The following is a 56,426-nucleotide window of genomic DNA, read 5'->3' on the forward strand; positions in this document are numbered from 1 at the left end:
AAGACACCGACGGCAACGACATCGTCGCCTACATCACCGGCGCCAAGACCGGACAGGCGGAGCTGCAGGCCGCCTGAGGATGGAAAGACGTCTATGCCGCAAGAACCCCGGCTAAGCCTCTCCCGGTGACGTACAACCGTTAATCTTATGCCATTTTGATCTACGCCGGAATCGCGCGGTATGGTGCCGGCCATTGCCGGCCCATTGGCTCATTCCTGCCTGCATGACGACGCCCTGGTCGCCATCGGCCAGGCGACGTCAGATGCCGGCGCCCAGGCCTTGCGTGGAGTAAGTCTTTCAGCCCTTCCCGTTTTTGGGTCAGCCCTCGACGGTATAGCCTGCCAATGCCATGACGCGCAGCAGCTCGCGATGGCCGATCCTGGCCAGTTCCAGCGGCGGGTTCTTGATCGGATCCTGCTCGGCCTCGACGACAAACCAACCTTCATAGCCGTGCCCGGCGAGCCGCTTGACGATGGTCTCGAAGTCGAGCGAACCATCGCCGGGCACGGTGAAGGCGCCCTTGACCACCGCGTCGAGGAAGCTCTCGCGGGAGCGGTCCAGCCCGTCGATGATAGCTTTGCGAACATCCTTGGTGTGAACGTGGCTGATGCGGCGGTGGTGATTGTCGATCACGCGCAGCACGTCACCGCCGGCAAAGGCCATGTGGCCGGCATCGTAGAGGAGGGGTAGCGCCTCACCAGAATGTTTCATCAACAGGTGCACGTCCTGTTCGGATTCAATCGGTGCGGCCATGTGATGATGGTAGGCGATCGGCATGCCCTGGTCAGCGCACCATTCTGCGAACGCGGTCATCTTTCGGCCGTATGCCTTGATCTCCTCTTCGCTCAGGCGACGACGGGTGGCGAGCGGCGCTGAACGGTTGCCCTGGATCGTGCCCGCGGTCTCGCCATAGACGATGCAGGGCGCGCCCACGGCCTTGAACAGCGTCATCTGTTCGGCAATGCGATCCTTCTCGCGGGCGATGTCGCCATCGAGCAGCAGGCCCGAGAACCAGCCGCCGCAGACCTTCATGCCATACGTATCCAGGATCGGTCCGAGCACGCCGGCGTCCATCGGGAAACGGCGCCCGGTTTCCATGCCTGAGAAGCCGGCCTCCCGCGCTTCCGAAAGGCATCCCTCGAGCGAAATGTCGCCACTCAGTTCCGCAAGATCGTCGTTCCACCACGCGATCGGCGCGATGCCAAGCTTGGCTTTCATGCTCTGATTTCTCCTTCCCCAGGGGACGCAAATGGCTGCGTTGCGATCTATTATGAAATGTCTATTGACAAATCAATAGATGCTGCAATGATTATTGCAATACGGTTTTAGGGAGGACTGCGCCAGCTCGCGCAGGGCACGCGATCCACCGGGCATGCCGAGGATCAGCGTAGCCGGAGGCTGCTCCGAACGGAGTGAAACACCCGTCCCGCAATGCCGGAATCTTGTGATCGCCGCGCTGTCTGCGTGGCGTGTCTCGTGCTGTTTTCAGGATGCTCAGATGTATCGCGACTACGGACTTTTCATCGATGGAGCCTGGCACTCAACGGGCGGGGGAGGCCTAACCCCGGTATTTAGTCCGGTCACCGAAAGGGCGCTCGGCGAGGTCGCTTGTGCCAATGGAGAAGACACTCGCGACGCACTCGAAAGTGCCCAACGGGGGTTTCGTTCATGGAAAGCAAAATCCGCCTTCGAGCGGGCCGATGCTCTGCATCGGATTGCCGACGAAATGCTGCGCCGCAAGGATGAAGGGGCGCGGATGATCTCCAGCGAGACCGGCAAGCCGCTCGCCCAGTCGGAGCGGGAATGGGCTCTCGCGGTCGATCAATTCCGCTGGCATGCCGAGGAGGCGCGTCGCATCTACGGGCGTGTCATCGAGAGCCGTGTACCCAGCGGGCGTTTCGAGGTCCTGCATGAGCCTGTTGGCGTCGCCGCGGCCTTCACGGCCTGGAATTTCCCCGCAGCACTGGTGGCCCGCAAGGTCGCACCGGCCCTGGCCGCCGGTTGCTCGATCGTGGTGCGTCCCTCGAGCCAGACCCCGGGCACGGCCATGGTCATGGTCGACTGCATGCGAGCGGGCAACCTGCCTACGGGCGCAGTCAGCCTTCTGGTCGGTCCTACGGAAGCCACCTACACGCCGATCATGGCGTCGAAAGTAGTCCGGAAAGTCTCCCTGACCGGCTCCACGCGGGTCGGTCAGCAGATGATCCGCGATGCCGCCGACACCGTCAAAACGGTTTCGATGGAATTGGGGGGCAACGCGCCGCTGATCGTCTTCGACGATGCCGATCTCGAAACCGCACTCGGTGTGGCGGTACCGACCAAATATGCCAATGCCGGACAGGTCTGCGTCACGCCCGACCGCTTCTTCATCCATGAAAGCCTGCATGACAAATTCGTCGAGGGCTTCGTCTCCCGGGCCAAGTTGCTGAAGCTCGGTGACGGTCTCGATGCCTCGGTGCAGATGGGACCGCTCATCAACGGCAAGCGGCTGTCAGACATCGAGGCCGTGGTTGCGGAGGCCGAACGGCAAGGGGCAACGATCGCCGCTGGCGGCCGCCGTGCGGCGACCTTCAACGCCGGGCATTTCTTCGAGCCCACGGTGCTGACCAACGTTAGCGACGACATGGCGGTCTTCGCCGAGGAGAATTTCGGTCCGGTGGCAGCGATCACCTCGTTCTCCAGCGACGACGAGGCGCTGCAACGCGCCAACACCTCCGACATGGGGCTTTCGGCCTACGCGTTCACGCAAAGTCCGAAGCGTGCGCGCCGGGCGGTTGCCGAACTGAAGGCTGGAATGGTCGGCATCAATAGCTTCGCGCTTGCGGCCTCGGAGGCACCCTTCGGCGGCACCAATTTCTCAGGCATGGGCAGGGAAGGGGGCATCGAGTCGATCAAGGACTACCTCGATACCAAGCTTGCCCAGGTCGTTTTCTAAGGGCTGCGCCATGATCCCCAATACTCTCAAAAAGCTCTGGGCCGACGGCCGTCCGACCATCAACGGCTGGCTTTCGATAGGCAACTCGTTCACCGCCGAGATCATGGCCGCGCAAGGTTATGACAGCATCGGCATCGACCTGCAGCACGGTGCGCTCGACTACAACGCCATGCTGCCCATGCTGCAGGCCATGCGCGCCTCGGGCGTCACCCCGCTGGTGCGCGTCCCCTGGCTCGAGCCGGGCATCATCATGAAGGCGCTGGATGGCGGCGCCTACGGGATCATCTGCCCGATGATCAACACCGCGGAGGAAGCCGCACGATTTGTCTCCTACCTACGATACCCGCCGTCCGGACAACGGTCATTCGGGCCAACCCGCGCCAATTTCGCCGTCGGTGCGAACTATGCGGCGGAAGCCAATGGCGAAATCCTTGCCTTCGCGATGGTCGAGACCGCGGACGCGATGGCTAATCTCGATGCGATCGCGGCCACGCCGGGGCTCGACGGCATTTATGTCGGGCCGGCTGATCTGACCTTCAGCCTGCACGGCGGTCGCCTGCCTCCTGCTTTCGATCGCGAAGAACCGGAAATGATCGAGGCTCTGCAAGCGATTGTGCGGGCCTGCCACAATCACGGTATTCGCGCCGCGCTGCATTGCGGTACTCCGGAATATGCGGGGCGCGCCGTGGCATGGGGCTTCGACATGACCACCGTCTCCAATGACGTGCGGCTGCTCGCCGGCGCGGCCGACGCCGCTGTGAAGCGGTTCCGGGCACTGACGGCCGGAGCGCTCACTAAGGGTGACGACGTCAAGGGAGGCTATTGATGCCGCACGTTCTCATCGCCGGCAAACTGCATCCGAGCGGGATCGCCCTGCTCGACGAGACTCCAGGAGTAACCTACGACTACGTCGAGGAGGTTTCCGAGCCCGGCTATGCTTCGCTCATCGGCAGGGCCGATGGACTGGTCATTCGAACCCAACCACTGTCCGCTCCCACCGTCGAGAAGGCGCAAAACCTCCGTATCGTCTCGCGGCATGGGGTCGGCTACGACTCCGTCGACCTGCCGGCGCTTAATAAGCGCGGAATCGCGCTTGCCGTCGTTGGCGACGTCAATTCCGTCTCCGTGGCCGAGCATGCCATGATGCTGCTGCTGGCGGCCGCGAAGCGCACGCTGCGCGCCGATCGGGCCGTTCGCGAAAATGGCTGGAACTGGCGCAACAAGCTTGAAGCGTCGGAACTAGCGGGCAAGCGACTGCTCATTCTGGGCTACGGCCGGATCGGTCGGCATCTTGCCCGTATGGCCGCCGGTTTTTCCATGCAGGTCGCGGCCTATGACCCGTTTCTCGAAAAGCTCGGTTGGCCGGTGGGTCCTGTCTCCTCAATCAGCCACCTTGATACAGCGCTGGGCTGGGCGGACGCGATTTCGGTGCATGCTCCCAAGAGTAACAGTCCGCTCATCGCCGCCCGTGAGTTCCGATACCTGAAGCGTGGCGCCATTCTGATCAACACCGCACGCGGCGGCGTGGTCGACGAGACTGCGCTCATTGAAGCACTGCTTACCGGCCGTGTAGCGGCCGCCGGGCTCGACGTCTTTGACAATGAGCCGCCGGCGGCCGATGACCAGTTGCTGGCGATGGATCAGGTCATCCTCACGCCGCACATTGCGGGCCTTACGGTCGAATGCGGCGAACGCATGGCTATTTCCTCGGTCAAGAACGTCCTCGATTTCTTCGAGGGCAAGATCGATCCTACGCTCGTCGTCAATGGGGCCGAGATCAATGGGGAATGAAAAACCCAAGTTAAAAATCGGGCTGATCGGCACCGGCTTCATGGGCAAAACCCATTCGTTTGGCTTTGCCGCGGCGGAACGTGTTTTCGATCTGCCATTCGAGCTTGAGCTTCATACCGTCGCGGACCGCACCGAAGAACTTGCCGTCGCAGCCGCGCGTACGCTCGGCTTCAAGAACGCTACCGGCGATTGGCGCCGACTTGTCGGCGATCCGGATATCGATCTCGTCGACATCACCGCGCCAAACGCGTTTCACCGCGAGATGGCGCTGGCCGCGATCGCCGCCGGCAAGCATGTCTATTGCGAGAAGCCGCTTGCACCGCGCGCTGCAGAGGCCGCCGAGATGGCAAAGGCTGCCGTGTCTGCCGGCGTAAGCACGCAGGTCGGATTCAACTATCTGTGCAATCCGATGATGGCCCTGGCCCGTGAACTCATCGCGACCGGTGAGCTTGGCGAAATCCGCAGCTATCGCGGGATTCACGCCGAAGACTACATGGGTGATGCGGAAGGCCCCTTCACCTTCCGCCTCGACCCGGTAGGTGGCGGTGCGCTGGCCGATCTCGGCAGTCATGCCCTGGCGACCGCCGAGTTCCTGGTCGGCCCGATCGAGCGCGTACTTGGCGACGCGGTGACCGTGATCAACAGTCGTCCGGATGGCAAGGGCGGCCGTACCGCCGTCGAGGTCGACGACATCGGCCGGGCTTTCTTGCGCTTCGCCAGCGGCGCCACCGGCAGCATCGAGGCGAGTTGGGTGGCGACCGGCCGCAAGATGCAGCACGATTTCGAGATTTACGGCTCGAAAGGGGCGCTGAGCTTCAGCCAGGAGCGCCTCAACGAACTGCAATTCTACACCACTGCGGAAGCCGGTCGCGTTCGCGGCTTCCGACGCATTGAGGCCGGGCCTGATCATCCGCCCTATGGGCTGTTTTGCGTGGCGCCCGGCCATCAGCTTGGTTTCAACGATCTCAAGGCCATCGAGGTCGCGCTGTTTCTCGAAGCCATCGCGGGGCTCCGTCCCGAGCCATTCAGCTTCCGCTCCGGACAGCGCATCCAGCAACTGGTCGAAGCGATCCATAGCTCGGCGACTGCGGGCCGCTGGGTCAGCACAGCTTGATGGCGACCTCGAATGCGGCACTCCGCGGGTCGCGGCTGAACCACCTTCGCTCGGCCAGGCTTGCCAGTTTGGCAGGCGATGAATTCTGGGCTGTGGACGTCCACGTAGCCAGGGATCCGTCGGGCGGTGAAGTTCGGCGCGCCCTATAAGTCCCCGGTTAAGAATTGGGCGCGCCCGAATCCGAAACTCCAATCACCATCGCGATTCTCAACGCAGGAGATCATGAGGTCCGCAGGTGCAACGCCGCAGCGTTGTCCGAGATTTTCAAGAAGCGACGCGTAAAACCGCTCCTTCATTTGCTGGCTTCTTGGCCGCGTCGTCACATGGATCAGGACCCGGCTATCTGTTCGCTCAAAGCCAAGACCAGTATCCTCCATGAGCAAATGCGATGGCTCGTGCTCGTGCAGAACCTGATAACGGCCCGCACAGGTGCCTCAAAAGCTTCGACCATTGCGTTATGTATCGCCTGCAACAGCGTAGCTGTTTGTTCCGCGCTCCTGCCTTTGACGACATGAACATTGAGTAAGGGTATAATCGGTCCTTCCGAGATTCTATCGGACGTGTTTGCTGATGGTCCGCGCGCTTGCCGCCTTCTTTTCCGGGCTATCCGCAGGCCGGCATGGAACAGGGCCTGCGCGTGGCCGCTTGATCTGCCAGCACCTCATTGAGCAACTGCTCCAGACCATAATCAATGATCCCGTGCGATTACGCAAGGAATATTGCGTAATCGCAAAGTTCCAGTATTGTCGTCCCGAAAAGGATCGACCATGCTGCTTTCGCGATCAAAGCCTCAATCTGCCAGCGAGCTGATGACCACTTTGAATTCGGCTCAAGGCAGTATGGGTAAGGGCGGACGGCGCGTGGCGAATTTCTTCATCGCGAACCTTGGTGAGACGGCGCTCCTGTCAAGTTCCGAGGTCGCCAGTCGCTGCGGCGTGAACGCATCGAGCGTGGTGCGATTCGTCCAGACTTTGGGATTTTCCGGCTACCGCGAATTTCAATCGATTCTGCAACAACATTTGTGCAAGTCGATGGTGGACGCCAGGCACTCAGGCGCCGGCGGGATTTCGCTGCCCGAGATTTCAAAGCCGCTGCGTCTTTATCTTCTCGCCGATTCCGGACGATCGTTCAACGAGGCCGCGGAAGCCGCCGCGAAGACCTTCAGCGCGCAAAACCCGTCGATCGAAATTGAAACAGAATCCCATGTCTCACACGCTGTCGAACCTGAGGAATTCGCGCGCCGGATTAAGAGCGCGGCCGAAAAGTCGGATGGCATTATTCTGGTCGCCAGAGAGCACCCGGCAATCAACGATGCCGTGAGGGCGGCCACGGGACGGGGCCTCCCGGTGATCTGCCTGACCACCGATCTTCCCTTGTCGGGAAGGGCAGCCTACGTCGGCTCGGATCAGTATGTATCGGGGGCTACGGCGGCCTGGCTATGTGGTCGAATGCTCCCACGTGGGACAGCCGGCAAAGTCCTGTTTGTGTGCAGCGTGCCATTTCGCTGCCAGCAGGATCGCGAGCAGGGGTTCAGACACGTTCTGCGAACAGAATTCTCATCCTTGGCCATCGATGAAAGGGTAAGTTCCGACGAGAGCATTGAGGTCATCTATGACGCCGTCCGGCGATATATAGGAAAGAATGGCCCGCCAGCGGCTATCTACAATGTTTCAGGCGCCAACCTGGGAGTTGGGCGCGCGCTTGAAGCTGAAGGTCTTACTCATTCGACCGTGTTTATCGGCCATGAGTTGAACACGAACTCGCGGTCGTTGCTCGAGCGGGGCATCATGGACGTGACGATCGGTCATGACTTCGACCGTGAAGTCGCGCTGTCCGTCGAGTGCATAAGGATGGCGCTGCAGGGCGTTCAGCCTGTCAATCGCATAACGCAAAGCCAGGTCTTCACCCGTTTCAATTGCGCTATCTTCTGATTGACTGAACCATTCTGCGTTAGGGGATGAATTGGCAACTGAAACGGTTCCGCGCTTCAGTGGCCGTCGGCCCTCTAGATCGTCAGCTTCGAGACCGGGGTCGGAGGTGCGAAGGGGTAGGCGCCCCAGACTGACTGGTCGAAATTGATTACAGAGCCAGTCATCATCCCGGCATCTTCCGAAGCCAAAAAGGTGACCGCCTTGGCCACTTCCGCGGGAGCCAGAAGTCGCTCAAAAGGTTGTTCGGCCGCAGCCTTTTCGAGCCAGTTTGCGTCCGCGCCATGATACTCGCGCTGGATGCGGTCCTCGCCGTCGGAAGCCATCCAGCCGATGTTCAGCTGATTGACCCGGATCTTGTTCCGCATCGTTGCAAACGCCGTGTTGCGGGTAAGCGTGGCAAGGGCACCCTTGGAGGCGCAGTAGGATGCGATAAACGGCTGCCCGGCGAGCGCCGAGGTAGAGCCAATGTTCACGATCGCTCCTTCGATATTGTCTCGGACCATCCGCCGAATTGCTTCCTGCATTAGGAAAAAGGGAGCGCGCGTATTGATTGCGAACATCCGGTCGAAAAGCTCTTCGCTGGTGTTGAGGATGTCGCCTCGGTCCGTAAGGCCGGCGGCATTCACCAGGACATCGACGCGCCCAAAGGCCGTATCCGCGGCCTCAATGACCGTCCTGCAATCGGCTACGTTCGCCAGATCGGCCTGGACAAAGCGAACGACGCAGCCCGTTTTAGCCTCGATCGCTGCAGCGACGGCGCCGCCCTTGTCGGCGTTGCGCCCGCAGGTGACAATTCCGGCGGCGCCCGCATCCGCGAAATGCATGGCGATCGCAGCACCCAATCCCTGTGTGCCGCCGGTGACCACCGCAAATTTCCCATCGACTCTATTCATCTTTTGACACCTCCTCAGCCTGCAATGAAATTTGCAGAAGAAATCAATGCGGAATTTGTATTGACACACATGCGAAAATGCAAGATATTTTGCACGTGCACGCAAGGAATGGTGCTCGACCCGCATGACGGGCCGTAGGGAGGAAATTGATGTTGCGTATCGCCGTGCTCGGCTGTGGCCGAATTGGTCAAATGCATGCTGCCAATGTCGCGCGGCATCCCCGATCCAAGTTGGCGGGGGTATTTGATGTCAATTCAGAGGCGGCCGAAAGGGTCGCGGCGGCCCAAGGCGTCAAGGCTGCGGCCAGCCCAGAGGAGATTTTCGCGTCCGACGCGGTGGACGCCGTTCTGATCGCCACCGCAACGCCCACCCATGCCGACTACATAGAAATGGCAGTCGCTGCGGGCAAAGCGGTTCTGTGTGAAAAGCCGATCGACCTTAGCCTCGCCCGCGTCCAGGCGTGCGCCGCCAAGATCGGTGAGACCAAAATCCCGATCCAACTCGGCTTCAACCGTCGTTACGATCCCGGGCACAGTGCAGCGCGAACGGCGATGCTGGCTGGCGATATAGGCGAACTGCACCAGGTCATTATCACGTCACGCGACCCCGCGTTGCCACCGAAAGCCTATTTGGAGGCTGCGGGCGGGCTATTCCGCGACATGACGATCCACGACTTCGATTTGGCTCGCTTCATGCTCGGCGAAGAGCCAACCGAGGTCTTCGCTCTTGCCAATGCACTCATCGATCCGGCCCTCGGAAAGGAACTCGACGAAGTCGACAGTGCGATGTTCATCCTGAGGACTGCGTCGGGCAAGCAATGCCACATCAACAACTCGCGCACGGCGGTCTACGGCTACGATCAGCGCGTTGAGCTGATCGGAAGCGCGGGCATGCTCCTTTCGGACAACCGCAAACCTCACGAATTGCGCCGCTTTACCAGCACGGCCGCCGAGGCGAGCCAGCCGTACCAGTTCTTCTTTCTTGAGCGCTACCAGGAAGCCTTCACGGCGGAGATCGATGGGTTCGTGGACTGTGTGGAGAAAGGCGCCGTTCCGCTGGCTAGTTTCGAAGACGGGCGCCGCGCGCTCATCCTGGCGGAAGCGGCTTACAAATCCATGAAAGAGCAACGTTTAGTGCGTGTCTCCGAAGTGGCTGCATGAAGCATTAGGCGCGGATCCGCAGGAGGATGAACGATCCGCGCAGTGGGAGGAGTGGTGTTTGGTGAAGTATGGGCTCGCACGGATAGCCGTGTGGGGAAATGACCGAGACCAGTCCCGCAATGGCGCGGGCATCTTGGCTGTGCCCTCCTTGCGATCAGGATCGAAGGAGAACCGCGAAAGCGTGGCCTCACTCCCGACTTCTCCAGCAGGGCTCTTTCAGTGCGGGCCAGGCAAGCACTGCAATAGCATTTGCGGGTGACGACATCGCGAACGGTGTCTCATCGCAAGGTAGAACCTTTCTGTGGTGAGCACAGAAGGCCTAAGCGGCGTCAAGCCCGGCTCAACGGGCGGTCGGACCGTGCAACAAAAGGAGGAATCGATGAAATTTCCAACTCTCCCCATTTCTCGCCGCAGGGCCGCCAGCACGGTGGCTTTCGGCGCGCTGTTCCTGGCAATAACCGCTGGGACCGCGCTTGCAGAATACAAGGCTGCGGACGTGAGGATCGGTTTTACCCCGAAGTTTCTCAAGGATGATTTCCAGACCCTGATGCTGGATCTCTCGAAGAAGGCCTTCGATGCAAAGGGTTTCACCCTGGTCGGTGCTCCTGATCCCAATGGCGATATCGCGGCCGAAGTCGATGCGCTCCAGAACCTGATTGCCAACGGCGCCAACGTCCTGGTCTTCGCTCCCATCGACGCCGCGGGAATCGTTCCCGCGGTCAAGAAGGCGAATGACGCCAACGTCCTCGTCTTCTCGATCGACGATGCTCCCGCGGGCGGCAAAGTGACGGCGACGGTGCGCGCGGACAATGTCGACGCCGGCGTTCAAGGCGCCAAGGAGATGGTCAAGCGTCTGCAGGCCAAGCCATGCTGGACCGACAACAGCTGTATCGTGCTCGAGCTGCAGGGCGCCCTGACCACACCCAACGGCCGTGATCGCTCCGATGGTTTTTCCAAAACGTTGCACGAGCTCGCGCCCAAGGTGAATCTGATACAGCGCCCGACCGAATGGACTGCCGACATGGCTGCCGATGCTGCGCAGAACGTCCTCACCCAGAATCCTTCATTGAGCGGCATCTTCATGGCGTCCGAGCTCATGGCATCGGCCGTGAATGCCCAGCTCACCAACGGCGGCAAGGGCGCTCCGGTGGGTGATCCGAACTCAGTGATCCGCATAGCAATCGATGGAACGCCTCAAGGGCTGCAGCTGATCCGCGGCAAAGCCCTCGACGCGACGGTGTCACAGCCCCTGAGCGCCTATGCGACCAAGACGGCCGACCTGATCGAACTCGTCTCCAAGGGTGGCAAGATCGAGATCGGACCACGTGACGACGGCCAGGTTATCGATACATCCGTTGGACCGCAGTACCAGCTCAAGGCGACGCTGGTGACAACCGACAATGTGGATTCACCTGATCTCTGGGCGAACAAGGTCGGCAAATAAGTTCAGGAGGAACCAGCCGTGGAGCCGAAGATCATGGACAACGCGCGACCCATCGTCGAGATGCGTGACATCGCCAAGACCTTTGGCTCGACCCGGGCTCTTCGCGGCGTGAATTTCACCGTCATGCGCGGTGAGGTTCACGCCCTGTTGGGCCGCAATGGCGCGGGAAAGAGCACGCTTGTTTCCACCTTGAGCGGATACGTTTCGGCCGATACCGGATCGATCAGGATTGGAGAGGTCGAGGTAGAAGCGGTCGGCCAAAACTACGCGCCGAGCATTCGCAAGCTGATTGCCCACGTTCAACAAACGCCTCAGCTGTTCAACCTTCTGACGGTGGCGGAGAACCTTTTTTTGGAGAATCCTCTCGTCCGCAGAGGTTTCGGCGTGGTGAGCCATAAGCTGATGCTGGAGCGTGCAGCTGACCTGCTGAGCGAATGGAACATGGACATCCAGCCCCGCTCGCTGGCAGGGGAGCTGGGCGCCGGGATGAGACAGCTGCTCGAGATCATGAAGGCCCTCAGTCGGGGCGTGCCCATCATGATCCTGGACGAGCCAACCGCGGCGTTGAGCAATGCGGAAAAACGCATTCTGTTCGAGCATGTGAGGGCACTCAAAGCCAAGGGAGTCTCGTTCGTCTACATCTCGCACCACCTCGACGAGGTTTTCGAGATTGCCGATACAGTCACGATCTTGAGGGACGGGAAGGTCGTTAAGGAACGCGAGCCCGTGGAGCGTCTGGACGTAGAAACCATCGCCGACCTTATGATGGGCGAAAAGACGGTCCGAAGCACGCGCCAGGACTTCATGGCGGATGAAGCGCCTATTCTGCTCCAGGCCAAGGGAATTCGGCTCGACCGTTTTTCGGAAAAGGACATCGACTTCGAGGTAAGGGCGGGCGAGATCGTAGCCCTGGCAGGTCCCGTAGGCGGCGGGAAGGAAGCGCTCGCAATGGTGCTTGCTGGCCAGCAAAGGCCTGAGAACGGCGAGGTGTTCAGCCCGCGTGGCAAGCTGCCGACTATCGGCCTGGTTCCCACCGACAGGCATGCAAGCGGCTATGTCGGCATTCTGGGTGTTCGCGAGAATGTAGCGATCGGCGGCCTCGACGTCTTGTCCGGCAAACTGGGTTTTATCAGCAAAGGCAAGGAAGCTAGGCATGTCGGGCGCCTTGCCCAGCAGACGAACGTAATCGCTTCGTCTCTGGAGCAAGCGGTGAGCCAGCTCAGCGGCGGCAATCAGCAGAAGGTCGTTTTCGCGCGCGCGCTTTGTCGAGCTCCCGAGGTCATTGTCGCTCTCAGTCCAACCCGCGGCGTCGATGTGGGAGCCAAGGAGCAGCTCTATTCGCTGTTGCGCGATCTTGCCAGCAAGGGATTGGGGGTTGTGGTCGTCTCGGACGAGGAAGACGAAATTGATCAGCTGGCCAACCGGGTCGCTATCGTGTTCGAGGGGCACGTCGTTGACGAACTGGTGGGTGAATACACAATCAAAGATCTAATCCTGCGAATGGAGGGCGTCGTATGAGCACCGATATCGTGAGCAAATCAACGCCGAAGAAGGAACATTCCGGACAGTCACGACTGTCCGCCTATGGGAGCGGCTTTGTGGCCGGTGGATATACGATGTACCCGGTCCTTCTCATACTGGTGATCATTGGTGCCATCGTTGCTCCTCGGTTCGCCACGGCGGCCAATCTGCTGAATATCCTCGACCAGGTGAGCGTTCTGGGCCTGACGACAATCGGCCTGACTTTCGTCGTCCTGATAGGTCGACTGGATCTCTCACTCGAGGGAATTGTCGGCTTCGCTCCGATGTTGGCAGCCGTCACCCTGGTGCCTGCGGCGGCTGGCGGGCTTGGATTGGAGTTGCCGAGTTGGACTGGCCTATTCGTTGCCCTGGGTACTGCGGGGTTGATCGGGTTTTTCAATGGTTTCATGGTCGTCAGGGTGGGCCTCAACCCGTTCATCTCGACGCTCGGGCTGCTTGTGCTGCTTCGCGGCGGAGTGCTGATCATTTCCAACGGGCGTTCGATCTACTCTCCCGGCAAAGCGCTGACCTATCTCGGCTCCGAGAGTTGGTTCGGTGTTCCTGTTTCGGTGATCGTTTTCATTGTGGTCGCGGCTGTGGTCGGCCTGGTCTTTCACTACCACCGCTACGGCCGGGCGTTGTATGCTATCGGCGGCAATGAAGACGCCGCGAGGGCCGCCGGCATTAACGTGGACAGGATCATTTGGTCGGCGTTTGTCTTTGCGGCTCTCTTGGCGGGTCTGGCCGGTGTTCTGATGACGGGGCGCCTTGACTCGACGGTGACAACCCAAGGACAGGGGATCATTTTCTCCGCCTTTGCGGCCGCGGTGATCGGGGGCGTAAGTCTTGGCGGCGGCCGAGGGACAATCGTTGGAGTTGTTAGCGGAGTGCTCTTGATCGGCGTCATCAACAACTTGCTCACGCTGGCGCAGGTTCCGTCCTTTTACGTTCAGGCATCCACCGGTGCCGTCATCATAGTGGCAGCGGTGCTGACGACGATCGCGAGCCAGCGCTCGAGCGGCGTGCGAACCCGAACCTGAGATATTATGCCGGCAGGGACCAAGGGTTTCTGCCGGCATAACTGCCAAGCTCGAATGTGGGTGCGTGCACGGCTTCAACACAGTGGACACTCAACGGGTCGAAGTCCGCTCTTGTTGCTAGTCCTAACGTGGAGGCGGCGGTGAAACGGAGACCAATCGGACGGACTGGATTGGAAGTTACCGAGATCTGTTTCGGAACAGCTCCACTCGGCGGGATGCCGGACACGTATGGCTATAGCGTCGACGAAGCCACCGCCCTTGTGACCATCCGAGCGATTTTCGACGGTCCGGTCAATTTCATGGACACATCCCGCAACTACGGCTTTGGCCGCAGCGAGGAGCGGATTGGAACGGTGATCAGGGAGCGCGGAGGTCTTCCTCCAGGATTTGTGCTTTCGACGAAATTAGACCGGGATATGGGTACAGGCCGCTTCGACGCCGGTCGCGCTAGGCAGTCGCTCGAGGAGAGCCTTCTGGCGCTCGGTCTCGATCGCGTTCACATACTGCACCTTCACGACCCTGAGCATTCCGCCGAAATCGGCGAGATCACGCGGCCAGGCGGCGCGCTCGATGAATTGTTTCGGATAAAAGAGGAAGGTCTGGCGACCGCGGTGGGGCTGGCAATGGGCCGTCTCGATATCATGCTGCCGATCGTGAGAGACAGGCCGTTTGACGTCTTGCTCAACCACAATCGCTTCACACTTTTGAACAGGTCGGCAAGTGACCTATTTGACCTAGCCAACGAAAGGGGAATAGCTGTGCTCAATGCGGCTCCCTATGCCGGTGGCGTTTTGGCAAAGGGAAGCTCGGCTGTTTCTCGGATTACGTATCAAGAGATTGACCAAGTTAGACTGACGCCTGTGCGTGAGGTCGAGGCCGTGTGCAAAAAGCATGGCGTTGCTCCCGGCGCGGTGGCGATTCAGTTCTCGCTGAATGACCCGAGGATAACCTCGACCGTTGCAGGTGTTTCCAAGCCCGAAAGAGTCGCTCAGACCCTCGATTGGGCCACTGTGAAGGTGCCCGACCAGGCTTGGGATGAGCTTAGGGAGATAGGTTATTCCGTGGATGATCCAGAGGCTGAGCGAATTTACAAACCAGGGTAGCTTCGGGGACTAACTCTGTCCAAGTAGGTTCCGCTCCGATCCGAGCTTGCCGTAGTCACAGTGCGCTCAGAAGCCCACGCGAGTGCGTCATCGGCTCCCGACTTCCGACAGCGCGTGATCTAGGCGTGGAACCAAAGTGCATGAAGCGACCGGTTCGAGACCTGGCTGGGGCCGATACTGGCTTGCTGACTACGCACCTCGGAGAACAGAAATGAGAACGGATGACTTCGAAAGAAGCCTGGTCACTTGCCTCGCTGAAGCGCTCAACGCACGCGATCTGGTGCGTGCGCGGAGCTATCTGGCGGATGATCTGCATTTTGTTGGGATGTTCGGTCCGCCAATCGATGGGCCTGATGCATATATCGCCGCCATGGCGCGCCTCGGTGCTCAACAGACGACAGTGAAGTGTCTCGTCGAAGGCGACGAGGTTGCGTGCCAATACTACCTTGCTCTGCCCTCAAGGCCAAGTACGCCGATATTCTGTTGCGGATGGTTCACGATCAGCGATGGCCGGATAAAATCGCTGCGCGTCGTGTTCGATCCGACACCTCTCGGCAAAACTCCAGACCGCGTTCTGGATAGAACTTAGCGCATGGGCCGCCGATCGCTGCCAGACGACAGGGGCGCAAGTCGACGAGATCGTGAGCAGACCTCTTCATTGAACACGAGGCGAAGATCACGAAGCGGTGACGGCCGTAACGAAGCCCCGGTAGGCTGCGAAGCTTGGGCATGGGCGGCATGAGTGCGGCTCATCTGGCTCGAGATTTGATGCCAATTGGATCCAAGTCTGCCACCCTCCCAAGGAGTTCACGACATGCTAAATAGACGTACTTTCTCCACCGCACTCGCCGCTGGAATGGCAACAACTTTGTTGACTGGCGCCGACAAGGCACGAGCGCAGACGGGCTCCAAGATTCGCAATGTTGTCCTGGTCCATGGCGCGTATGCCGATGGCTCGTCCTGGTCGGAGGTGATTGGAATTCTTCAGAAGGCCGGCTTCAACGCTACCGCTGTCCAACATCCGCTGACCACCCTGGAGGCGGGCGTCGAGGCAACGCGTCGCGCGATCGCCCTTCAGGATGGACCGACCATACTTGTCGGACATTCCTTTGCCGGCATGATCGTCACCGAGGCAGGGATCGATCCGAAGGTTTCCTCGCTCGTCTACGTCGCGGCCCGCGCGCCGGATGCCGCCGAAGACTATACGGCGCTCGCCAAGACTTTCCCTGCGCCGCCCGCCTCCGCCGGCCTTGTCTGGTCCGGAGGCTATGGCAAGCTCGGAGAAGAGGCTTTCCTGCGAGATTTCGCCGGCGATCTTCCTAGCGAGAAGGCGCGCATCCTTTATGCCGTGCAGGCACCGATCTCGGACCAGCTATTCTCCGGAAAGACGACGCAAGCGGCCTGGCGCTCGAAGCCAAGCTGGTACGCCGTCTCGACCGAGGATCGCACGATCAACCCGGATCTCGAGCGCTTCATGGCCAAGCGCATGAACGCAAAGACCATAGAGGTGAAGGCAAGCCACTTGTCGTTGATTTCTCATCCGCATGAGATTGCTCAGCTCATCCTGGAAGCCGCCGGGCGGCAGAGCGCCTGACGAGGCTTCGGATAAAGGAGCGGCGCGGAAGGTGCAGCCTCCGCAGCGCGTCCCGTCAAGCGAATTGGCCGGAACCGTTCGCGTAGGCCGAGAGATCGCTGAGCTTCGCTCACTGTTCATCACGCCTCTGCGATTTTGACGGTACAGATCGCAGAAAGACCGGCTGCGAGTCGTTCATGCAGAGAAACCACAAAAATGGAGCCAAAGATGTTTCAAAGCGACGATGCTATCTCAGCGCCACAATTGGATTTCGAGGCCTGGAGAGATCTGCTCCGCACAAAGTCTGGACGGTATTACTCGGAAGGTATCGAACCCGATAAGTTTGCTGGCTGGGTTCGCCCTGTCACCGTCCGAGGGTTCACCGCACTAGATATTGGTTCTAATGCTCCACGGGTTGAACGGACCTACCGAGATGCTCGCCTCGATGGCGCAGACCATTACTTCGCTCACTTTCAGGCCAATGGAGAGTTGGCGATGCTCCACAACGATCAGGCTGTACGGTTCGCTCAAGGCGACGTCGCGCTCGTCGATGGGTCTCGGCCAGTGACATACTGCGCTGACGGACCAAGTAATATCGTCACCCTTGCCCTGCCGCGTCAGGCGTTGGTTTCATATCTAGGTTTTGAGCCGGAGGGTGGCCTTTTCAGACAGGGCGGAACGTCTGCCGGGCGTCTGCTCTTCGATCTCATTCGCGAAGCCGATCATGCCGAAGGATCGGCCTCGTCGCCGGCCGAGTCCTACATGCAGTTGGTAGTCTATGACCTCGTCGGCGCACTGTTTGCCCCATCCGACCCATGGTTCGGCTCACGCCATTCGGAAACTTTGTTCCGGCGGATCTGCGGCATCATCAAGGACGGCGCCGCCGACCCGGATTTCGGTCCCAACGAGGTAGCGGCCGAAGCGGGGATTTCTCTGCGCTATCTCCAGAAGTTGTTCACGGAGCGTGGCTCGACCTGCAGCGACTGCATATTTTCGGTTCGTTTGGATCAAGCCGCGCGCCTCGTACAGCGCCGGGCGTCACTAAGCACGAAACAACCTCTCAGCGAGATCGCCTATAGCTGCGGCTTTCGCGACTATACGCATTTCGCCCGAAAATTTCGTGATCGCTTCGGTCACCCGCCAGGCGCCCATTCGACAGAACTCGATGTCACCGACAGCTGAGCGGGGCGCAGGGAATCAAGATCAGGCGTCGTGGGCTCACGACGCCTGATCTCAGGAGCCTTCCTTGCGCGGAAAGCCCTAAGCCGGGATTTGGCGTGCCCGTTCTCTTCCCCGAGTTTCGCTGCGCTCTTGATGAACGACGCGGCCTTCTCGCCGATGATCACGCAGGGCGCCATGGTGTTGCCAGTGGTCACTCGCGGCAGGATCGAGCCATCGGCGATGCGCAGATTGTCGATGCCATAGACCTTGAGACGACCGTCCACGACGGACATCTCATCGCGCCCCATCTTCGCCGTGCAGGTCTGGTGATGGACCGTCGAGGCGGCATCTCGAGCAAAGCTTTCGAGCGCGCTTCCCGTCAGATTGCCAGGCATGACCTCGCGCTTCACGAACGGCCTTATGGCGGAGGAGTTGCCGATCTCGCGGCAAAGCTCCACTCCGCGGGTCAGCGCCTTCATGTCGGCGGGATCGGAAAGCGTGTCGGCCGCGATCTCGATGGGATCGGACGGCTTTGGCCCGGTGATCCGCAATCTGCCGCGGCTGCCAGGGCGTGCAAGGCTGGCCAGCAGCGTCCAGGAGCCCGGAGGCGGCGCGAAATGGGCGACTTCGGGAGTCGAGAAGGGAAACTCCCCCATGAGCCCCTGCACATCCGGGGTAGCGAGCGAGGAATCGCTTTTCCAGAAGAAGGTTGCCTCTCCGCCGCTGTTGCGAAGCGGGAGCGGCGTCTGATATTCGAAAACGCAGGGGACTGCGATGTGGTCCTGAAAATTGCGTCCCACGCCCGGAAGATGCTGCACCACCTCGATGCCGGCCGCGCTCAACTCGCGCCCATCGCCGATACCCGATTGCATCAGTACCTTGGGCGTGTTGATGGCGCCGAGCGAAAGAACTGTCTCGCAGCGTGCCTTGATCCGATGGATAACACCCTTGTGGACAAACGTCACCCCGACGGCGCTTTTACCCTCCAGGATGACGCGCGTCACCAGGGCGCCGGTGAGGACGGTCAGGTTCGGCCGATCCATATAGGGATAGGTATAGGTGCGAAAGACCGATTGACGCCGGCCGTCGCGGATGCGCAGATTGAACAAGGCGGCACCGCCTTTGCCTTCCATCATCTGGCCGTTGTGATCGTCGAAGGTCGGAATGCCGACGGTTCGGGCGGCATCGACCACGGCAGGTGCTACAGGATGCGGATCGCGCGCCGGCTCGATATAAACGAGACCACCCTTGCCGCGCCGCAGGGGATCTGGCGCCCCTTGCCAGTCCTCAATGCTACGAAAGATGCCGAGAACGGCCTCATAGCCCCAACCCGGATCGCCAGCCTCCTTCGCGAAAAAGTCCCAGTCGTGTTGATGTCCGCGCGCCCAATTGGTGACATTGATGCTCGAGCCGCCGCCCAGCAGCTTGCCCATGGAGAGCGGCAGCCGACGACCGTTGAGCGAAGGATTGGGCAGGGCCTCAAAACCCCAATCGCGTTCCGTGCCGAGATTGGCCGGCCATTGTCCCGGGTCCCAAACGCTTTGGACGTCATCGGTCCCGCCGGCCTCGAGCAGCAGCACCGAAGCGTCGCCGGTCTCTGCCAGGCGCCGCGCCACCACCGAACCCGATGATCCCGATCCGCAGACGATGAAATCGTAGGATTGTCGGATATCCGAAGCGAGTTGGCGCTGGTTGGCATGGATGCGAACATCGAGCTCGGATGTTCCCACGGTTATTCTCGATGTCATACTGGATCTCCGTGTGTGTGTGGGTATTCTTGAGGATGGGGGGCGAGCTTCGCCGTCGGCCAGGTCGGGGCCGTCGTCCAGGTCGGGCCGAAATTTCGAATGAAGATGAGTCCGACCGCGCACTATTTGGTTAGCTGCGCTCCGGCAGGCGGCCGTGCTGAACGGCTGCGTAAAGGACCTCTCCGCGACTTAGGCCGATGTCCGCGAGCAGGCGGTCGTCCAATTGCATCAGTTTAATGATGTCGCGACGAACCCGACGCCGATGCCTGAGCCAAGCCATCAAATTCTTGGCGGATTTCACCAGACCCGTGCCGCGGGAGGGAAAATCGGCAGCCGTCGAACCGGTGTGACCCGCCTTAGGCTGCACGCTTCCGTCAAGCATTCGTCGTCCATCATCCCTGTAAGGCAGCGGGGCAATGCGCCGGACGGCTGGCTTTGAAAAATTCAGAACTTCGACATTCAGGATGTTGTCGTCGGCCATGTGTTTTCCCTTTCAACGCTGTTGAATTGAGGGAGCGAGGCTTAAGGTGGTGGCGGGTAAATGTCGTGGGCCTGAAGCGCACAGGAGTCGGTACCGGCGCGCACCTCGTTGCCCTGCGCCCGGCAATGCCTGCGTGTGGGTTTTTCGCTGAACGCGATTGCCTCGAGCATACCCGTGAGGCAGGCGACATTCGCGACGGCCGAGACTCATTGAGCTTCGGGTCACAATTCATCACGTCTCCGACATTTGGCCGGCTGCTACGGCAGAACGGCCTTAGCTAAGGCGTTGCGCAGCAGAGAGCCGCCAGATGGAGCCGATATGTTTCAAAGCGACGACTTTTCCGGGACGCTACAATCGAATTTCGAGGAGTGGAGAGATACGCTTCGCACGAAGTGCGGCCGATATTACTCGGAAGGTGTCGAACCTAACCATTTCTCGGGTTGGGTGCGTCCCGTCAGCGTCCGTGGTCTTACCACACTAGACATTGGTTCCAATGCGCCAAGGGTTGAACGGACCAATCGGGATGTTCGGCGCGATAGCGCAGATCACTACTTCACGCTCTTTGCTGCCAGTGGCCAGTTGGCGATGGTCCACAACGATCAAGCCGTGCGGCTGGCTGCAGGCGATGTTGCGCTCGTCGATTCAGCCCGGCCTGTGACATACAGCGCCGACGACGGCGAACCATGGAATACTGTCGCTCTCAGCTTGCCGCGCCAGTCGCTTGTGTCCCATCTTGGGTTCGAGCCACAGGGCGGGTTTTACCGGCCCAGTGGAACGACTGCCGGGCGTCTGCTCTTCAATCTCATTCGAGCGGCCGATGCAGACGAAGAATCGACCTCGTCGCCGGCCGATTCTTACATGCAGCTGGCAGTCTATGATCTCGTTGGTGCACTCTTCGCGCCGCCTGACCCATACCTCGGTTCGCGTCAGTCGGACACGCTGTTCAGGCGCATTTGCGATATCATCAAGAACGGCTTCGCCGATCCGGATTTTGGTCCTAACGAGGTTGCGGCGGAAGCCAGGATCTCGCTACGCTATCTGCAGAAGCTCTTCACGGAGCGCGGCTCGACCTGCAGTGAATTCGTATTCTCGCTGCGCTTGGATCATGCCGCGCGTCTCGTGCAACGCCGGGCGTCACTGAGGACAAACCAGCCTCTCAGTGAGATCGCCTATAGCTGCGGCTTTCGCGACTATACGCATTTCGCACGAAAATTTCGCCACCGCTTCGGTCACGCGCCAGGCGCGCATTTAGAAGAAGTTTATCGCAGCGGCGAATGATCAGTGCGTGCTCGGACTAGTGAAAGTGCGTCGTCAACTCACGACGTCCAGCCTGCCGCGAACTAAATTCCCTCATTCGTGTGATCCAGCGCGGGGAGGACGGGACGGTCCCGTCTGACGAGGCGCGCCGAGGACCGGGAGGAGACCGGTCGGGAGGCCTGAACCTCGAAGGAGTATGTAATGAGAAACGCAACGGCTATCTTCACGACAATCGCGTTGGGCACCGTGCTGGTGATCGGCTCGGCGACGGCGTCGATGGCTCGCGGCGGCGTGGGCGGCCATGGTCATGGCGGAATGGGTCCTGGCGCCGATGGCAATGGCCATGGCGGCAGCGGCAATTCAATTGTCATGAGCAATGGCGCCGATGACGGCATGAGTATGGCCCGCAATCATGACTCCGGTCGCGAATATCACCGTCGCTCGGATGGTTTTGATCCGTTCTGGCTGTTTAGCCGGTATTGACCGAAACGACGCCGTCATCCGGTGCAAGATCGTATCGCTCTCTCACCCTTGGTAGCGATACATATCTTGGTCGGCCTGGGCTCGCTACTGCTGGTCATGATCCATTTCTTCAATCCGGTCTCTGCACGCCCAGGGACCGGATTGGTGCGCGAAGGCTAAGCATTAATGTGGCCGAGACGGCGGCGCGCTCGTGCCGGGCTCCACCGACGCCTGGTTCGGAATATCGAAAGCGAGAAGTGGCTTTCAAATAGTTCGCGTTCGGACCTGCGAAAGTGCGTTGTCGGCTCACGACGTCTAGCCTGCGGCGATCTAGCTTCTCTCATTCGTGTGATCCAGCGCGGCGAGGACGGCCTGTCCGTTCGACTAAGCGGGCCCGAACCGGGCGGAGACCGGTCGGAAGGTCTAACTTCGAAGGAGTGTGTTATGAGAAACTCAACAGCAATCTTTACGGTAATCGCATTGGGCTCGGTGCTGGCCATCGGCTCAGCGACGGCGTCAATGGCTCGCGGTGGCATGGGTGACGGCCATGGCGGTCATGGCGGTGATCGCGCCGGCGGCAACGATCCGATCGTTACGGGCAATGGCGCCGATCACGGCAGGGGCATGGCCGGCCATGATGGCTCCGGCCGCCGGCACCACTTTCATGGTTTCCGCGGACATGACGGCTCTGACGCGTTTTTTGGCCTTGGTCCTTTCCGGGGACCCGGCAGCTACCAGGCGTATGACGACAGCACCTCCGCCTACTGCGAGAGGCTGTATCGTTCCTATGACCCTGCCACCGGTACATATCTTGGGCGGCATGGAATCCGTCACGCCTGCTCGTGACCCACTCGCTCAGTCCCTTCGATCCGGTCTCTGCAAAACGCTGGGCCGGATTGGAGCGCGAAAGGCCTGTGGACGTGATGGCAGAGAAGGCGACGCAATCGTGCCGGGCCCCGCCGACCACGAGTATCCCGCTGCAATATTGAAAAGCGATCCTTCAAGAAAGTAGGCTTCCCATGTCGACGGTTATCGAGTCCATTCTCGGCCGCACTGTTGCTGTTCTTGCGCTCTTAACGGTTTCAGCGGTCGCTCAAGGCATTCCCGCCAAGCTCGAGCCTCCACAGGGAAGCACACTGGTCGGCAAATATGCGGCCAAGGGCGTTCAGATATATGTCTGCAGCCACGACGGATCCGCAAACGAATGGGCCTTCAAATCTCCTGAGGCCGAACTTGTCGATGCACATGGCAAGCCGTTCGCCAAGCATTATGCCGGTCCGACCTGGGAAGCCAACGACGGCTCGAAGATCGCCGGCAAGGTATTGGCAAGCGAAACCGCTCCGAAAGCGGGCGCAGTTGCCTGGCTGCTGTTGTCGACCCAATCCCCAGCCTCGGGGACATTTGCCGGCGTGCGTTTTGTCCAACGGGTCAACACCTCTGGCGGAGCCGGGCCGACCGGCGCATGTCGGACCGTCGGAACAGAGCAGCGCGTCGACTACACAGCCGACTATATTTTTTACAAGTAACCCGGCGCCCAAGTGTCCGTCTAACAGACTTTGATCCTGGTAGCGTTCGGGTGGTGCGCGTCAATACCGGCGAATGTGCGCCACCGGCTCACGACATCCAACCTGACGGACGCGAAGCTCGCGCAGTTGCGGCGACGCTACAGCACCCGATCACCGTCGACAAAAGGAGCAACAAAATGCCGCCTGATCCCACCCACATCGTCATCCCAGGTATGATCGACGGCCAGGAGCGCAACACGGTGTTCCTGAAGCCCCTCGTCACCTCGCCGAAGATCGAGGTCGGCGAGTACACCTACTACAATCACGCCGATGACGCGACCGCGTTCGAGACCCGCAACGTGCTCTACACGGCGGGGCCAGAGCGGCTGATCATCGGACGCTTCTGTGCGATTGCGAGCGGCGCCCGCTTTCTGCTGTCGGCGGCCAACCACCCGATCCTCGGTTCGACCACGTACCCTTTCTTCGTCTTCGGGGGCGACTGGCTCGAACTCACCGCCGACCTGCTGCCCAGGATCGCGAGCCGCGGCGACACGGTGATCGGCAACGACGTCTGGATCGGGCGCGACGCGGTGATCATGCCCGGCGTGACCGTCGGTGATGGGGCGATCATCGGAGCCGGGGCGGTCGTCGCCTCCGATGTGCCGCCATACGCGACGGTTGGAGGCAACCCCGCACGGCTGATCCGCCGTCGCTACTCCGACGACGACATCGAGCGGCTGCTGCGGATCGCGTGGTGGAACTGGCCGATCGAGCTGATCACCGAGCACGTCCGCACGATCTGGGCCGGCACGCCGGTCGAGCTCGAACACGTGGCCGACCGCGCCGGCCTCATCGCATAGCGCTGAGGCACAAACCTGCGTTCGCGTATCACAGGAGATGTTTATGACACTGATCCAGACATTGTATGATCGAGCTGCAAGAAATCAAAACGACACGGCGTTCATCGCCGCCGGCGACCAATGGACCTTGGGCCGGTTTGCGGGAGAAGTGCGTCGCGTGGCGCACGGGTTGGCTGCACGCGGCGTTCAGAAGGGTGATCGCGTTGCGCTCCATCTGCCGAATTGTCCCGAATTGGCCGTGGCGGTTTATGCCTGCTTGCACCTTGGAGCCATCGCCGCCCCGCTGAACAACAGGTTCAAGGCTCCCGAGCTCAACGCCATGCTGCAGCGTTTGCAGCCGACACTTTATGTCGGGCACGCCGATCTCTACGGCGAGGTTCGGACTCTGAGTTCATCAATAGTCCCGCCGGAGCGGTGTTTTATCACCGACAGCCGAGGTGACGATGGCGGCGTACATCAATGGGCAGAGCTGCGGATGGATCTGTTCTGGCGCGTTCCGGTGTCAATTCCAGTGTCTTCCGACATTGACGCGCCTGCTCTGCTGCTCGCGACTTCAGGGACGACCGGCATCCCCAAATTCGTCATCCATACCCTCTCGACGCTGGCGGCAACTGCCGAGAATACCAAGTATGTCGGGGTCGACGGCAGCCGTACCGCGATCATTGCCTGTCCCATGGTACATGCCGGCGGGCTTTTCTCCTTCATCGGATGCATGCATCACGGCGCTCAAATGGTGTTGTTCGAGCGTTTCGATCCTGACGCGGTGTTGGATGCCATCGAGCAGTACCGATGCGGTTGGATGCTCGGACTGACGTTCATGTGGACAGCTACGCTGGAAGCTCAGCGGCTGCGCAGGCGGAATGTCGAAACCTTGCGTTTCTGTGCATCCGCCGGCGACGTTTGTCGACCGCAGTTGCAGCTGGAGTTCGATGTCGAGTTCGGCCTGCCGCTTTATTCGATTTGGGGAGCAAGTGAGGCGGTTGGCACCCTTACCTACGGGTTGCAGCCGGGGCCGATCAGCCGAATTGCTCCGGGCGCTCAAGTGCGCCTGGTCGATGATGCCGGGGCAACCGTGCCGCGGGGCGAAGTTGGTGAAGTGCTGCTGCGCGGACCCAATGTCAGCGTTGGCTATTGGAATGGTCCGGACGCGATCGAAGGTGCGCCGAACGAAGGCTGGTATCAGACCGGCGATTTGATGCGCCAGGATGAAGAGGGCAATCTGTGGTTCATGGGTCGAAAGAAAGACATCATTGTCCGCGGCGGATCAAACATTTCACCGGTCGAGGTCGAGGCTGTGCTGGCCAGCCACCCCGCGGTCCGGGATGCCGCCGTCGCCGGAATTCCAGACGATATTCTTGGACAACGCGTCGTCGGCTTCGTGCATTTGGAGCACGACTTCCGCCCGGGAATCGAGAATGACATCCTCGACGCGGCGAGCACACAGCTCGCGGACTACAAGATGCCGGAGCGCCTGCAGGTGGTCCCGTCGATTCCGCGCAATGGCCTTGGCAAGACCGATCGGAAGGCATTGCTGGCACTGACGGCTGATGCAGGCCAAGGTCTCGGGGGCAGGGATGAATGCCAGCACAGTCTCGTGGCCGCGTCGAACTGACTCCCGAAAATTGTTGATCACACAATTTCGATGCCGTCTTCGGAGGGCTGGTCGTCGCGGCAAACAGGAAGGCAAGCACGATGAACCCCGAAAAAACCGTCAATGAACTTTCGAACGGTCATGAGCGTGAGGATGAGCGGACAGAGGTTACGCCAGGAAAACGCGTTGTCACCCGCACGTCTTCACATGAGGAGCCCCGTCCACATCCCTTGAAGGCGATCATCATCGGTGCGGGTATTGGAGGATTAACCACCGCGCTTTTTCTGAACAAGCACGGCATCGACTGCGAGGTGTTCGAGCAGGCGGCGGCGATCCAGGAATTGGGTGTGGGCATCAATTTGATGCCTCAGGCAATCGCATCTTTCGATGAGATCGGCCTGCTTGCGGTGCTGGAGCAGTCTGGCATTGCACCAGACCGCCTCTTCTATCGCACGGCTCAGGGACTTACTGTGTGGGACGAGCCGCGCGGACGGCGCGCGGGCCTGCCGTATCCGCAAATCTCGATCCACCGCGGCCGACTGCAGCGCCTGCTTCATGACGCCTTCGAAGCACGAGCCCCCGGTCGCGTTCATGTCGATCGCACCTTTGCGTCCTGGTACGAAAACGGATGGCCAAGTCCAAGCGCAATTTGTTTCCGCATCGGGTGAACGGTTCGCCGTGAAAGGCGATGTTCTGATCGGTGGTGACGGCATCCATTCCCAGCTTCGCCGAATCCTGTTCCCCGACGAGGGCATGCCACGCTGGAGCGGGCGCCTGATGTGGCGCGGCACGGCGAACTGGTCAAAATTCGGCGACGGCAAACATTTCGTGATAGCGGGATCGAATGACTCACGCCTTGTGCTGTGTCCGATAGCTGCCGGCGAGACCGATGACACATTGCTTACAAACTGGGTTTTGGTTCATCGGGCGGCGGAAGACGGCAGCCCATTGAATCGGCGTCAAGAATGGCAAGGCCGGGCTGATCGCGCGCGCTGCCTAAAAATGCTTGAGACCTTCGTCGTCCCCGATCTCGACGTCCACGCGCTCGCCTCGGCCACGGAGAATATCTGGGAATATGCCATGTGCGATCGCAATCCCTTGTCTCGATGGAGCTTTGGTCGCGTGACGCTGATGGGCGACGCCGCCCATCCGATGTATCCCTATGGCGGTAGCGGTGCGGCGCAAGCGATCCTCGATGCGAAATCGCTTGCCGTGCAGCTTGTAAGAGCCAATGGCGACATGGCTGGGGCACTCGATGCGTACGAGCAGGAGCGGCGCGACAAGGCTAACTCTGTCGTCATGAGCAATCGCCAGGGTGGTCCGGAACGCGTGATCGATTTTGTTGTGTCGCGGCTTTCGGGATCCAATGCCAATATCGAGGAAGTCGCTTCCTTTGAGGAGCGCAAAGCGATCGTGCACGGATATGCGCAGATTGCTGGTTATGCGGCCGATCAGTTGCGCAGCACTGCCTGATAAGCATGTGCTCGCCTCGGCGGGTTAGTGCGTGCCGGTACCAGCGATTATACGCACACCGCACATGGCCTTCGTCATTTGGCGACCTAACCTCCGCCAGCGGCGAATTCATCGAGATCGAAGCGCCACGCAGGATGGTGCTGACGCGAAAGAGCGAATGGGATCATCCATCGCTCGGGGGCCGGGAAACGAGAATTGGCTATCTTCTGGAACCTGTCTCAACCGGCACGCGCATCACCATATGCCAGGCGGGTTTGCCGGCCTGAAAGAAGCGGCTGACGAGCATGCGGAACGCTGGAAGCGCGTGCTTGGCTGGCTCGATATCCCCACACGAGTTCCGAAAAGCGAGCGGCGGCCCGGCAAGCAGTGCGCGCTCATACCTGTGAAGGTGCGCGGCAGGCTCACGACGCTCATCCGCCGGCGATCTAGCCTCGTTTGCAGCACCCAAATGACAACAGGCGAGATACATCTTATGCCCGCTTCACCCAAAATCTGCATTTTCGGCGCCGGCGCCATAGGCGGGACGATGGCCGCTCTTCTCGCGCGTTGTGGCGCCAGGGTAAGCATGGTAGCACGAGGTCAGACCCTCGCAGCTCTTAAGGGCAGGGAACTCCAGCTTAAGATCGACGGCGAAGTGTTACGGACATCCGTTCGGGTCAGCGACGATCCGTCAGAGCTTGGCGTGCAAGACTATGTGATCGTTGCGGCGAAGGCGCCTTCAATGCCGGATATTGCGCGGCGCATCGGTCCATTGCTTGGATCTGAAACGGCCGTGGTCACGGCGATGAACGGTCTGCCCTGGTGGTTTTTCCTCAACGCCAACGGCGCCCTTGCCGGACATCAATTCGAGGCAATCGATCCAGGTGGCATGATCGCCCAGGCCATCGCCGCACCCAGCGTGATCGGCTGTGCGGTGTATGTTGCGGCCTCCGTCGATGAGCCCGGCATTGTCCGTCATCAAAGCGGCCGCCGGCTCTTTGTCGGTGAGCCGGACAACAGGCTGACACCTCGGTTGAGACGCCTTGCCGACTGGCTCTGCGATGCCGGCTTCGATTGCCGGGAGAGCCTCGATATCCGGCGTGAGATCTGGCTCAAGCTTTGGGCGAACCTCAGCATGAATCCCATCAGCCTGCTGACCACAGCGACATCCGATCGTATCATCGGCGATCCGCTGCTTCACCGGCTTTGTGTCTCGATGATGGAAGAGGCGGCACAAATAGGCACCGCGATCGGCGTGTCGGACAATCCACCCGTCTCGATGATGATCGAAAAGATCCGGACGCTCGGCGCGTTCAAGATGTCGATGTTGCAGGATGTCGAACTTCGCAAGCCGGTCGAGATCGATGCGTTGCTGACGGTTACTCATGACATTGGCCTGGTCGTCGGGGTGCCGACGCCCTTCATCGACGGCGTGCTTGGTCTCGCCCGGCTGCGTGCAAGCACTCTGGGCTTGTTCGACAACGACTCCGCAACGGTCGCTGATTTGCTGCGTTCGCCACAACACAGTCCGACTCAAGGCCGCACAGAGACGCGTGTCGTCTGATGCGGCCTCAATGGTATCGGGTTCACAGCTCAATGCCTTAACCAACACAATCGACAGTACGAAAGTGAGCATGCCATGATCAAAGCAAAGGATATGGACGGCGCGCGCATCGTTCTAGCTGACAGCCGCGCCTCGATCGACAACATCGACGCGGCGCTCATCTATATCCTGGCCGAGCGCTTCCGCTGCACGGCAACGGTTGGTGTGCTGAAGGCGACGCATGGATTGCCGCCAGCCGATCCTGCGCGAGAACAGCAGCAGATCGCCCGTCTGCGCCAGCTGGCAAAGGACGCAAATCTCGACCCAGACTTCGCGGAAAAATTCCTGAACTTCGTCATCCGCGAAGTGATCGGCCACCACGAGATTGCCGCATCGACCGGCAATGCGATAACTGACTGAGAGTCCGTTGCATGTCGACCAAAGGTTCCTCCAGGTCTGGCGATGGCGACGTGCCCAGCACCACGGACTTAGGCGCAGCTGGATTATCGAAATCAAAGTTCGAGCCATCGCGGGCAGGCGATCATCCAAGAAATTCCACGACTACGCCGCTATGCGCGCGCGCTGACACTAGACAGCGACACCGCCGACGATCTCGTGCAAACCGGCCTCCAGCAAGCGCTTTCAAGCCTACAGTTCCGGGCCGCGGCTGAAGCGCCACGCCACTGCCTGTTCGCGATTATGTACCATCAGTTCCTGGATCAGTTGCGCCGCGCTAAACGCCATGAGGAAGCAGTCCAGGCGAGATGGGTAACGACGAGTGGGATCAGCCCCTTGCAGCAGTCCGACCGAGACGCCCCGTCGGAAATGCTTTCAGCACTTCAGCAACTCGCGCCTGAACAGCGCGCAGCGCTTGTGCTCGTCGCGGTTGAAGGCTTTTCCTACGCCGATGTCGTGAGGCGGCCGGCAACAAGCCGCCCACCTTCACTATGTTGACGACCGACCCTGGGCCGGATGTCACGCCGTATCACAATCGGCAGGTGGTCGTTCTTCAGCCTGAGAATTGGAGAGTCTGGCTCGAATCTGTCGAGACCGGAAAGCGAGTTGTTGCGACCCTTGCCGGCGGGATCGTTATCCGTTGAAACGGTACGGCCAGAGCGCGCCTGAGTTCAGTTCCGCAGGATTTCCGGCACACTGAGAGGTCTAATCTCGAAGATCCGCTGATAGACGCCCTTGCGGCGCCAGGCGCCACGTGCTCGGCCATTCTCCCGGTCATGCTTGGGATCGAACATGAACCCGCCGAAGTGCTCAAAGAAGGCCATCGCGGCCGCGCGATCGGCAAAGCAGTGCAGCCGCCATTCTTCCTGCTTGCCATCTTCCCAAATCGCGATCATCGACCGGGTCCGACAGGTCACCCCGCGTTGCTCGAGGAATCGGCGGATCAGGGTGAAGTTATTCCGTGTGCAGATGTCGTCGGGCAGGGCGACCTAGTGCGGCATCTCGCGATCGATGGTCGTTGGCGGCGGAATACTGCGGCTGCGCGCGACCATCAGTGCTGGTTATGATCCGCTTTCACCCGGTAGGCTTCCTTCAGATCGATTTCAGCCCTGGTCGCGGATCGCCTCGGTGAGGGACAACTGCAAATCCAGGTCTTCCGAATAGACGGCCATCACCCAAGACGTCGTCAGCTCCGCAATCGCCTTCTTTTGGCCAATGTCGGACAGGCCGCGCAATTGCTTGGCCATCTTATGAGGGGCGCGATGAATGGCAGGCAGTTCGCGCCTTATATAGCTGCGAAGGTTTCGGGCTTCAGCACATGCCGGAACAACCCGAGAAATGGCCGCGAGGTGCGGCGTGGACGCTGACACATGCCCATGACGCTGGGCAGGCGTGTGGCATCCGCTGAGGCAAATGCAACCTCCGGCGTTTCTACAAGCCGCTGGAGCTGCGCGAGGTAATCGGCAATGTCACAATCGACGAGGTGAGGGAGAAGGTGCGTTGCCAGCAATGCGGTAGCCGCGAGTGGATGGACGCTGAGCTATTCCATCCAACCGGGGAACAGGCGCACACGATCCGATATCGGCGCCTAGTTCAGATCCGGGGGGAGAAGCGGGTAATCTGGCGGGATGAGTAGCGGCCGATGGCCAACTTGCCCCAAGGCGACTACTCAAAAGACAAGGTGCTTGCGCTTCGATCCGCGTTTTTTCGCATAGCGTGTCAGAGCCTCCCCATTCATTGGAATATCTAGGATCGCTTGAAACGTTGCGAGCTGCTCCGGGAAGTTCTGCGCAAGGTATCTAACCGCCCGCGCGTTCTCCATCAGCCGGTCGAGATAGGACCTTGCTGCCATTAGCTCTAGCCCCCAGACACCGCGAAAGCTGGCGCAGTACAGGAATTCTTCATTCAGCGGGCCAAACTCAGCTTCCATGGCAGCCAGCTGATCGGCAGTGACGCCGGCAAACTTCTTTCTCGGCCTGGACGGATCCGCCAACTGCGACACCGGAGTAAGTGTGCTGAGAAGCTGCGCATAGTGGAAGTTAGCCCGCCTTAGAGCGATCATCAGCTTTGCCGCTTTGAGCTGCCTCTCCGGCACCATCTTGCGCAACGATGCGAAGACCTGGGGCGGCACATACCAATCCTGCAGGAGATCGAGGACTTCGGGAGAAATTCCGTTGATCAATGGCTTTGGTTCAAGAGATGGACACGGGCTTTGCGCGGGTTGCTGGGCGCTGACCCGCTCCGCCAGCGCCTTTGGCACGAATGCGAGGCCTTCGGCCGATAGAAGGCGACGGAACTGTTCCTGCTTCAACGGATCTCGCAACGCTCCAGCTATCGTTTCCAGCCGATGCTGAGGGGTCTTCGCCTCAGCTGTCATCTTGAGCGTTCTTTCGCATTCAGCTTTATAGGTCCTGCACAGCCAGGGGCCGGTGAACAAGCGGCTGGGCTCGTACATCTTCTCCAACAGCGCGGCGTGTCTTGTGCGGCTATTTTGCAAAATGTGGTCGGCGGCTTCCAAGCTTAACGCTATGCGGCGCACCGTCATGTAGCACTCCCTACGAATGCTCGCTCAGCCAGCGCAACAAGCGGACCTAGCGATCGGAAAAGAAACGCATCCAGCTTCATCCCATTGTTAACATGGAAATTTCCTCTGATCTCGGCAATTTCATGCGTTGGGGCGATCAGGTAGTCACGAATGGCCAGATCGCCCGGCTGCATTCGGATGAGAACGAAGATATCCGCCGTGGTCTCGCGCGCGGCCCTTGAAGACCAGCGGGGATAGGCGGAGTGCGAAACGCGGCAACGCGCGATCGCGATCACTACGGTGAACTCGTCATTAATCCGGATGAGCTCCGTTCCAGGGTCACAGGAGACGTGCCCGCCCACGTCTTTGATCGCAGCCAACAGGTCTTCCATTACCCGATTGCGGGTACCTTCGAGGCGCTTGTTGAGGTCGACGAAGTGACACTTCCTTGGCGGCAGGCAACCGATCAGCCTGTATGCATTAAGCAGACCTCCGAAACGCGATCTATAACGCCAGCTTGAAGGGCATTCGGGCGCTGCGTTAATGATCGCATCAGATAGTTTTCCATGGCGTTTGTAGAGATCTCTTAGGGCTGCCAGCATCTCAACATCGCTCATACGAAGGTACAGCGATTTCAGTATTTTCTGCGCCTTGTCGAACAATCTGCGGTTAACGATCGGCGCAAAAGCGTCCTCGGCCCTCACCCATTGGTCCGGGGGATTGTACACCATCTTGCTTTTGAGTTTGGTGCAGCGGCGATTCCAAACGTTATTGCCAATATATTTCTCGTTGGTGAGGACACGTCGCACGCTTTCGCGCTTCCATCGCCGGCCGAAGTCGTTCACCTTCCCTCGGTCATTTAAATATCTTGCAATTTCAAGTTCAGTTTTGTGTGACCCGACAAAAAGGCGAAAGATCAATCGAACAATAGCTATTTCCTCCGGCGGCCCCGGCACAATAATGACTCGGTCTGTTTGAAGGCTTTTGCTTTCATTGCGAGCTAGGATGACCTTCGGCCGTCCAAACTGGTCAATCATCAGGCGCCTTAGTCCGAGCCCCTGCAGGCCACCAACGTGGAACCCCATCCCGGCCACCCTCATCTGGCCCATAAAGACCCTATGTGACAACATCCGGCTGTACTCTGCTGCCATGCTGCGCTTAATGGCCTTGAGCACGTCCGACCCGACGGTGCCGTCATTCCCAAATTGCTCGGCGCAAAACTCAATCCGAACGCCGGCCATCTGGCATCGATATTCGTAAGAGGCGCTTTCATCGATGTTTTGGAACCGGCCCCAGCGGCTCACGTCATAGACTACGACCGTCTCGAAATCGGCGAGCCCGTGTTCAACGTCGAATAGCAGCTTCTTGAGGCCGGGCCGGCTTTCCATATGCAATCCACTTCGGCCGGGATCTTCGTATGTGGCAACGATATCGTACCCCATGACCTCGGCATAACTGCGGATTGCATCCCTCTGGTTATCGAGGGAATAAGTCTGGTGGTCGGTGGACATTCGCAGGTATTGCGCGGCGCGGACCATTCGCCGCCCTTGGGGCAGGTTGCCGGCCTCTGCAAACTTGTCCATCGCCTTGCACCGTCGTGCCGGCACGTTAAATTAGCGGTCGACGGCCCTAAGGCAAGGAGACTGGAATGCATCAATACGTCGGGCTGATCCACAAAGAGCTGACCAGCGACCACGGAGTGTCGTTTCCCGACTTTCCGGGCGTCGTCACGGCTGGTGCAAGTCTCGAAGAGGCGCGCGAGTTAGCCGAACAAGCTTTGGCCTTCCACGTTGAAGGTCTGATCGACGACGGCGAGGCTGTTCCTGATCCCACTTCCCTCGCGAAGGTCATGGCAGACGCCGACCATCGGCAACTTACAACCATCATGGTTCCGTTGAAGACCCGCTGAAAGGCTACTGCCGGGAGAGCCGCCTTTCCCGTTTGGCAACCATAGCGTTCAACTGCCGGGAAACCGTGATTCACTTCGTGAGCCGGCGCGCCGCCGTTCCGCCGCAATGCGATCGCACTTGGCGCTTCCGCCCCCGTTTTCCAATCCCTGGGGCTTCAGAGGAGTTCTAGTGATGATCATCAAGAAGGCCATTCTGGCGGTGCTGATGACCGCGGCACTTGCCGGCTGCGAGACGCAGACCGAGGGCCAGCAGCGGGCCACCACGGGCGCATTGCTGGGCGGCGCGGGCGGCGCGCTGGTCGGCCAGGCGATCGGTGGCAACACCAAGAGCACTGTGATCGGTGCTGCAGGCGGCGCGCTGCTCGGCGCCGTCGTTGGCAGTGCCACGACACCACAGGAGCCGCGCGGCGGCCAGCTCTGCCGCTACCAGGACCGCTACGGTCGCATCTACACCGCGCCCTGTGACGACCGCTACTACAACGGCAATTATTGATCGAAGTCTGATCGGCGGGAGGACGGCGCAGTCAGCGCCGGCTCCTTCGCGCGTCATTCTTTTGTACGGTTTGCGGGATAAGGAGATTTAGCGGCGGGCAGGAGGAGGTCGAGAATGACAAGCCTTGCCGGTGCCCTGAAAAATCGCGGCAAACACGCGGTGAAGCGGCTGCTTCGCTATGACAACCGCAACTGGCTGCGCATCCGCCAGATTGAAGCCTTCACGGTTTTCCTCGAAGCGGCGAACCGCAAGTCGCGCGACGTGATCGAGATTTCGCCGGGCTGGAACCGCTACTGGCGGGCGCTGTGCCCGGACTACCGCTCGGTCGATTTTCCGGAGTTCGACATCTGCCGGGATCGCACCGATGAGCAGTATTCCATCGTCATCGCCGACCAGGTGCTGGAGCATGTACAGCGCCCGCAGGCGGCCGCCGCTAACATCCACGCCATGACCAAGCCCGGCGGCTGGGCGATGGTGGCGACGCCTTTCCTGTTCCGTGTGCATGCCCGCCCGCACGACTACAACCGCTGGACGCCCGCGGGCTTGAGGCAATTGATGGTCGAAGGCGGTTTTCACGAAGACGACGTGCAGGCCTTCGGCTGGGGCAACAAGGCCTGCGCCCGTGCCCATATCGGCGGCCCAATCCGCGCCTATGGCATGTGGCGGGACCTGAGCAATGACGAGGAATACCCGCTAATGGTGTGGGCGTTCGCGAAAAGAGCCTCCTAGCGCTCGTTCTTTATCCGTCGAGCCGTGAACAAACCCGTCCGGGGTGATGCGCCGGCATAGCCTCACGCGGCGCTCAAGCTTAGGAGCCCGTGCTGGCGCCGACACAGGCCGGTTTGTATCCAGGAATTGAGCTAACGCGGCTTCCGAGCAGCCTTCTTCACTGGCCTTGCTGCCGCTTTCCGGCCTAGCCCAATTGACTTCGCCAACTCCGACCGCTGCGCCGCGTAGCTGGGAGCTACCATCGGGTAATCTCGCGCCAAGCCCCATTTCTCGCGGTACTCATCAGGCGTCAGCCCATAATGCACATTGAGATGACGCTTCAGCGACTTGAACTTCTTCCCGTCCTCAAGGCAGACGATGTAGTCGGGGAATACCGATCGCTTCGGGTTGACCGCGGGTTCTTGGGCCGGCTTTTCCGGTTCGGCCGGGTGTCTAATCTTCGATAGTGATGAATTCACGCTCTCGATCAGACTCGGTAACGATGCGACCGTGACTGCATTCTTACTCACATATGCAGATACAATGTCAGCGGTAAGCTCGATCAAATGGTTTGGGCCGTCGTTAATCTCGTCTGACATCAAATAGCTCCTGATGGATATAACTGGAACTCTTTACTGGCTTTGCCCAGAAAGACCAGTGGGAGCGCGGCTCGCGAGCACGATCATGCCCACGCTTGAATGATGCGGTAAACTTGCACCCTAGAGCAGCCGATCGCCTTCGCAATTCCAGCCGGGCCGAGTCCATCAGCGTGCAGCGCCATAACACGGTCTCGATCCAGGCGCGGCTTCCCGCCCTTATAGATGCCATGCACGTTTTGCTTGTTCAATACCGTCTGGTTGGCGTTCCCTAATGAACCGCCGCTCCATCTGAGCTACCATTCCCATTACGTCAGCACGATGTGGCCCATCTCGCCCCGGGTCGAAATATGCGGGTCGAGCACGGTCACGAAAGCTCCCTTCTGCTCGCATTCGTAGATGAGGTTGAGCACGTCACGGGTATCGCGGCCGAGCCGGTCAAGGCGGGTCACCACCTAATTCATCGCCGAGCCGAAGGAACTCCAAAACCGTTGCCAGTTCGGTGCGTCCGCGGCTGGCGCCCGATACCTTCTCCGAACGAATGACATCACACCCCTCGGATTTCAGCTTTGCGAGCTGGGTTTCAAGATCCTGATCAGTCGTGCTGACGTAGCCACTTGCAGAACTTCTGGTAGGCCGAGACCTTCTCCTTTCGAAGTCAGGAACGAGCGGCCAATCTTGGAAGACTTGCGATCGCGGTCGGCCGAGCTGAACTTCCGCGGCTGCTAGGCAAGGGTACCGTTGCGCGGGCACCTGCTGGTAGCTGCTGCAGATACTGACGATCTTTTCGTATTCTTTCCACAAAGCGGCGGGTAGAACTTCTCGTTCTGCAAAAGCTCGCCCGCGCCAGCGCGCGGGGAGGAATCCGATATTCCAGAGATACCCCGTTGCCATGCAGCGGTTTCATCATTCATCAAGTCCAACCAGCGAACGCATCAGCGTTGCTCTTGCCGAAGCCAGATGCGCTTCGCAGGCTCGCTCAATCGACTCGGAGTCGCGGCTTTCAAGGGCGTCGATATAGGCGAGATGCTCAAGGATCGCCGCTTGGTTGCGCTGCTTTTCGTCCCGCTTGTTCCACTGATAGTGGTAGTGGAAGATGAAGGTAATGATGTCATAGAAGTCGTCGATAAAGCGATTGGGCGAAGCTTCGTTTATGAGCCGATGAAACCGGTTGTCGAGACCGGAGAAGTCGTGAAAGCGGCTTTCAATCCGCTTCAGCAGCTCGGTATGCGCGCTCTTGAGCGCTGCGAGTTTTCCCCAAAGTGGGGAGTTGTCAGGCTGCCTTGAGAACAAATGCGCCGACCGCAACTCGAACATCACCCGGATCTCGAACAGCTCGAGGGCGAAGTCTTCGGTGAAACCCTTGAAAACCCAGGCCGTATTCGGCCTTTTTTCGAGCAATCCAAATCGGCTGAAGCGGATGAGGAACTCGCGAATTCCGTTGGTCGCAACGCCGAATTGCCGCGCGAGCTCAAGTTCGTTGATGCTGGTGCCGGGTCTGGTGTCACCCCGCAGCATCCATTCCATGAACTGCTCTTCGACATGCTTGGCACGTGACGTGGTTTCGGCGTCGGGATAGTAGTCGCTATCCTCCACCGCACGGCCTGCCATCCTGACGCCGCTGCGCTCGGCGATAAGTTCGCGGTGAGCAAGTTCCTGCAGGACCTTTCGGACCGTCGTGCGGCTTACTCCCACTCGCCGTCTGAGCTCATTTTCTGAGGGCAGTTCGCCAGTCAATTGTCCATCGCGCAGCATGGTGGCGGCGCGGTTGAAAGCCTTCTTGTAGACAGTATCGGTTCGCATCGGACTTCCTTCTGAGCAACCTTGTCCTTTTTGGCTTGAACTTTATCCATAAAAAACAACTTGACCAAGTGGTGATTGCTTGTTTTTTATCGATAAGAGGAAGCTGAAATACAGTCTTGGTTCTGACGCTCCAAGCTTAGGTAAGCCTGGGCGGGGAGGGGTTTTGCCCAAAACGGAAAACACCAGCACCGCTGTTAGCGACGCCTCAATGCTGGCGACGAAGAAGCCGGGCGCCTTCCCTGGCCTGGCGCTCGGACTGGCATTGCTGAGCGCTGGTCCAGTCATCATATTGCTGTTGCTGATCGCCGTTCTCAGTGTTCTGTCGCCCTATTTCCTGACCGGGCGCAATCTCAGCAACATCCTCGCCCAGACCGCCGTCATCTCGGTGGTTGCGATGGGACAGCATCTGGTCATCTTGACCCGCGGCATTGATCTTTCCGTTGGCTCGAACCTGGCACTAGCTTCCGTCGTGGGTGCCCTCAGCTTCCATGCCGGCGCTCCCGCCATCGCGGTTGTCGCGGTGATGGTTGGCTGCGGTGCGGCGGTGGGCGCCATCAACGGGCTCTTCTACGTCTTCGGGCGGCTGCCGCATCCTTTCATCATTACGCTGGCGACATTGAGCATCGCCAAGGGCTTGGCACTCCAATTGGCGGATGGGCGCGCCATTCCTGGAATGCCGGATTCGATAGATGCGCTTGGGCGCGATGCGGTCTGGGGTCTGCCCGGATCGGTTTTTGTCGTTGCAGGCGTTGCTGCGGTCCTTTTCGTCATAGCCAAGACGATGGTCTGGGGGCGCTGGATTTACGCCGTCGGCGGTCGACCCGACGCCGCCTTGCGCATGGGCATTCCTGTGTCCTGGGTCCTGGTTTCGGTCTATGTAATCTCAGGGCTGTGCGCCGGCATCGGCGCGGTCCTACTCGCCGGTCGCACCGACGCCGGTTCCCCTTTGTTCGGCAATCTGCTTGAACTGGATACGATCGCGGCGGTGATTATCGGCGGCGCCAGTTTTCTTGGCGGCCGTGGCCATCTCGGCCATGCCCTAATCGGCGCCATCATGATCGGCGTTATCCGCAACGCACTCAACCTGCTCAACGTGAACGTCTTCTTCCAGCTCATTGTCATCGGCGTGGTCATCGTCATCGCGGTCGAGTCCGACGTGCTGCGCAACTATCTCGAAGGGCGTGTGCGTGTCATGCAGGCCGGGAGGCAGTCGTGAGCGCCGTTGCAGCCAACGCAGATCGCGTTGTCACCGCCGACCATCCCGTGCTGGCGGTTCGCGGGGCCACCAAACGTTTCGGATCAGTTCTGGCGCTGGACGATGTCAGCATCGAGGTGCGGCGCGGCGAGATCGTTGGCCTGCTCGGCGACAATGGCGCGGGCAAATCGACGCTGACCAAATGCATCAGCGGCGTACACCAACTCGATGCCGGCGCGATTCTCCTGGACGGTGCGCCGACGCAGGTACGCTCCCCTGCGGATGCACGCTTCGCCGGCATCGAGACCGTTTACCAGGATCTGGCTCTCTTCGACAATCTGACACCCGGACAGAACTTCTTCGCCGGCCGCGAACTGGCAGGCCCGCAATGGCTTCCGCGCGGCCTGCGATTTCTGCAGCAGCGCAGGATGGACGCCGAGACCCGTGTTCTGCTGGCAAACCTCAAGGTTACGCTACCTCGATTGGATGCCGTCGTCGCCATGATGTCGGGTGGACAAAGGCAGGCCATCGCCGTGGCCCGTTCCACCGTATTTGCCCGCAAGGTGGTCATCCTGGATGAGCCGACCGCTGCACTGGGTCTGCGTGAATCACGCCAAGTGCTCAATCTGGTTGCAGCGCTCCGCGACCAGGGCAATGCCGTGATCCTGATAACTCACAATATGGAGCATGTCGTCGAACTCGCCGATCGCGCCGTGGTGCTTCGCCAGGGCCGCAAGGTCGGCGAGCTGGTGCCGACAAGGCACAACAAACAAGAGCTGGTTTCCATGATCGTTGGAGCCTGATCCGTTCGAGATTTTGGGGACCGTTGCGGCCCTCAAATGCCGGAGGCCTTCCCCACCGGGAGGCGTCTCAATTCAAGGGAGGAATGGAATGCCAATCAACCGAAAACTGTTTGCAGGGATCGCTATCGCGGTCGTGTTTGCGCTGCCGGCTTCGGCAGCAGACAAGATCAAGATCGGCCTGATCACCAAATTCCCAGTGCCGTTCTATTCGACCATGGAACAGGCCGCCAAGAAATACGCGGCCGCTCATCCGGAGATCGAACTGGTTACCGGCCAGGGTCAGGCCGCGACCGACATCGAGGGCCAGATTGCGCTGATCGAGTCCATGATCACGCAAGGCGTCAAGGGCCTGGCTGTCACTCCGGTCGATCCGACGGTTGCGCCGGCGCTCGACAAGGCGGTCGCCGCCGGCATCAAGGTGGTTCTCGTCGACAACAGCATTCCCAACTGGAAAGGTCAAACAGCACTGGTCTCGACCAACAACCTCAACGGCGGCAAGATCGCCGGGGAGTACCTCAAGACCGTGCTGAAGAGTGGCGACAAGATCGGTATCCTGCAGGGCGTTCCCGGGGTGCCGGCACTGGACGACCGCGTCACCGGCATGATGCAGGGGTTGGGCGACGTCAAAGTCGACGTTGTCGGCAAGGGCGCAACCAACTGCACGCTCGAACTTGGCACGTCGGTGACCGAAGACATCCTCACCGCCAATCCCGATCTCAAGGCGATCTACTCGGCCTGTGGCCCGCCAATCCCAGGCGCCGTCAAATCGATCAGCAATGCGGGCATGGTCAATCAAAAGATCATACTGGTCGGCTTCGACGCCTGCTGCGGCGAGATCGAAGCGATCAAGTCGGGTGCGGAAGACGCCAGCGTTGCACAGTTTCCGGCGAAGATGGGCGAGCTGGGCATCGACACTGTCGTCAAGGCGATCCGCGGGGAAACCGTGGAGGCCAATGTCGATACCGGCGCTGGCCTTGTGACGCTGCAGAACGTCAAGGACTTCGAATAGGCTCCCACAACTGGCCCGGCGGTCTTCTCAACCGCCGGGTTCTTTTTGGAACATCCAGGAAGGTGATCCGCATGAAGGCGCTCGTTTGCCGAAAACCTGGTGAACTGATCTTGGAAGATCGCTCCGCACCCGGCCGGCCGGGGGCCGGATGGGCGCTGGTCAGCATCAGCCATGTCGGTATATGTGGCACCGATTATCACATCTTCGAAGGCAAGCATCCCTACCTGGCCTATCCACGTGTCATGGGGCATGAACTCGCAGGCACGGTGACTGCGATCGGGGAAGGCGCCCCTATCCGCATCGGCGAACGAGTCGTCGTGAATCCTTATTTTGCTTGTGGCAGATGCCTAGCCTGCCGTCATAACAAGCCGAATTGCTGCGTAGCGATTGAGGTGTTGGGCGTTCATCGCGACGGCGGTATGTGTGAAGAATTGCTCGTGCCTGCGGCCAATCTCTATCCGATCGGAGGATTGTCGCTCGACCATGCGGCAGCGATCGAATTCCTGGCCATCGGTGCCCACGCGGTGAGGCGCTCCAAGCTTGCTGCCGGTACACGTGCTCTGGTCATCGGTGCCGGCCCCATTGGACTCGGCACGGCTTTGTTTGCACGTATTGCCGGCCAAGTGGTGACGATCACGGACGTGCGCCGAGAGAGGCTCGACTTCGCCGAAGGTCAACTCGGTTTTCCCGTTATCGATGGACTTTCGTTGTCACCCGTTGACCTGGTACGGGAGCGAACCGATGGCGAGTGTTTTGACCTCGTTTTTGATGCGACCGGTAACAAGGCGTCGATAGAGGCCGCTTTCGCTTATGTGGCGCATGGCGGTGCCTTGATTATGGTCAGCGTCATCAATGACCATATTAGCTTTTCCGACCCCGAGTTCCACAAACGCGAGATGATGTTGATCGGCAGCCGCAACGCGCTTCGTGTCGACTTTGACCACATCATGGCGGCAATGCACGATGGCGCCATTCCTATGGCCAAGCTGATAACGCACCGCACGACCCTGCCGAACAGCCGCCGCGATATCCCGCATTGGGTCCACCAAAAGTCGGGGCTAATCAAGGCCGTGATAGTCGTTTAGCTGTTCATAGACGCTGGCTCCATCACAGATCCTCACACCGTTTGGCCTCGCCTGTCGAAGAAAGTCAAAGCCTCAAGAAAGACCCGCGCACGCCGTTGCCAGTCGAGCCAAGACGGGACGCCTCCTAAGAGGCAGTCCCTTGTTGATGTTCGTGGCTGATGGTCAGAGCCGGCCCTCCGCGAGCTCGCGGGTGCGCTTCAGCGTCCACAGAAGGGCAGCCTTGTAGCCCTGATCGCCGTCGAACTGCGCCGTTCGGCTCGCTCCTCGGGGCCATCAGGCTCTTTGCCGCGCAGGCCGAGATAGCAGTAGAAGCGCAGATGGAGCGTGCCGTCGTCCCTCGAACAGTTCGTTAATGATCGCGCCCTCGCGCGGCCCGGTGGCCTGGAGGAATGTGACTTTGCTCTCCGGTTCCAGCGTGATGATCTCGCGCAGATCCGCACCCGCGATGGTCGCCTCGCGCACGAAATGCGTCGCGCTTTCTTCCACGACGTCGCAGCGCGTGCAGAGGCCGGGCGGCAGGAATTCGCGGGCGTCACGAGCCTTGAGTTCTAGGCCGGCCCATGCTTGTGCACGGGTCAGCCTGGTCGCGCCTTCCGGGTTCACCGGGACGGTGGCGGTTGAGTAGATCATAATCATATCCGTGAGATTGATGTCGGGTGGCAGGCTGCCGCTGGCGTCAGGCTGAGGCAGCGATTTCCGCGGCGAAGTCGCGATAGGTGCGCAGCGGGCGGCCCAGCAGCTTGGTCAGGCGGTCGACGTCGCCAGCATCGGGGATCATGCCCTCGCTGATGAAGCGCTCGCCCATCAAGCGCATGTCGAGCGCCATCCAGTTCGGCATGAACCGCCGCAGGTTCTCTTCGAAGCCGGCAAGATCCTCGCCGGGATAGTCGATCTGGCGACCCAGCACATCCGACCAGATGGCGGCGACGTCCGCGCCGGTCAGCGTGTCGGGACCGACGAGGTTGATCCGGTCGAGCGGGAGAGCAATTTCCGCCTGCTCGCGGCGAAGCAGCTCGATCGCTGCGACCTCGGCGATGTCGCGCGCGTCGACCATTGCCAGCCCCTTGCTGCCGATCGGCATCGGATAGACGCCGTGGCCGAGGATCACGTCCTTGATCATGAACTCGTTGTTCATGAAGTAGGCCGGGCGAAAGATGGTGGCGTTGAGGCCCATCTGCTCGATCATGCGCTCGACCGCGAGCTTGCCGGCGAAATGCGGCACGTTCACGTAAAGCTCGCCGTGCATCACCGACAGGTAGACGATCCGTTCGATGCGTGCCTCGCGGGCCAGGTTGAGCGCAACCAGCGCCTGGGTGAATTCATCCGCCACCACCGCATTGAGCAGGAACAGGGTGGAAACGCCCGAGAAGGCGCTGCGCAGGGAATCGACGTCGAGCAGGTCGCCCTGCACGACGGCGACGCCCGCAGGGAAGTTCGCCTTCGAGGGATCGCGGACAAGAGCACGGACGTCGGCGCCGCGCTTGACGAGTTGGTCGACGACCTGGCTGCCGACATTGCCGGTCGCGCCGGTAACGAGAATGGTCATGGGGTTCACTCCGGGTTTGGGTCAAAAGACACCCTGTAAATGAGGGATCCACATTCGAACCGATAGACGCTATATCTGGACATGGCGTCTCAATGGTGGAACAGATGGATCTTCTCGCCCTCGCTGATTTCAATCTGGTTGCCCGGCACGGAGGGTTCGGCAAGGCGGCGCGCGCCGCGGGGCGCCCGAAAGCGACCCTGTCCCGCCGGGTCGCGGAACTGGAGGCCGCCCTCGACCTGCGTCTGTTCGAGCGCGGGGCGCGCGCGCTGAAGCTCACCGAGGAAGGACGCGCGCTCTTCGAGCGGACGGGAGCGCTGCTGACCGAACTCGACGAAACCGCGACGGCGATAGCTTCGGGCGGACACACGCCACGCGGCAGGCTGCGGATCAGCGCGCCGCTGCTCTTCTCCCAAACCGCAATGGGGAGGCTGGCCGCCGGGTTCGCGGTGAAATATCCTGAAGTCCGGCTCGAGGTCACGACGGAGGACCGCGCCGTCGATATGATCGAGGAGGGATATGACCTGGTGATCCGGGTAAATCCCGAGCCCGATGAAAGCCTTGTCGGACGGATTTTCCTGCGCGATCGGCTGGTCGTGGTCGCGAGCCCGGGCCTCGCCAGACCGCCCGACGATCTCGCCGTTCCGGCCATCGTGCGGGGGGCCGGCGACCGTATTGCAGCCTGGGACATCGTGGCGCCAGCCGGACGGTCACGCATCGCGATCGAGCCCGTCCTTCGCCTTTCGTCGCTCCTCATGATCCGCGATGCCGTGCGGACGGGAGTCGGCGCAGGACGTCTCCCGATCTCGCTTGTAAGTCACGATCTGGCAGCCGGAACGTTGATGCATTGGGGCGATGTCGACAGCCCAGACATCGCATTATGGACGCTCTATCCGTCCCGGCGCTTGCTGAGCGCCCGCGTGTCTGCGTTCCTCGGCCATTTGAAGGAAGCCTTTCCCAAGGGGACACCTGATGAATTGGCGGCCTACATCGGCGGATGAGACAGGATGATCGAAACGCCGTCTGGCGCTTCCGCCGGCGACCCTGTCTGGTTGGGAGCGGCAGCTTGTTGGTGGCCGGCCTAAAAGCAGACTGGCCGTTCCCGCCCAAAGGCGACATTAGAACATCTGCTCAGCAAAGACCGCTTCCGGCGCATTTGCGACGTACGTTGGACCACAAGGTAGCAGGCTCGGCCCTGAAATCATTGAAGATTTTTCGGACAGGGCGCTACCAAAGGCTAATGTTTTTATTGTGATTTCAATAGCTTATAAGTAGGTTGGTAGCGGGAGAGCGCTGCCGCCTTTCCCCCCACTCATCCAGCTGCCAGTTCCGGCTTCGCTGCAATGGGTGAGTTGAGGCTATCGTATTTGGCTTTTAGATGCCATCAGCATCCAGAAATTGGCTTCGCGACACACGATTCCGCAGCATTTCTCACCCGATTTCATTTGGTATCGATCACATCGAAACCAGTATCGCTGGAACCGGACTGGTCGTCATCATATGGCGCCCTTCGCCGGGGGCTGCCGCATCCCGCCTTACGGCGGCGCTATGCTGATGCTCCTTCGGCCGCCCTTGTTGAACCGGTCTCAGGGCCACGAACCTGCTCCAGCACCGAACTGACTTGTTTGCGCTTACGGACATTTCGGTGCCTCCACTTTGTACGCCCTTTTCACATTGGTCAGGAGAGCAGTGGGCTCTCCCGACGGAGAGTCCGAGAAGGGCCGGATTTTCAGCGACCGGTTGATGCAGATTTTGAACGGCATGCGCCCGACTTGCATATTGCCCACGTTAACCCTCTAAGCATGGCAGGTCGGCCCGGCTTGGGTATTGTCAGACGTCGGGTGAAGTTCTCGGCGCAAGGGCTAGGGCTTTTTGGCGGATGGTCGAGTCCATCTAGGACCAAGGTCAGGCACCTTCCTCGACCAAGGTCCAGAAACAGCCTCTGAACAATTCTTAGACCTGTCTCGACGCCCCCGCTTTCAGCGTTTCGCCAAATGTCGCCCTGGAGAAGTACAGCGAAGACGACCGTCCCGGTCCTGAAACGTTAGCCGAGTCGCCGACAATGTCTCACGTCGAAGTTGTTGCAGTTGTCTTCCCGATCCATGGGAGAGCACGATCGAGCCAGATCAATCGGAGCGATATCGTCTCGAACGCGTCGCCACGACGGATGATGCGCGGGCGAATGCGCAAAACCAGTACGCGGGCAGCTTTGGCCTCGGACGGCCGAAGGTTGCAGTGCCGCGTCAAGGACAAGGGCCTAAGGCTCGATCTCGACCTCAATTGGAAAGACAGACAAGCAACCTCTAGCTTAACCATGACAGCACTTTATAGTATGCCGAATTTCGGACGGCTAGGCGCGATGCGTGGGTAAACACGCCAAAATTACTTTTGGAAATACTTGAAAATCGATCTAGCGCCCTGATTGTTTTTGTAGTTGGCTTCATTTACAGAGTTAAAGTTCTTGGTCGGCTTACCTCACTTTGTTAAATTTGACATACGTTGACACCTACTTAAGCCCGGCTTAATATTTAGTTGGGTGTTGAGTGTTGGGGTGGAGGCTCACGGGCGTCACATACGCTTGGGGCTGTGCGTTGGGGTACGCGTGTGGGCGAGCTTGATAAGATTTCAATTGCTATTGTCGACGACCATCCAATCGTTCGACAGGGTCTAAGCGCCGTCATTTCAGGCGAAGCAGGTTTCAATCTCATTGCCGAAGGAAGTACGGCCCGCGAAGCGTTGGAAATCGCCGAGCGGTTGCGACCGCAGATCATGCTCCTCGATCTGGGGATCCCGGGAGGCGGCCTGGAAGCACTAAAGCATATTGTCGCCCGTACGCCTTCTGTCCGTTGCATGATCCTGACAGTTTGCGACTTGGCCAACACCGCGATATCCGCTTTGAACGCCGGCGCCAAAGGCTATGTGCTCAAGGGCGTTAGCCCCGGCGATCTTAAGAAGGCGATGTGGACGGTGATCAACGATGAGTCATTCGTTTCGCCTGAATTTGCGACAAAGTTGCTGCAGGCTGCGCAACTAACCGTCCGGCAGACGTCCTCTGTCGACCAGCTTACCCACCGAGAGGCTCAAATCATGAAAGGTGTTGAGGAGGGTCTTACCAACAGAGAGATTGGCGAGAAGCTGGATATCAGTGAAAAGACGGTCAAGTATTACATGTCTGGCATTCTGCAGAAATATGGGGTCACCAACCGTGTTTCGGCGGTAATTGCAGCGCAAAAACTGCGCACAATAACTCTGCCCTTGGGAAGTTAGCGTTCGACTCGGGGCTGCATCTAGATACCACCACAACGCCGAGTGCCTCATCAATGAGGCGTCGTCCAGGCCTTGGGGCGAGTTACCAAGCGAGTGAGGGCCACGGTAGGGAGCCCGAGATCAATGCGCTACGCGCGTCTCTCCTGGATCGAGTTGGGCGGCTACCTGTTGCTGGTCGCGCTAGGGTGTCTGCTTTGGCTTCAGTTCAGCTCCGCGAGGGAAATGGATCTCAAGGCTGCGACGCGGGCGTTCCAGGCGGAAAACCAGGCCAAGAGTCGAGCGGTTGCAGTCAATATCGAGGCCAGCTTTCGCCAGATGTATCAGGGTATTCGAACTATCGCCCGCTTGCCGACTGTGCGGGCGTTGAGTTCGGAATCTCATTCCTTGCAAGAGGACGCGAGGGTCAGCGCCCAGGAGATTTACAACAATCTTGCGGAAAACCTATCCGTCTCGGAACTCTACATAGTGCCGGCTAATTTCGATCCGGACCGCATCGATAGCGACACGGCTACGCCAGAAGCGCCGCTCATGACGTTCGATGAATTTATAGTCGGCAAAAACGCCGATCAAAGCTCAGCGCGCATAGCCTTCGCGGAGAAAAGCAAGGTAGAAGAGGTTGAGATATTCGAATACAGGGCTATGAAACTCCAGATTGAGTACTTGAAGAACAGGTATGGAAACGAAGATATAATATCAAATCTAAACTATCCGGCGGTTGTGAGCGAAGAAGTCATTACCTGCGACAACACACACTACTCGCCGGCGGCGCCCGACGACAACGACCGCAAGGGTCTTGTTTATTCGGTTCCATTCTTCGGGTTTGACGGGGAACTGCGAGGCATCGTTACGGCAGTTGTGCTGTCCAACGTCCTTACAGAGATCCTGCCGAATGAAGGCTATGCGCTAGGCAATGACAGACTCGGTTTCTACAGGGGGTCCCGTGACGGCCAACTTTGGAAGGAGGTCTCGCCGCGAGCCGAAGCCAGTCTCGACAATGTCGCCTATGCCAGTTCGATGCCGCTTGATTTTCCAGATGTAGCAGGAGGATGGAGCCTTTGGTCTGCAGTGCCGACGGCAGTGTTTCTGAAATCACCCGCCGTTCAGTCGATCAATGAGCGTTTCCGCACCGAGGTCATCATCCTGATTTTGGGGAGCGTAGCCCTGGCTGCCGCGCTCCGTTGGCTCGCTCATAGGGGCTCAACGGTGGAAAGACACAATCGAGATTTGGCATTACGCATCGAAGAGCGGACGTCCGAGCTGGCCAGTGCCAAAAAGATTGCAGAGGAGGCCAATTCCGCGAAAACCCAGTTTCTTGCCCGCGTAAGTCACGAGATCAGGACCCCTATGCATGCGATCATCAGTGCGGCGGAGTTGCTGCGATCTAGCCAGCCCGACCTGCACGCGCAGGCTAAACTTGAGATTATCGACCACGCCAGCCAGACATTGCTCGACATCGTCAACCAGGTGCTTGATCTTTCTGCTATCGAGCACGGCAGGCTGAGTATAAATTCAGTCGAATTTGGGCCTTCGGCGCTCGTATTGGAAACCTGTGACATGATGCGGGCCGTTGCCGACCGCAGGGGATTGAGCATGACCGTCGAATGCGCTCCGAACACGCCGGCCAGCTACCGATCAGATCCGGCGCGCATTCGCCAAGTCCTGGTGAACCTGATCGGGAATGCCTTGAAGCATACCCTGGCTGGCGGAGTGACAGTCCGGGTCAGTAGAGAAGTATCCGGCATTCTCGCCTTTGACGTCGTGGACACGGGTTCGGGCATCGAGGAGGATGATCGTGAGCATATCTTCCAGGAATTCTATCGCGGTGCCAATTCGGATGGGGCAGGACTCGGGTTAGCAATCAGCCGTCAGCTTGTCGAGCGGCTCGGTGGGACCATCCAGGTCAGCGAGGCCCCCCCACATGGCGCTCACTTCCGGTTTACCGTCGCCGCCGAACCGGGGGTCGCAGCCTGCGCGGCACGCAAGGAGTCGAACCTGCTGGAAACGAAGCCGAGCCCCTCAACTGCGGCAAGCGCGGGGATACGGATCCTGTTAGCGGAAGACAATGAGCGTGTCCGCGGACTTATCGAGGAAACCCTTCGGCAGTTTGGCTGTCTTGTACAAGTGGCCAGCAACGGAGACGAGGCGGTCGCCGCAGCTCGCCATACCAGTTTTGACGCAATTCTGATGGACTGCTCGATGCCGAAGCTCGACGGAATTCGTGCCGCTTCCAGGATCCGGGAGATTGAGGCCACGTCGATTGCCGAACGCCGTCGGGCCCGTATCGTTGCCTTAACGGCCAGCGCCTATGCCAGCGACCGCGAAGCATGCCTGCAGGCAGGAATGGACGACTTTCTCAGCAAGCCTTTCAAACGGGACGACCTCTTTCTCGTCTTGGGGATTGCCCCGGAGGCAACGCCCAAGACCACTGCAGTTTTGGCACCCGTCGCGGAATAACGCTGCTGATTTCGTAGCGCTGCGCCAAGCGTCGGGGGCATGCAAAGCTAGGCCCTACCGTCAGTACCTTCCCGGACTCTGGCCTGTCATGCCAGCTGCCGCGAAATCTGCCTGAGGTCATTCAGCGCGTCGACGCTCGCCGACTTCACATCCTGAATTATCTGTCTAGACACATGTTGCGTGCTGCCTTCGGCGTCTCGCAACATGTCTTCGAGTTCGTCGAGACGCAGTATCACATAGGTAAGCATTTGTGCGGGACCATCATGAATGCGCTGGCCGATCCGTTCGTAGTGCAGGATATGGGCGAGAGCGCTCCTATCACCGTCAGCAAAGTCATCTCGCCGGAAGACGAGAACGATTGCGCCAAGCATGACTGCCCAGGCGAGAGCGACTGCTGCGACTGCCTGTGTTCTGCCGGGGACTGCAGCCAGACCGGTCGTCGCACCAGCTGCCACGGCGATGCATTGATCGATCCACCAGCCGAGGGCAACCATCGAAAGTGAAATGACGACGACGAGCAGGACAAAATGCCGGGTCGCCCAAGGCGAATGTCCAAGCCAAACCCGTGCATGGTTGAATCCACTTGCGGCAGCACAAAATGTCCGCCAGGCGCGAGCCGTAAGTCCAATCGGCTTTCCGTTACCATTTCCTGGCATGTCGTTCCTCGTAGCGAGAGCAAAACAGGTGAATAGATGTTAGAAAGTCCGTCAAAAAATTTCACCGATGTTTAGTTCCGTGTACTTACCCTGCGCTCTGACACCTGTATTCGTAATAAGCATCGCACAACCGGTTCGCGAATCTACGCGACAGAATACATGCATTGCCTGTAGGCGGCAACGGCATGAAGGTTTGGCACTTTCTCTAAGCAATAGAGTTGGGTCAGACGTCAACCCCTCGCTGAAATGTCTGCTATAGCCGTCTGGACGCCGCAAGCTGCCGATCCGCTTGCGTGACCCAAATGAGACATTCGCTGTACGCCACCGTGTTCGGCTGGCACCGGATGGGGCGCAAGCTTTCATTTTAGATCACGCCAACCCGTTGTCGGCGGACATCTCGGCCATCACTTCGCTCCAGCTCTCTTGATGGCCAGTGCCGCCATTGCCTCCGTCGGCCATTTTCACAGAGCGCACCAACGACCTCTCGAACGGGCTGATCTGGCCGAAGGGGGGCTGAAGCCTCGACCGCCTTTGCCGCAATGGCGCGGCGCGAGTTTCTTCCCCTGGGCGAAGCCCATTCCTCGCGCAACCAAGAAACGCGCGCCTGCGCCATCCTGCGCTTTGCTGCGGTCGCAAGCGATGCGGCGGCGGTCGCCTTCGGCCTCACGATCGCCATCGAGGCCGCATGGTGCGGGCTCGGAAACGAAAAAACGGAGACTGAACATGGCTACCATCGGGACCTTCAAGAAGACCAATGCGAACGAGTTCACCGGCGAGATCGTCACCCTCAGCGTCCAGGCCAAAGGCGTGCGCATCGTCCCCGACACCCGGGCCAGCGGCGAGAACGCACCAAGCCACCGCGTCGTGGTCGGCAAGGCCGAGATCGGCGCCGCCTGGTCCAAGCGCTCCAACGAGGGCCGCGATTATCTCGGACTCAAGCTGGACGATCCGAGCTTCACCGCCCCGATCTACGCCAACCTCTTCGCCGACGAGGAAGGCGAGGGCCACAGCCTCATCTGGTCCCGCCCCAATCGCCGCAACGGCGAGTAACTGTCAAGCGAGCCCGTTCGACCCCGGTCGGACGGGCTTTGGCGTTCGACGGTAATGGAACCGCGATCAGCTGCTCTTTCGCAACAGAATCCCATTGTTAGGAAGTACTTCAATGCCAGCTCTTTCAAGCGCATTCACGATCGCTAATATATTGTTTGCAATCGGAGTCCGCGCACCGCGTTCGAAATCAGCGATTGTCTGCCGTGCGACGGTGGCCGCGCGGGCCAGATCATCTTGGCTCCATCCCAACATTGCACGTGCGCCGCGGCACTGCTCGGCGCTGAAATTCGCTGCCTGGTCCCCAATATTATGATTGACCTCAATCAATTTGTATATTACCCCTGCCTCGAACTTGCGGTCGAAGAGGGTGCGCGAACACCCTTTTCGACCTGACCAAAGCCAAGCTGTGTGGAGCTCGGATCATGGCCGATTCCGACAATACCACGACTTTGCCTTCCGTCACGCTTGGACGGGAGCCCGATCTCCGTTGACCGCTGAGCGTCCTGAGCCTTCTGCCGACCATGCAGCTGAAGATCAGCCGCCGGCCGATCCAGCGCTTGCCCTGTCCCTCGCCTGGATCGAGGCGCACGTTGCGAGGCTGGCCTCTTGCATCCGGCAGCAGCAGGCTGAGTACGGGCTCTTAGAGCGCGGCGCGCTTTTGTCTATTGGCGAAGTCATCGGGCGCGGGGAGGGGGCTGACGCCGACCGAGATTATCTTGATTTCTGCAAGGAAGAGCAGAACGACGCTGAAAAGGCTGACGCCTTGTTGGCTGAGATTGCGGCGACGCCTGCCCAATCGTTTGCGGGCGTGATCGCCAAGCTCGCGATCGTCGTTCGGGAGGCGAATGACAACACCGACCTGTGTGAACTTCCGCTGCCGCAAATCCGCTCGGCCTTGGCCAATCTGCGGCGTCTCATTCATGAAGCGATAATCGACCAGCCTGCCGGCTGGCCCGCAGGCGATCAGTCGATCGGCTCGATATTCGAGCAGCCTGCATCATCTTTCGCCGCCTGGCGCGCCTTCAGTGCCTGGAGCCAGGGTGATGATGACGCCTATCGCGCCTGGACGAACACATTCAAGACACTGCAAGGCGCAAGCCAGTAGGCATCGCAAAATCTCGGCCTGACTGCTCGGCGCCTGGATCTCTCCTCATCCATTCGTCAATGACGGAATCCAAGGATTTCGCTCAAAGCCGCGTCCTCCTATCAAATCCCTGAGGAGGGAAGGATGTGCATGAAGCCGGATACATCGCAGTGGCGTGACCCACAGGCATATGCGTTTATCAAAGGCGCCGCCGCCGATGAGATTGCCTGGGAGTTCCTGCGGCGCAATCCCCAGTATCAGCGGGACTTCGCGGCCTCCCGCTCGGCCAAGGCGATTCGCGCATTGCGCAAGCGCTGGGGTTTGCAGTTTCGCCGCCAGGCCTGACCAGTCCGCGGTCGAGCAGCCCGTCTATTGGGCGCCTCAGATCGACCCTGGGGTCGTGAACCTTGTCGAGGTTCCGCCGGATCTGCAAGCGCGGGAGGGCAGCGCCTTCGACGTACCGTTGGCCGTGGGCCCGCATGATGAGGTCGGCCTTCACATGCGTTCGTCGCTTGGCGGCATGCAACTGGCGCTTCTTGGCGACACGAAGCCAGGCGAACCGCTTGCCGCCATCATACCGCTGGACGGGCACGACCGGCTGCAAGCCATTGAGCGGTTCATCCGCTCGATCCACAGGCAGCACCTTCCCGACGCTCGATTGACCGCAGCCCAGCGCCGGCGCCTAGGTCACATGCTGCGGTGCCTCGATGGCCGGGAGGAGCAGGCATCCCATTTTGAAGTCGCGACCGCATTGTTCGGCCGTCGGCTGGTCAGCGCCGCCGACTGGCATGACTCGGCTTTTCGATATCAGACGCATCGCTTAGTGCGCGACGGCTTGAAGATGGTCGAGCGCGGCTATCGCCAATTGCTGCGCGCGCGACGGCGTCATTCCTGAAGGCATCCGCCGCCTGGTCCACTTTATTGCGCTGTCTACAGGCCCAGGCTTACGATCCTGAAATGAACGGCGTTTTTGCGCCTCAATTCTTGTCGTAGAGTTCAATATGAGGCCGCCCGAAAAGGGACATTTCCTGCGACCCCGATTGGAGGTTGCGGTTGCGCCACAAGCAGTCGTCGTTTCGACGGTGTCACCTCAGGTTTACGCGCCGCCACGATCACCTATTCGCTTTATAGCGACAGCGGCAGAACGACCGTCTCGGGGCCTACTATCGGCACCAACACGGTTTCGGCTACCTGTAGCGGCGTTGCTCAGAGGTTCACCGTGTATGGACGCGTCTCGGCGTTCGGCGTCGGGGCTGGGAAGCGCACGATATCGCTGCTCCTGATGAAGATCGCACGGTGAGATCGGGCGGTATCCTGAAGTCGAACTCCCTTCCTTCGGGGGTTTGATGTAGTCTGGGCGGGTAGTCGCCGACAGCCATGGAGCTGGATACGATGACGTATTTCGATCTAGGCACCTTCTCCCGCCGACTGGACAACACGCCTTCCGAGGCACAGAAGTGGTTCGACCGGGGGCTGATCTGGCAATACGGATTTAACCACGAAGAGGCCATTGCCTGTTACGAGCGCGTGCTCGAAGTGGCACCTTCAAACGTCATGGCGCGATGGGGGATCGCCCACTGTCTAGGCCCAAACTACAACAAGCTATGGGACTTCTTCGGGCCAGAAGAGCGTATTGCCGCTTTGACGCGGGCGCATGTGTTGCTGGCGGAGGCGCGCGATCTGCCCGCAATCCAAGTCGAGCGCGCACTGCTTGAAGCGCTGACATCGCGGTTCCCTACTGATCCTGAGATTACGGATTACGGCCCCTGGCATGACGATTTCGCCGCAGCGATGCGCCCTGTATATGAGAGTTTCCCTGACGATCTGGATGTGACCGCGATCTTCGTCGAGGCACTGATCAACCGCACGCCTTGGGCGCTGTGGGATACTCGGACCGGGCAGCCTGCCGCAGGCACCTCGACGGAGGAAGCGCGCGCGGCATTGGACGGCGCCTTCATGACCCAGCCAGCAGCTTGGAGGCATCCGGGATTGTTGCATTTTTACATTCATCTGATGGAGATGTCGTCGACGCCAGAGAAAGCCTTGCCGCACGGAGATCGGCTGGTGCGCCTCGTGCCAGACTCTGGGCATCTGGTGCATATGGCGACGCATATCGACGTGCTTTGCGGCGACTACCACAATGTCGTGGCGCGCAACCGGCAGGCGGCTCAGGTAGATCGTTCATATTTCGCTCATGCAGGCGGTGAGAACTTTTACACGGTCTACCGGATCCACAACCTCCACTTTCAAATCTACGGGGCCATGTTCCTCGGTCGTCCTTCGGATGCCTTCGAGGCCGCGAGGGCATTGGCGGAAAACCTGCCAGAGCCGGTGGTGCGTTACATGCCAGAGATGTTTGAAGCCTTCGCGCCGATGAAGTTGCACGTACTTATCCGCTTTGGCCGCTGGTCCTGCATCCTGAAGGAGGCCTTCCCCGAAGATGCCGAGCTTTACTCCTTCAGCACCGTCCTATTGCATTATGCCCGGACCGTGGCTCTGTCCAATCTCGGTACAATTCCCCAGGCAGAGGAAAGCGCTAGACTTTTCGCGGTGGCGCGCGATGCAGTGCAACCCGAGCGCATGCTGTTCAACAACCCCTGTGCCGATATCCTGAAGGTTGCCGAAGCGATGATGATGGGGGAGTTGCACTACAAGTCCGGCCGCGTCCATAAAGGTCTGGACTTCCTGCGGCGTGCGGTCGATCTCGACGACAATTTGCTCTATGATGAGCCATGGGGTTGGATGCAGCCGACGCGACACGCGCTTGGCGCATTGCTGATGGATGCCGGACGATATGCCGAAGCTGAGGCTGTTTATCGCGCCGACCTTGGGCTTGATGCGACGTTGCCGCGGCCTTGCCAACACCCACGCAACGTCTGGAGCCTGCACGGGCTGCTTGAATGCCTTAGCCGACGTGGTAACGCGGTAGAAGTCGGCCAGGTGCGACAGCAGTTGGATCAGGCGCAGGCGCATGCAGAGGTGCCGATCATGGCATCATGTGCATGCCGGAGCGCACCGCAATAGGTGGCAAGCATCCTGCTCCAGTGCCTCCATGCTGGTAAAGCTCTGCCTCGCCGCCACTCCTTCACTGAGAACACCTCCTCAGGGCCCCGGGCGCATCCGTATGCATGCAGACCCGTCTCAACGTCCGCTCAGCGGTCGTCTGCCGAATGGCGGCTATCCGCCGACCTCGCCCCGATAGCGGGCCGTCTGGTTCCGGCCCCCGAGCTGCCGGTCGGCAACGCGCCGCAAGCCGGTCGTTCAGAGGTGTTTGCCGACTACCCGGAAGCGGACATTTGCCCTTGATGAAATCAACGTCCTCCTTGCCGGATTATCCGCGGTCATCCGTTTTGGACCGCCCGGCGCAACGACCCGAAGCGCAAGCGGTATTGCATCGGTGTAATACCGACCTTGCGGCGGAACAGGCGCCCGAAGAAACTCGTGTCCTCGTAGCCGACCTCATTGGCGATCGCCTCGATGGCCTCGTCGCTCGTTTCCAGCAGCCACTTGGCTTCTTCGAGCCGCAGCGCGTGAACATAGTCCAACGCCTTCATGCCCGTTGCCTTGGCGAAGCGACGCGCGAAGGAGCGTTCGGGCAAACCTGACAGGCGCGCCATGACGGCGACCGGTGCCGGCTTGCGGAAATTCGATTCCGCCCATTGCTGACTTTGCTTGATCACTGCGTCGCTGGTCTGCCGCGAGCGCGCCAGCGTGGCGAAGGGCTGCTGGCCGACGTCGTGCCATTGCAGCATGTAGACCCTCGCCACCTCGATCGCCTCACGAAGACCGACGAAGCGCGCGATCAGATACAGAGCCAGATCCTGCCAACTCGATCCGCCGCCAGCCATGACGATGCGCTGCGCCTCGCCGCTCAGCACCAGCGACTGCTCCACTTTCACCTTTACGCCGGGATAGTTGTTCGTCAGCGTGTCGACATAGCCCCAGTGGATTGTCGCCTCGCGGTTCGCGAGAAGCCCGGCTTCGCCCAGCAGCACCGCGCCTGAACAGGCGCTCGCCAGCAGCGCGCCTTCCTCATGCACGCGCTTCAGCCAGCGCGCTTCAGGGTCATACTGCCCGGCGACGCTTTCGCCCGGATTGACGAAGAAATCGGGGATGCAGACGATATCAGGACGCGGACAGTCGGCAATCGTGTGATCAGGATGTACCCAGACGCCGTTCGCAGCGCGAAACCGGTCTGCTCCGCGCGCCACGACGTAGGGCCGCATCCGCTGGTCACCAGCCACGCCCTGCGTGATGAAGCGAAAGTCCCGCCCCGGCGAGGAGAACAGGTCGACCATCCCGTAGAGCGCCGAAGCCGTGACCTCGGGCACGGCGAGGATCGCCACATTGAACGGAGCCACCTGTTCAGGCATGGCAGAAATGACCGTTTCGTTGCGTTTTCGACTTTAGCCGGCGCATTCGTTCCGCGCTAGCATTCTGGAAACGGAGGATGGGACGATGAACGCGACGACCACGCCTTCGCTTTCGCCAGCCAGCATCGAAAACCTTCGCTCCAGAATGCGCGGCGAGGTGCTGGTTCCGACGAGCAAGGCCTACGATGCCACCCGGGTCGTTTGGAACGGCATGATCAACCGAAGCCCAGCCCTCATCGCCCGCTGCCGGAACGCCGCCGATGTCATGGTCTCGGTAAATTTCGCGCGCGAGCACAGACTCGCCATCGCCATCTGTTCTGGCGGCCACAATGTCGCGGGTTATGCGGTCTGCGACGGCGGATTGATGATCGACATGTCGCCGATGAACGCGGTGCGCGTCGTGCCCGGCCTCGACCGCGCCATCGTCGGTGGCGGTGCGACCTGGGCGGATGTCGACGCCGCGACGACGCCTTTCGGCCGTGCCACGCCGGGGGGCCTCATCTCCGAGACCGGCGTTGCGGGCCTGACATTGTCCGGCGGCATCGGGTGGCTCCGCGGCACTCATGGCCTCTGCGTCGACAATCTCGTCGCGGCCGATGTCGTCACCGCCGAGGGCAACCTGATCCGCGCCGACGAGACGGAAAACCGCGATCTTCTCTGGGCGCTCCGCGGCGGCGGCGGCAATTTCGGTGTCGTGGTGAGCTTCGAGTTCAAGCTGCACCCGATCGAATCTGAGCTGATGTTCTGTGGCCCCGCCTATCCCGAGGAACGCGCGGACGAGGTCATTGCGCGCTGGCGCGACTTCATGGAAACGGCACCGGAGCGGCTGAGCGGACTCGCTGAATTCTCGACG

Annotated in this window: 55 protein-coding genes and 5 pseudogenes (1 of these 60 running past the window's edge); 42 read left to right on the forward strand and 18 right to left on the reverse strand. The window is 60.0% G+C overall.

Features of this window, described 5'->3' with window-relative positions:
- Nucleotides 1-318 precede the first annotated feature (318 nt).
- Complete coding sequence (iolE, locus tag FJ417_RS27575; RefSeq protein ID WP_140785604.1) at nt 319-1,218, reverse strand: myo-inosose-2 dehydratase; 900 nt, start codon at nt 1,216-1,218, stop codon at nt 319-321.
- 226 nt (nt 1,219-1,444) lie between these two features.
- Between iolE and FJ417_RS27580 the strand changes: the two genes are divergently transcribed.
- From FJ417_RS27580 to FJ417_RS27595, 4 genes are read left to right on the forward strand one after another with little or no spacing between them, the layout of a single operon-like run.
- A complete protein-coding gene (locus FJ417_RS27580; protein WP_246687560.1) occupies nt 1,445-2,935 on the forward strand; it encodes an NAD-dependent succinate-semialdehyde dehydrogenase in 1,491 nt (496 codons plus the stop codon).
- Nucleotides 2,916-3,761: an aldolase/citrate lyase family protein gene (locus FJ417_RS27585; RefSeq protein ID WP_348639952.1), complete on the forward strand. Its 846-nt coding sequence runs from the start codon at nt 2,916-2,918 to the stop codon at nt 3,759-3,761. Before FJ417_RS27580 ends, FJ417_RS27585 begins: the two co-directional genes overlap by 20 nt.
- Complete coding sequence (locus FJ417_RS27590) at nt 3,761-4,726, forward strand: hydroxyacid dehydrogenase (protein WP_140785605.1); 966 nt, start codon at nt 3,761-3,763, stop codon at nt 4,724-4,726. The genes FJ417_RS27585 and FJ417_RS27590 overlap by 1 nt, the downstream gene beginning before the upstream one ends.
- The gene (locus tag FJ417_RS27595; RefSeq protein WP_140785606.1) at nt 4,716-5,840 is read left to right on the forward strand and encodes a Gfo/Idh/MocA family oxidoreductase; all 1,125 of its coding nucleotides are present in this window, start codon (nt 4,716-4,718) and stop codon (nt 5,838-5,840) included. The genes FJ417_RS27590 and FJ417_RS27595 overlap by 11 nt, the downstream gene beginning before the upstream one ends.
- 143 nt (nt 5,841-5,983) lie before the next feature.
- Here the strand turns inward: FJ417_RS27595 and FJ417_RS27600 are convergent.
- Nucleotides 5,984-6,372, reverse strand: a pseudogene (locus FJ417_RS27600) (tautomerase family protein).
- Between the two features lie 235 nt (nt 6,373-6,607).
- Here FJ417_RS27600 and FJ417_RS27605 point away from each other — a divergent pair.
- Nucleotides 6,608-7,771 carry a substrate-binding domain-containing protein gene (locus tag FJ417_RS27605; RefSeq protein ID WP_140785607.1) on the forward strand — a complete coding sequence of 388 codons (1,164 nt, stop codon included), beginning with the start codon at nt 6,608-6,610 and terminating at the stop codon, nt 7,769-7,771.
- Between the two features lie 74 nt (nt 7,772-7,845).
- On the opposite strand, the gene FJ417_RS27610 is transcribed toward FJ417_RS27605, so the two are convergent.
- A complete protein-coding gene (locus FJ417_RS27610; protein ID WP_140785608.1) occupies nt 7,846-8,664 on the reverse strand; it encodes an SDR family oxidoreductase in 819 nt (272 codons plus the stop codon).
- A gap of 146 nt (nt 8,665-8,810) precedes the next feature.
- On the opposite strand from FJ417_RS27610, the gene iolG reads away from it, so the two are divergent.
- From iolG to FJ417_RS27650, 8 genes are all read left to right on the forward strand, one after another.
- On the forward strand, nt 8,811-9,824 hold the full coding sequence (iolG, locus tag FJ417_RS27615; RefSeq protein WP_210240671.1) for an inositol 2-dehydrogenase: 1,014 nt from the start codon (nt 8,811-8,813) through the stop codon (nt 9,822-9,824).
- Nucleotides 9,825-10,203: 379 nt separating this feature from the next.
- Nucleotides 10,204-11,268 carry a sugar ABC transporter substrate-binding protein gene (locus FJ417_RS27620; protein WP_140785610.1) on the forward strand — a complete coding sequence of 355 codons (1,065 nt, stop codon included), beginning with the start codon at nt 10,204-10,206 and terminating at the stop codon, nt 11,266-11,268.
- Between the two features lie 18 nt (nt 11,269-11,286).
- Entirely contained in the window at nt 11,287-12,786 is a 1,500-nt protein-coding gene (locus FJ417_RS27625) for a sugar ABC transporter ATP-binding protein (protein WP_140785611.1), read from the forward strand.
- Nucleotides 12,783-13,829, forward strand: coding sequence for an ABC transporter permease (locus tag FJ417_RS27630; RefSeq protein WP_140785612.1), 1,047 nt, complete (start codon nt 12,783-12,785; stop codon nt 13,827-13,829). The genes FJ417_RS27625 and FJ417_RS27630 overlap by 4 nt, the downstream gene beginning before the upstream one ends.
- A gap of 170 nt (nt 13,830-13,999) precedes the next feature.
- Nucleotides 14,000-14,932, forward strand: coding sequence for an aldo/keto reductase (locus tag FJ417_RS27635; protein WP_246687561.1), 933 nt, complete (start codon nt 14,000-14,002; stop codon nt 14,930-14,932).
- Nucleotides 14,933-15,143: 211 nt separating this feature from the next.
- Nucleotides 15,144-15,521, forward strand: coding sequence for a nuclear transport factor 2 family protein (locus tag FJ417_RS27640; protein ID WP_140785614.1), 378 nt, complete (start codon nt 15,144-15,146; stop codon nt 15,519-15,521).
- Between the two features lie 225 nt (nt 15,522-15,746).
- Nucleotides 15,747-16,526, forward strand: a complete 780-nt coding sequence (locus tag FJ417_RS27645) for an alpha/beta hydrolase (protein WP_140785615.1) — start codon at nt 15,747-15,749, stop codon at nt 16,524-16,526.
- Between the two features lie 207 nt (nt 16,527-16,733).
- Nucleotides 16,734-17,687 carry a helix-turn-helix domain-containing protein gene (locus FJ417_RS27650; protein WP_181183313.1) on the forward strand — a complete coding sequence of 318 codons (954 nt, stop codon included), beginning with the start codon at nt 16,734-16,736 and terminating at the stop codon, nt 17,685-17,687.
- On the opposite strand, the gene FJ417_RS27655 is transcribed toward FJ417_RS27650, so the two are convergent.
- Entirely contained in the window at nt 17,639-19,414 is a 1,776-nt protein-coding gene (locus tag FJ417_RS27655) for a GMC family oxidoreductase N-terminal domain-containing protein (RefSeq protein WP_140785652.1), read from the reverse strand. The genes FJ417_RS27650 and FJ417_RS27655 overlap by 49 nt on opposite strands.
- Before the next feature lie 130 nt (nt 19,415-19,544).
- The gene (locus tag FJ417_RS27660; RefSeq protein ID WP_210240672.1) at nt 19,545-19,895 is read right to left on the reverse strand and encodes a DUF1127 domain-containing protein; all 351 of its coding nucleotides are present in this window, start codon (nt 19,893-19,895) and stop codon (nt 19,545-19,547) included.
- Between the two features lie 318 nt (nt 19,896-20,213).
- Between FJ417_RS27660 and FJ417_RS27665 the strand changes: the two genes are divergently transcribed.
- Together FJ417_RS27665 and FJ417_RS27670 are read left to right on the forward strand one after the other, a co-directional pair.
- On the forward strand, nt 20,214-21,173 hold the full coding sequence (locus FJ417_RS27665; RefSeq protein WP_140785617.1) for a helix-turn-helix domain-containing protein: 960 nt from the start codon (nt 20,214-20,216) through the stop codon (nt 21,171-21,173).
- A 180-nt stretch (nt 21,174-21,353) separates the two neighbouring features.
- A complete protein-coding gene (locus FJ417_RS27670; protein WP_140785618.1) occupies nt 21,354-21,635 on the forward strand; it encodes a hypothetical protein in 282 nt (93 codons plus the stop codon).
- Nucleotides 21,636-22,130: 495 nt separating this feature from the next.
- On the opposite strand, the gene FJ417_RS33685 is transcribed toward FJ417_RS27670, so the two are convergent.
- Nucleotides 22,131-22,295: a hypothetical protein gene (locus FJ417_RS33685; RefSeq protein ID WP_246687569.1), complete on the reverse strand. Its 165-nt coding sequence runs from the start codon at nt 22,293-22,295 to the stop codon at nt 22,131-22,133.
- Here FJ417_RS33685 and FJ417_RS33690 point away from each other — a divergent pair.
- The 10 genes and pseudogenes from FJ417_RS33690 to FJ417_RS27725 form a co-directional block, all read left to right on the forward strand.
- Nucleotides 22,239-22,460, forward strand: a complete 222-nt coding sequence (locus FJ417_RS33690) for a BA14K family protein (RefSeq protein ID WP_246687566.1) — start codon at nt 22,239-22,241, stop codon at nt 22,458-22,460. The genes FJ417_RS33685 and FJ417_RS33690 overlap by 57 nt on opposite strands.
- Before the next feature lie 173 nt (nt 22,461-22,633).
- Entirely contained in the window at nt 22,634-23,140 is a 507-nt protein-coding gene (locus tag FJ417_RS27680; RefSeq protein ID WP_140785620.1) for a DUF3455 domain-containing protein, read from the forward strand.
- Nucleotides 23,141-23,316: 176 nt separating this feature from the next.
- On the forward strand, nt 23,317-23,979 hold the full coding sequence (locus FJ417_RS27685) for a CatB-related O-acetyltransferase (RefSeq protein WP_140785621.1): 663 nt from the start codon (nt 23,317-23,319) through the stop codon (nt 23,977-23,979).
- Nucleotides 23,980-24,022: 43 nt separating this feature from the next.
- The gene (locus FJ417_RS27690; RefSeq protein ID WP_181183314.1) at nt 24,023-25,591 is read left to right on the forward strand and encodes a class I adenylate-forming enzyme family protein; all 1,569 of its coding nucleotides are present in this window, start codon (nt 24,023-24,025) and stop codon (nt 25,589-25,591) included.
- 80 nt (nt 25,592-25,671) lie between these two features.
- Nucleotides 25,672-26,238 (forward strand): FAD-dependent monooxygenase, encoded by a 567-nt coding sequence (locus tag FJ417_RS27695; RefSeq protein ID WP_140785623.1) that lies wholly within the window; start codon nt 25,672-25,674, stop codon nt 26,236-26,238.
- Nucleotides 26,162-27,043 (forward strand): FAD-dependent monooxygenase, encoded by an 882-nt coding sequence (locus FJ417_RS27700; protein WP_181183315.1) that lies wholly within the window; start codon nt 26,162-26,164, stop codon nt 27,041-27,043. The genes FJ417_RS27695 and FJ417_RS27700 overlap by 77 nt, the downstream gene beginning before the upstream one ends.
- Before the next feature lie 5 nt (nt 27,044-27,048).
- On the forward strand, nt 27,049-27,309 hold the full coding sequence (locus FJ417_RS33970) for an SRPBCC domain-containing protein (protein WP_348639953.1): 261 nt from the start codon (nt 27,049-27,051) through the stop codon (nt 27,307-27,309).
- Nucleotides 27,201-28,586: a 2-dehydropantoate 2-reductase gene (locus tag FJ417_RS27710; protein ID WP_348639954.1), complete on the forward strand. Its 1,386-nt coding sequence runs from the start codon at nt 27,201-27,203 to the stop codon at nt 28,584-28,586. Before FJ417_RS33970 ends, FJ417_RS27710 begins: the two co-directional genes overlap by 109 nt.
- 75 nt (nt 28,587-28,661) lie before the next feature.
- Nucleotides 28,662-28,985: a chorismate mutase gene (locus tag FJ417_RS27715; RefSeq protein ID WP_140785625.1), complete on the forward strand. Its 324-nt coding sequence runs from the start codon at nt 28,662-28,664 to the stop codon at nt 28,983-28,985.
- Between the two features lie 491 nt (nt 28,986-29,476).
- Nucleotides 29,477-29,690 (forward strand): annotated as a pseudogene (locus FJ417_RS27725) (SOS response-associated peptidase family protein); the annotation flags it as partial.
- Between the two features lie 2 nt (nt 29,691-29,692).
- Here FJ417_RS27725 and FJ417_RS27730 read toward each other — a convergent pair.
- The 4 genes from FJ417_RS27730 to FJ417_RS27740 form a co-directional block, all read right to left on the reverse strand.
- Nucleotides 29,693-29,917, reverse strand: a complete 225-nt coding sequence (locus tag FJ417_RS27730) for a hypothetical protein (protein ID WP_140785627.1) — start codon at nt 29,915-29,917, stop codon at nt 29,693-29,695.
- A gap of 207 nt (nt 29,918-30,124) precedes the next feature.
- Nucleotides 30,125-30,268: a hypothetical protein gene (locus FJ417_RS33265; RefSeq protein ID WP_181183317.1), complete on the reverse strand. Its 144-nt coding sequence runs from the start codon at nt 30,266-30,268 to the stop codon at nt 30,125-30,127.
- 422 nt (nt 30,269-30,690) lie between these two features.
- On the reverse strand, nt 30,691-31,566 hold the full coding sequence (locus tag FJ417_RS27735) for a plasmid partitioning protein RepB C-terminal domain-containing protein (protein ID WP_140645622.1): 876 nt from the start codon (nt 31,564-31,566) through the stop codon (nt 30,691-30,693).
- Entirely contained in the window at nt 31,563-33,128 is a 1,566-nt protein-coding gene (locus FJ417_RS27740; RefSeq protein WP_140785628.1) for a recombinase family protein, read from the reverse strand. Before FJ417_RS27740 ends, FJ417_RS27735 begins: the two co-directional genes overlap by 4 nt.
- Nucleotides 33,129-33,193: 65 nt before the next feature.
- Here FJ417_RS27740 and FJ417_RS27745 point away from each other — a divergent pair.
- From FJ417_RS27745 to FJ417_RS27755, 3 genes and pseudogenes are all read left to right on the forward strand, one after another.
- Nucleotides 33,194-33,448: pseudogene (locus tag FJ417_RS27745) on the forward strand (type II toxin-antitoxin system HicB family antitoxin); the annotation flags it as partial.
- 178 nt (nt 33,449-33,626) lie between these two features.
- Nucleotides 33,627-33,947 carry a YMGG-like glycine zipper-containing protein gene (locus tag FJ417_RS27750; protein WP_140785630.1) on the forward strand — a complete coding sequence of 107 codons (321 nt, stop codon included), beginning with the start codon at nt 33,627-33,629 and terminating at the stop codon, nt 33,945-33,947.
- Nucleotides 33,948-34,061: 114 nt separating this feature from the next.
- Nucleotides 34,062-34,676 (forward strand): methyltransferase domain-containing protein, encoded by a 615-nt coding sequence (locus tag FJ417_RS27755; protein ID WP_140785631.1) that lies wholly within the window; start codon nt 34,062-34,064, stop codon nt 34,674-34,676.
- Between the two features lie 131 nt (nt 34,677-34,807).
- Here the strand turns inward: FJ417_RS27755 and FJ417_RS27760 are convergent, their stop codons facing one another.
- The 3 genes and pseudogenes from FJ417_RS27760 to FJ417_RS27770 form a co-directional block, all read right to left on the reverse strand.
- A complete protein-coding gene (locus FJ417_RS27760) occupies nt 34,808-35,254 on the reverse strand; it encodes a MucR family transcriptional regulator (RefSeq protein WP_140785632.1) in 447 nt (148 codons plus the stop codon).
- 83 nt (nt 35,255-35,337) lie between these two features.
- Nucleotides 35,338-35,818, reverse strand: a pseudogene (locus FJ417_RS33700) (recombinase family protein).
- Nucleotides 35,819-36,157: 339 nt separating this feature from the next.
- The gene (locus FJ417_RS27770) at nt 36,158-37,054 is read right to left on the reverse strand and encodes a GntR family transcriptional regulator (RefSeq protein ID WP_140785633.1); all 897 of its coding nucleotides are present in this window, start codon (nt 37,052-37,054) and stop codon (nt 36,158-36,160) included.
- Nucleotides 37,055-37,133: 79 nt separating this feature from the next.
- Here FJ417_RS27770 and FJ417_RS27775 point away from each other — a divergent pair, with 79 nt between their 5' ends.
- The 4 genes from FJ417_RS27775 (at nt 37,134) to FJ417_RS27790 (ending at nt 41,146) form a co-directional block, all read left to right on the forward strand.
- Nucleotides 37,134-38,270, forward strand: a complete 1,137-nt coding sequence (locus tag FJ417_RS27775; protein WP_246687563.1) for an ABC transporter permease — start codon at nt 37,134-37,136, stop codon at nt 38,268-38,270.
- Nucleotides 38,267-39,052, forward strand: a complete 786-nt coding sequence (locus FJ417_RS27780) for an ATP-binding cassette domain-containing protein (RefSeq protein WP_140785634.1) — start codon at nt 38,267-38,269, stop codon at nt 39,050-39,052. Before FJ417_RS27775 ends, FJ417_RS27780 begins: the two co-directional genes overlap by 4 nt.
- Nucleotides 39,053-39,140: 88 nt before the next feature.
- Nucleotides 39,141-40,061, forward strand: a complete 921-nt coding sequence (locus FJ417_RS27785) for a sugar ABC transporter substrate-binding protein (protein WP_140785635.1) — start codon at nt 39,141-39,143, stop codon at nt 40,059-40,061.
- A 71-nt stretch (nt 40,062-40,132) separates the two neighbouring features.
- Nucleotides 40,133-41,146 (forward strand): zinc-binding alcohol dehydrogenase family protein, encoded by a 1,014-nt coding sequence (locus FJ417_RS27790; protein ID WP_140785636.1) that lies wholly within the window; start codon nt 40,133-40,135, stop codon nt 41,144-41,146.
- A gap of 162 nt (nt 41,147-41,308) precedes the next feature.
- Here FJ417_RS27790 and FJ417_RS27795 read toward each other — a convergent pair.
- Nucleotides 41,309-41,776, reverse strand: a pseudogene (locus FJ417_RS27795) (SRPBCC family protein).
- 46 nt (nt 41,777-41,822) lie between these two features.
- A complete protein-coding gene (locus FJ417_RS27800) occupies nt 41,823-42,692 on the reverse strand; it encodes an NmrA/HSCARG family protein (RefSeq protein ID WP_140785637.1) in 870 nt (289 codons plus the stop codon).
- 104 nt (nt 42,693-42,796) lie between these two features.
- Here FJ417_RS27800 and FJ417_RS27805 point away from each other — a divergent pair, with 104 nt between their 5' ends.
- The 3 genes from FJ417_RS27805 to FJ417_RS27815 all read left to right on the forward strand — a co-directional run bounded on the left by FJ417_RS27805 (nt 42,797) and on the right by FJ417_RS27815 (nt 48,410).
- A complete protein-coding gene (locus FJ417_RS27805) occupies nt 42,797-43,690 on the forward strand; it encodes a LysR family transcriptional regulator (protein ID WP_140785638.1) in 894 nt (297 codons plus the stop codon).
- Between the two features lie 1,603 nt (nt 43,691-45,293).
- On the forward strand, nt 45,294-45,956 hold the full coding sequence (locus FJ417_RS27810) for a response regulator transcription factor (RefSeq protein ID WP_181183318.1): 663 nt from the start codon (nt 45,294-45,296) through the stop codon (nt 45,954-45,956).
- 123 nt (nt 45,957-46,079) lie between these two features.
- A complete protein-coding gene (locus FJ417_RS27815) occupies nt 46,080-48,410 on the forward strand; it encodes an ATP-binding protein (RefSeq protein WP_140785640.1) in 2,331 nt (776 codons plus the stop codon).
- 86 nt (nt 48,411-48,496) lie between these two features.
- Here FJ417_RS27815 and FJ417_RS27820 read toward each other — a convergent pair whose 3' ends face one another.
- Complete coding sequence (locus FJ417_RS27820; protein ID WP_140785641.1) at nt 48,497-49,066, reverse strand: histidine kinase dimerization/phosphoacceptor domain-containing protein; 570 nt, start codon at nt 49,064-49,066, stop codon at nt 48,497-48,499.
- Nucleotides 49,067-49,789: 723 nt separating this feature from the next.
- Between FJ417_RS27820 and FJ417_RS27825 the strand changes: the two genes are divergently transcribed.
- A complete protein-coding gene (locus FJ417_RS27825) occupies nt 49,790-50,116 on the forward strand; it encodes a DUF736 domain-containing protein (RefSeq protein ID WP_113190782.1) in 327 nt (108 codons plus the stop codon).
- A gap of 66 nt (nt 50,117-50,182) precedes the next feature.
- Here the strand turns inward: FJ417_RS27825 and FJ417_RS27830 are convergent, their stop codons facing one another.
- Complete coding sequence (locus tag FJ417_RS27830) at nt 50,183-50,443, reverse strand: helix-turn-helix transcriptional regulator (protein ID WP_246687564.1); 261 nt, start codon at nt 50,441-50,443, stop codon at nt 50,183-50,185.
- A 160-nt stretch (nt 50,444-50,603) separates the two neighbouring features.
- On the opposite strand from FJ417_RS27830, the gene FJ417_RS27835 reads away from it, so the two are divergent.
- From FJ417_RS27835 to FJ417_RS27855, 5 genes are all read left to right on the forward strand, one after another.
- Nucleotides 50,604-51,221 carry a hypothetical protein gene (locus FJ417_RS27835; RefSeq protein ID WP_246687565.1) on the forward strand — a complete coding sequence of 206 codons (618 nt, stop codon included), beginning with the start codon at nt 50,604-50,606 and terminating at the stop codon, nt 51,219-51,221.
- A 129-nt stretch (nt 51,222-51,350) separates the two neighbouring features.
- Nucleotides 51,351-51,545 carry a DUF6499 domain-containing protein gene (locus FJ417_RS27840; RefSeq protein ID WP_140785642.1) on the forward strand — a complete coding sequence of 65 codons (195 nt, stop codon included), beginning with the start codon at nt 51,351-51,353 and terminating at the stop codon, nt 51,543-51,545.
- A 55-nt stretch (nt 51,546-51,600) separates the two neighbouring features.
- A complete protein-coding gene (locus FJ417_RS27845; RefSeq protein WP_140785643.1) occupies nt 51,601-52,095 on the forward strand; it encodes a DUF2285 domain-containing protein in 495 nt (164 codons plus the stop codon).
- 75 nt (nt 52,096-52,170) lie between these two features.
- Nucleotides 52,171-52,500 carry a spore coat protein U domain-containing protein gene (locus tag FJ417_RS27850; protein WP_140785644.1) on the forward strand — a complete coding sequence of 110 codons (330 nt, stop codon included), beginning with the start codon at nt 52,171-52,173 and terminating at the stop codon, nt 52,498-52,500.
- A gap of 92 nt (nt 52,501-52,592) precedes the next feature.
- The gene (locus FJ417_RS27855; RefSeq protein ID WP_140785645.1) at nt 52,593-54,224 is read left to right on the forward strand and encodes a tetratricopeptide repeat protein; all 1,632 of its coding nucleotides are present in this window, start codon (nt 52,593-52,595) and stop codon (nt 54,222-54,224) included.
- A 317-nt stretch (nt 54,225-54,541) separates the two neighbouring features.
- Here FJ417_RS27855 and FJ417_RS27860 read toward each other — a convergent pair whose 3' ends face one another.
- A complete protein-coding gene (locus tag FJ417_RS27860) occupies nt 54,542-55,573 on the reverse strand; it encodes a helix-turn-helix domain-containing protein (RefSeq protein WP_140785646.1) in 1,032 nt (343 codons plus the stop codon).
- Nucleotides 55,574-55,658: 85 nt separating this feature from the next.
- Between FJ417_RS27860 and FJ417_RS27865 the strand changes: the two genes are divergently transcribed.
- Nucleotides 55,659-56,426, forward strand: the 5' portion of a protein-coding gene (locus tag FJ417_RS27865; protein ID WP_140785647.1) for an FAD-binding oxidoreductase. It continues 648 nt past the right edge of the window; the window shows 768 of its 1,416 coding nt (coding positions 1-768); its start codon is at nt 55,659-55,661; the stop codon falls past the right edge of the window.

Source organism: Mesorhizobium sp. B3-1-7, assembly GCF_006439385.1.
Taxonomy (GTDB): Bacteria; Pseudomonadota; Alphaproteobacteria; order Rhizobiales; family Rhizobiaceae; genus Mesorhizobium.

Coding starts and splice junctions, on each gene's coding strand:
- iolE (WP_140785604.1), bottom strand. CDS start 1,218: ATGAAAGCCAAGCTTGGCATCGCGCCGATCGCGTGGTGGAACGACGAT.
- FJ417_RS27590 (WP_140785605.1), top strand. CDS start 3,761: ATGCCGCACGTTCTCATCGCCGGCAAACTGCATCCGAGCGGGATCGCC.
- FJ417_RS27595 (WP_140785606.1), top strand. CDS start 4,716: ATGGGGAATGAAAAACCCAAGTTAAAAATCGGGCTGATCGGCACCGGC.
- FJ417_RS27605 (WP_140785607.1), top strand. CDS start 6,608: ATGCTGCTTTCGCGATCAAAGCCTCAATCTGCCAGCGAGCTGATGACC.
- FJ417_RS27610 (WP_140785608.1), bottom strand. CDS start 8,664: ATGAATAGAGTCGATGGGAAATTTGCGGTGGTCACCGGCGGCACACAG.
- FJ417_RS27620 (WP_140785610.1), top strand. CDS start 10,204: ATGAAATTTCCAACTCTCCCCATTTCTCGCCGCAGGGCCGCCAGCACG.
- FJ417_RS27630 (WP_140785612.1), top strand. CDS start 12,783: ATGAGCACCGATATCGTGAGCAAATCAACGCCGAAGAAGGAACATTCC.
- FJ417_RS27640 (WP_140785614.1), top strand. CDS start 15,144: ATGAGAACGGATGACTTCGAAAGAAGCCTGGTCACTTGCCTCGCTGAA.
- FJ417_RS27645 (WP_140785615.1), top strand. CDS start 15,747: ATGCTAAATAGACGTACTTTCTCCACCGCACTCGCCGCTGGAATGGCA.
- FJ417_RS27650 (WP_181183313.1), top strand. CDS start 16,734: ATGTTTCAAAGCGACGATGCTATCTCAGCGCCACAATTGGATTTCGAG.
- FJ417_RS27655 (WP_140785652.1), bottom strand. CDS start 19,414: ATGACATCGAGAATAACCGTGGGAACATCCGAGCTCGATGTTCGCATC.
- FJ417_RS27660 (WP_210240672.1), bottom strand. CDS start 19,895: ATGGCCGACGACAACATCCTGAATGTCGAAGTTCTGAATTTTTCAAAG.
- FJ417_RS27665 (WP_140785617.1), top strand. CDS start 20,214: ATGTTTCAAAGCGACGACTTTTCCGGGACGCTACAATCGAATTTCGAG.
- FJ417_RS27670 (WP_140785618.1), top strand. CDS start 21,354: ATGAGAAACGCAACGGCTATCTTCACGACAATCGCGTTGGGCACCGTG.
- FJ417_RS33690 (WP_246687566.1), top strand. CDS start 22,239: ATGGCCGGCCATGATGGCTCCGGCCGCCGGCACCACTTTCATGGTTTC.
- FJ417_RS33685 (WP_246687569.1), bottom strand. CDS start 22,295: ATGTCCGCGGAAACCATGAAAGTGGTGCCGGCGGCCGGAGCCATCATG.
- FJ417_RS27680 (WP_140785620.1), top strand. CDS start 22,634: ATGTCGACGGTTATCGAGTCCATTCTCGGCCGCACTGTTGCTGTTCTT.
- FJ417_RS27685 (WP_140785621.1), top strand. CDS start 23,317: ATGCCGCCTGATCCCACCCACATCGTCATCCCAGGTATGATCGACGGC.
- FJ417_RS27690 (WP_181183314.1), top strand. CDS start 24,023: ATGACACTGATCCAGACATTGTATGATCGAGCTGCAAGAAATCAAAAC.
- FJ417_RS27695 (WP_140785623.1), top strand. CDS start 25,672: ATGAACCCCGAAAAAACCGTCAATGAACTTTCGAACGGTCATGAGCGT.
- FJ417_RS27700 (WP_181183315.1), top strand. CDS start 26,162: ATGTCGATCGCACCTTTGCGTCCTGGTACGAAAACGGATGGCCAAGTC.
- FJ417_RS33970 (WP_348639953.1), top strand. CDS start 27,049: ATGTGCTCGCCTCGGCGGGTTAGTGCGTGCCGGTACCAGCGATTATAC.
- FJ417_RS27710 (WP_348639954.1), top strand. CDS start 27,201: ATGGGATCATCCATCGCTCGGGGGCCGGGAAACGAGAATTGGCTATCT.
- FJ417_RS27715 (WP_140785625.1), top strand. CDS start 28,662: ATGATCAAAGCAAAGGATATGGACGGCGCGCGCATCGTTCTAGCTGAC.
- FJ417_RS27730 (WP_140785627.1), bottom strand. CDS start 29,917: ATGATCGCGATTTGGGAAGATGGCAAGCAGGAAGAATGGCGGCTGCAC.
- FJ417_RS33265 (WP_181183317.1), bottom strand. CDS start 30,268: ATGGCCAAGCAATTGCGCGGCCTGTCCGACATTGGCCAAAAGAAGGCG.
- FJ417_RS27735 (WP_140645622.1), bottom strand. CDS start 31,566: ATGACGGTGCGCCGCATAGCGTTAAGCTTGGAAGCCGCCGACCACATT.
- FJ417_RS27740 (WP_140785628.1), bottom strand. CDS start 33,128: ATGGACAAGTTTGCAGAGGCCGGCAACCTGCCCCAAGGGCGGCGAATG.
- FJ417_RS27750 (WP_140785630.1), top strand. CDS start 33,627: ATGATCATCAAGAAGGCCATTCTGGCGGTGCTGATGACCGCGGCACTT.
- FJ417_RS27755 (WP_140785631.1), top strand. CDS start 34,062: ATGACAAGCCTTGCCGGTGCCCTGAAAAATCGCGGCAAACACGCGGTG.
- FJ417_RS27760 (WP_140785632.1), bottom strand. CDS start 35,254: ATGTCAGACGAGATTAACGACGGCCCAAACCATTTGATCGAGCTTACC.
- FJ417_RS27770 (WP_140785633.1), bottom strand. CDS start 37,054: ATGCGAACCGATACTGTCTACAAGAAGGCTTTCAACCGCGCCGCCACC.
- FJ417_RS27785 (WP_140785635.1), top strand. CDS start 39,141: ATGCCAATCAACCGAAAACTGTTTGCAGGGATCGCTATCGCGGTCGTG.
- FJ417_RS27790 (WP_140785636.1), top strand. CDS start 40,133: ATGAAGGCGCTCGTTTGCCGAAAACCTGGTGAACTGATCTTGGAAGAT.
- FJ417_RS27800 (WP_140785637.1), bottom strand. CDS start 42,692: ATGACCATTCTCGTTACCGGCGCGACCGGCAATGTCGGCAGCCAGGTC.
- FJ417_RS27805 (WP_140785638.1), top strand. CDS start 42,797: ATGGATCTTCTCGCCCTCGCTGATTTCAATCTGGTTGCCCGGCACGGA.
- FJ417_RS27815 (WP_140785640.1), top strand. CDS start 46,080: ATGCGCTACGCGCGTCTCTCCTGGATCGAGTTGGGCGGCTACCTGTTG.
- FJ417_RS27820 (WP_140785641.1), bottom strand. CDS start 49,066: ATGCCAGGAAATGGTAACGGAAAGCCGATTGGACTTACGGCTCGCGCC.
- FJ417_RS27825 (WP_113190782.1), top strand. CDS start 49,790: ATGGCTACCATCGGGACCTTCAAGAAGACCAATGCGAACGAGTTCACC.
- FJ417_RS27840 (WP_140785642.1), top strand. CDS start 51,351: ATGAAGCCGGATACATCGCAGTGGCGTGACCCACAGGCATATGCGTTT.
- FJ417_RS27855 (WP_140785645.1), top strand. CDS start 52,593: ATGACGTATTTCGATCTAGGCACCTTCTCCCGCCGACTGGACAACACG.
- FJ417_RS27860 (WP_140785646.1), bottom strand. CDS start 55,573: ATGCCTGAACAGGTGGCTCCGTTCAATGTGGCGATCCTCGCCGTGCCC.